51 protein-coding genes and 2 pseudogenes (1 of these 53 running past the window's edge) are annotated in these 57,216 nt (G+C 60.9%); 27 read left to right on the forward strand and 26 right to left on the reverse strand.

All coding sequences use genetic code 11. From position 1 onward, the window contains the following. Positions 1-591 precede the first annotated feature (591 nt). The 3 genes from BUS06_RS03255 to mnmC form a co-directional block, all read right to left on the reverse strand. On the reverse strand, positions 592-1,707 hold the full coding sequence (locus BUS06_RS03255; RefSeq protein WP_074262964.1) for a YbdK family carboxylate-amine ligase: 1,116 nt from the start codon (positions 1,705-1,707) through the stop codon (positions 592-594). 140 nt (positions 1,708-1,847) lie between these two features. Continuing rightward, a complete protein-coding gene (locus tag BUS06_RS03260) occupies positions 1,848-3,050 on the reverse strand; it encodes a cation:proton antiporter (protein WP_074262965.1) in 1,203 nt (400 codons plus the stop codon). An 866-nt stretch (positions 3,051-3,916) separates the two neighbouring features. Then, positions 3,917-5,884: a bifunctional tRNA (5-methylaminomethyl-2-thiouridine)(34)-methyltransferase MnmC2/FAD-dependent 5-carboxymethylaminomethyl-2-thiouridine(34) oxidoreductase MnmC1 gene (mnmC, locus tag BUS06_RS03265; protein ID WP_074262966.1), complete on the reverse strand. Its 1,968-nt coding sequence runs from the start codon at positions 5,882-5,884 to the stop codon at positions 3,917-3,919. 445 nt (positions 5,885-6,329) lie between these two features. On the opposite strand from mnmC, the gene BUS06_RS03270 reads away from it, so the two are divergent. Beyond that, positions 6,330-6,608: an HU family DNA-binding protein gene (locus BUS06_RS03270; protein ID WP_074262967.1), complete on the forward strand. Its 279-nt coding sequence runs from the start codon at positions 6,330-6,332 to the stop codon at positions 6,606-6,608. A gap of 65 nt (positions 6,609-6,673) precedes the next feature. Here the strand turns inward: BUS06_RS03270 and BUS06_RS03275 are convergent, their stop codons facing one another. Together BUS06_RS03275 and BUS06_RS03280 are read right to left on the reverse strand one after the other, a co-directional pair. Then, positions 6,674-7,969, reverse strand: a complete 1,296-nt coding sequence (locus BUS06_RS03275; RefSeq protein ID WP_074262968.1) for a GTP-binding protein — start codon at positions 7,967-7,969, stop codon at positions 6,674-6,676. A gap of 130 nt (positions 7,970-8,099) precedes the next feature. Then, positions 8,100-8,546: a lytic transglycosylase domain-containing protein gene (locus BUS06_RS03280; protein ID WP_074262969.1), complete on the reverse strand. Its 447-nt coding sequence runs from the start codon at positions 8,544-8,546 to the stop codon at positions 8,100-8,102. Between the two features lie 519 nt (positions 8,547-9,065). Between BUS06_RS03280 and gspD the strand changes: the two genes are divergently transcribed. The 3 genes from gspD to gspF are packed head-to-tail and all read left to right on the forward strand — an operon-like array spanning position 9,066 to position 14,225. Then, positions 9,066-11,453, forward strand: a complete 2,388-nt coding sequence (gene gspD, locus BUS06_RS03285; RefSeq protein ID WP_074262970.1) for a type II secretion system secretin GspD — start codon at positions 9,066-9,068, stop codon at positions 11,451-11,453. Next, positions 11,450-13,003: a type II secretion system ATPase GspE gene (gspE, locus tag BUS06_RS03290; RefSeq protein WP_074262971.1), complete on the forward strand. Its 1,554-nt coding sequence runs from the start codon at positions 11,450-11,452 to the stop codon at positions 13,001-13,003. The genes gspD and gspE overlap by 4 nt, the downstream gene beginning before the upstream one ends. Before the next feature lie 4 nt (positions 13,004-13,007). Beyond that, complete coding sequence (gspF, locus tag BUS06_RS03295; RefSeq protein ID WP_074262972.1) at positions 13,008-14,225, forward strand: type II secretion system inner membrane protein GspF; 1,218 nt, start codon at positions 13,008-13,010, stop codon at positions 14,223-14,225. A gap of 68 nt (positions 14,226-14,293) precedes the next feature. On the opposite strand, the gene BUS06_RS03300 is transcribed toward gspF, so the two are convergent. Next, a complete protein-coding gene (locus BUS06_RS03300) occupies positions 14,294-14,716 on the reverse strand; it encodes a type II secretion system protein N (RefSeq protein WP_254368734.1) in 423 nt (140 codons plus the stop codon). Between the two features lie 208 nt (positions 14,717-14,924). Here BUS06_RS03300 and gspG point away from each other — a divergent pair, with 208 nt between their 5' ends. From gspG to BUS06_RS03340, 8 genes are all read left to right on the forward strand, one after another. Then, positions 14,925-15,389, forward strand: a complete 465-nt coding sequence (gene gspG, locus BUS06_RS03305) for a type II secretion system major pseudopilin GspG (protein WP_074262973.1) — start codon at positions 14,925-14,927, stop codon at positions 15,387-15,389. Between the two features lie 43 nt (positions 15,390-15,432). Further along, positions 15,433-16,008 (forward strand): GspH/FimT family pseudopilin, encoded by a 576-nt coding sequence (locus BUS06_RS03310; protein ID WP_074265889.1) that lies wholly within the window; start codon positions 15,433-15,435, stop codon positions 16,006-16,008. Positions 16,009-16,021: 13 nt separating this feature from the next. Further along, the gene (gspI, locus tag BUS06_RS03315) at positions 16,022-16,429 is read left to right on the forward strand and encodes a type II secretion system minor pseudopilin GspI (RefSeq protein WP_074265888.1); all 408 of its coding nucleotides are present in this window, start codon (positions 16,022-16,024) and stop codon (positions 16,427-16,429) included. Then, positions 16,407-17,084: a PulJ/GspJ family protein gene (locus tag BUS06_RS03320; protein ID WP_074262974.1), complete on the forward strand. Its 678-nt coding sequence runs from the start codon at positions 16,407-16,409 to the stop codon at positions 17,082-17,084. Before gspI ends, BUS06_RS03320 begins: the two co-directional genes overlap by 23 nt. A 547-nt stretch (positions 17,085-17,631) precedes the next feature. Further along, positions 17,632-18,849 (forward strand): type II secretion system minor pseudopilin GspK, encoded by a 1,218-nt coding sequence (gene gspK, locus BUS06_RS03325; protein WP_254368736.1) that lies wholly within the window; start codon positions 17,632-17,634, stop codon positions 18,847-18,849. Positions 18,850-18,877: 28 nt separating this feature from the next. After that, positions 18,878-20,281: a type II secretion system protein GspL gene (gene gspL, locus BUS06_RS03330; protein WP_074262975.1), complete on the forward strand. Its 1,404-nt coding sequence runs from the start codon at positions 18,878-18,880 to the stop codon at positions 20,279-20,281. Continuing rightward, a complete protein-coding gene (gspM, locus tag BUS06_RS03335; protein WP_074262976.1) occupies positions 20,278-20,781 on the forward strand; it encodes a type II secretion system protein GspM in 504 nt (167 codons plus the stop codon). Before gspL ends, gspM begins: the two co-directional genes overlap by 4 nt. Positions 20,782-20,803: 22 nt before the next feature. Beyond that, positions 20,804-21,583: a type II secretion system protein N gene (locus tag BUS06_RS03340; protein ID WP_074262977.1), complete on the forward strand. Its 780-nt coding sequence runs from the start codon at positions 20,804-20,806 to the stop codon at positions 21,581-21,583. A 133-nt stretch (positions 21,584-21,716) separates the two neighbouring features. Here BUS06_RS03340 and BUS06_RS03345 read toward each other — a convergent pair whose 3' ends face one another. Continuing rightward, positions 21,717-23,252 carry an efflux transporter outer membrane subunit gene (locus BUS06_RS03345; RefSeq protein ID WP_074262978.1) on the reverse strand — a complete coding sequence of 512 codons (1,536 nt, stop codon included), beginning with the start codon at positions 23,250-23,252 and terminating at the stop codon, positions 21,717-21,719. 208 nt (positions 23,253-23,460) lie between these two features. Beyond that, positions 23,461-23,718, reverse strand: coding sequence for a hypothetical protein (locus BUS06_RS03350; RefSeq protein ID WP_074262979.1), 258 nt, complete (start codon positions 23,716-23,718; stop codon positions 23,461-23,463). A 258-nt stretch (positions 23,719-23,976) separates the two neighbouring features. Between BUS06_RS03350 and BUS06_RS03355 the strand changes: the two genes are divergently transcribed. Both BUS06_RS03355 and BUS06_RS03360 read left to right on the forward strand, forming a co-directional pair. Then, the gene (locus BUS06_RS03355) at positions 23,977-24,498 is read left to right on the forward strand and encodes a MarR family winged helix-turn-helix transcriptional regulator (RefSeq protein ID WP_074262980.1); all 522 of its coding nucleotides are present in this window, start codon (positions 23,977-23,979) and stop codon (positions 24,496-24,498) included. A gap of 214 nt (positions 24,499-24,712) precedes the next feature. Then, complete coding sequence (locus tag BUS06_RS03360; protein WP_074262981.1) at positions 24,713-26,275, forward strand: DHA2 family efflux MFS transporter permease subunit; 1,563 nt, start codon at positions 24,713-24,715, stop codon at positions 26,273-26,275. 34 nt (positions 26,276-26,309) lie between these two features. Here the strand turns inward: BUS06_RS03360 and BUS06_RS03365 are convergent, their stop codons facing one another. The 4 genes from BUS06_RS03365 to ada all read right to left on the reverse strand — a co-directional run bounded on the left by BUS06_RS03365 (position 26,310) and on the right by ada (position 30,952). Then, positions 26,310-26,807, reverse strand: coding sequence for a hypothetical protein (locus BUS06_RS03365; protein ID WP_074265891.1), 498 nt, complete (start codon positions 26,805-26,807; stop codon positions 26,310-26,312). Positions 26,808-26,956: 149 nt separating this feature from the next. Next, the gene (gene gshA, locus BUS06_RS03370; protein WP_074265892.1) at positions 26,957-28,573 is read right to left on the reverse strand and encodes a glutamate--cysteine ligase; all 1,617 of its coding nucleotides are present in this window, start codon (positions 28,571-28,573) and stop codon (positions 26,957-26,959) included. Between the two features lie 250 nt (positions 28,574-28,823). After that, on the reverse strand, positions 28,824-29,741 hold the full coding sequence (locus BUS06_RS03375; RefSeq protein WP_074262982.1) for a DNA-3-methyladenine glycosylase family protein: 918 nt from the start codon (positions 29,739-29,741) through the stop codon (positions 28,824-28,826). Then, complete coding sequence (ada, locus tag BUS06_RS03380) at positions 29,738-30,952, reverse strand: bifunctional DNA-binding transcriptional regulator/O6-methylguanine-DNA methyltransferase Ada (protein WP_074262983.1); 1,215 nt, start codon at positions 30,950-30,952, stop codon at positions 29,738-29,740. Before ada ends, BUS06_RS03375 begins: the two co-directional genes overlap by 4 nt. Before the next feature lie 396 nt (positions 30,953-31,348). On the opposite strand from ada, the gene BUS06_RS03385 reads away from it, so the two are divergent. Beyond that, entirely contained in the window at positions 31,349-31,762 is a 414-nt protein-coding gene (locus BUS06_RS03385) for a VOC family protein (protein ID WP_074262984.1), read from the forward strand. 29 nt (positions 31,763-31,791) lie between these two features. On the opposite strand, the gene BUS06_RS03390 is transcribed toward BUS06_RS03385, so the two are convergent. The 3 genes from BUS06_RS03390 to sap1 form a co-directional block, all read right to left on the reverse strand. Beyond that, entirely contained in the window at positions 31,792-32,346 is a 555-nt protein-coding gene (locus BUS06_RS03390; protein ID WP_074262985.1) for a YaeQ family protein, read from the reverse strand. A 239-nt stretch (positions 32,347-32,585) separates the two neighbouring features. Continuing rightward, a complete protein-coding gene (locus BUS06_RS03395) occupies positions 32,586-33,563 on the reverse strand; it encodes a LysR family transcriptional regulator (RefSeq protein WP_074262986.1) in 978 nt (325 codons plus the stop codon). A 339-nt stretch (positions 33,564-33,902) separates the two neighbouring features. Continuing rightward, complete coding sequence (gene sap1 / locus BUS06_RS03400) at positions 33,903-34,244, reverse strand: surface attachment protein Sap1 (RefSeq protein WP_074262987.1); 342 nt, start codon at positions 34,242-34,244, stop codon at positions 33,903-33,905. Positions 34,245-34,745: 501 nt separating this feature from the next. On the opposite strand from sap1, the gene BUS06_RS03405 reads away from it, so the two are divergent. After that, the gene (locus BUS06_RS03405; protein ID WP_074262988.1) at positions 34,746-35,390 is read left to right on the forward strand and encodes a LysE family translocator; all 645 of its coding nucleotides are present in this window, start codon (positions 34,746-34,748) and stop codon (positions 35,388-35,390) included. 115 nt (positions 35,391-35,505) lie between these two features. Here the strand turns inward: BUS06_RS03405 and speG are convergent, their stop codons facing one another. Then, positions 35,506-36,048, reverse strand: a complete 543-nt coding sequence (gene speG / locus BUS06_RS03410; RefSeq protein ID WP_074262989.1) for a spermidine N1-acetyltransferase — start codon at positions 36,046-36,048, stop codon at positions 35,506-35,508. Positions 36,049-36,365: 317 nt separating this feature from the next. On the opposite strand from speG, the gene BUS06_RS37730 reads away from it, so the two are divergent. Next, positions 36,366-36,530 (forward strand): hypothetical protein, encoded by a 165-nt coding sequence (locus BUS06_RS37730; RefSeq protein WP_167379356.1) that lies wholly within the window; start codon positions 36,366-36,368, stop codon positions 36,528-36,530. A 118-nt stretch (positions 36,531-36,648) separates the two neighbouring features. Here BUS06_RS37730 and BUS06_RS03415 read toward each other — a convergent pair whose 3' ends face one another. Continuing rightward, positions 36,649-37,080, reverse strand: a complete 432-nt coding sequence (locus BUS06_RS03415; protein WP_074262990.1) for an HIT family protein — start codon at positions 37,078-37,080, stop codon at positions 36,649-36,651. 200 nt (positions 37,081-37,280) lie between these two features. On the opposite strand from BUS06_RS03415, the gene BUS06_RS03420 reads away from it, so the two are divergent. After that, positions 37,281-37,481 carry a hypothetical protein gene (locus BUS06_RS03420; protein ID WP_074262991.1) on the forward strand — a complete coding sequence of 67 codons (201 nt, stop codon included), beginning with the start codon at positions 37,281-37,283 and terminating at the stop codon, positions 37,479-37,481. A gap of 66 nt (positions 37,482-37,547) precedes the next feature. On the opposite strand, the gene BUS06_RS37735 is transcribed toward BUS06_RS03420, so the two are convergent. Further along, positions 37,548-37,715 (reverse strand): hypothetical protein, encoded by a 168-nt coding sequence (locus tag BUS06_RS37735; RefSeq protein ID WP_167379364.1) that lies wholly within the window; start codon positions 37,713-37,715, stop codon positions 37,548-37,550. Positions 37,716-37,932: 217 nt separating this feature from the next. On the opposite strand from BUS06_RS37735, the gene BUS06_RS37740 reads away from it, so the two are divergent. Further along, a complete protein-coding gene (locus BUS06_RS37740) occupies positions 37,933-38,091 on the forward strand; it encodes a hypothetical protein (RefSeq protein ID WP_167379365.1) in 159 nt (52 codons plus the stop codon). Positions 38,092-38,130: 39 nt separating this feature from the next. On the opposite strand, the gene BUS06_RS38520 is transcribed toward BUS06_RS37740, so the two are convergent. The 3 genes from BUS06_RS38520 to mnmE form a co-directional block, all read right to left on the reverse strand. Further along, positions 38,131-38,256: a hypothetical protein gene (locus BUS06_RS38520; RefSeq protein WP_302050848.1), complete on the reverse strand. Its 126-nt coding sequence runs from the start codon at positions 38,254-38,256 to the stop codon at positions 38,131-38,133. Positions 38,257-38,819: 563 nt separating this feature from the next. Beyond that, complete coding sequence (locus tag BUS06_RS03425) at positions 38,820-40,049, reverse strand: tyrosine-type recombinase/integrase (protein ID WP_074262992.1); 1,230 nt, start codon at positions 40,047-40,049, stop codon at positions 38,820-38,822. 168 nt (positions 40,050-40,217) lie between these two features. Continuing rightward, on the reverse strand, positions 40,218-41,618 hold the full coding sequence (gene mnmE, locus BUS06_RS03430; protein ID WP_074262993.1) for a tRNA uridine-5-carboxymethylaminomethyl(34) synthesis GTPase MnmE: 1,401 nt from the start codon (positions 41,616-41,618) through the stop codon (positions 40,218-40,220). A gap of 371 nt (positions 41,619-41,989) precedes the next feature. Between mnmE and BUS06_RS03435 the strand changes: the two genes are divergently transcribed. After that, complete coding sequence (locus BUS06_RS03435; protein WP_074262994.1) at positions 41,990-42,397, forward strand: transcriptional regulator; 408 nt, start codon at positions 41,990-41,992, stop codon at positions 42,395-42,397. A gap of 130 nt (positions 42,398-42,527) precedes the next feature. Here BUS06_RS03435 and yidC read toward each other — a convergent pair whose 3' ends face one another. From yidC to rpmH, 4 genes are all read right to left on the reverse strand, one after another. Then, positions 42,528-44,183: a membrane protein insertase YidC gene (gene yidC, locus BUS06_RS03440; protein WP_074262995.1), complete on the reverse strand. Its 1,656-nt coding sequence runs from the start codon at positions 44,181-44,183 to the stop codon at positions 42,528-42,530. Positions 44,184-44,213: 30 nt separating this feature from the next. After that, positions 44,214-44,444 carry a membrane protein insertion efficiency factor YidD gene (gene yidD / locus BUS06_RS03445; RefSeq protein WP_074262996.1) on the reverse strand — a complete coding sequence of 77 codons (231 nt, stop codon included), beginning with the start codon at positions 44,442-44,444 and terminating at the stop codon, positions 44,214-44,216. Between the two features lie 121 nt (positions 44,445-44,565). After that, positions 44,566-45,063, reverse strand: a complete 498-nt coding sequence (rnpA, locus tag BUS06_RS03450) for a ribonuclease P protein component (RefSeq protein WP_074262997.1) — start codon at positions 45,061-45,063, stop codon at positions 44,566-44,568. A 14-nt stretch (positions 45,064-45,077) separates the two neighbouring features. Then, the gene (gene rpmH / locus BUS06_RS03455) at positions 45,078-45,212 is read right to left on the reverse strand and encodes a 50S ribosomal protein L34 (protein WP_004198824.1); all 135 of its coding nucleotides are present in this window, start codon (positions 45,210-45,212) and stop codon (positions 45,078-45,080) included. 382 nt (positions 45,213-45,594) lie between these two features. On the opposite strand from rpmH, the gene dnaA reads away from it, so the two are divergent. The 5 genes and pseudogenes from dnaA to BUS06_RS03480 all read left to right on the forward strand — a co-directional run bounded on the left by dnaA (position 45,595) and on the right by BUS06_RS03480 (position 54,100). After that, on the forward strand, positions 45,595-47,175 hold the full coding sequence (dnaA, locus tag BUS06_RS03460) for a chromosomal replication initiator protein DnaA (protein WP_217272795.1): 1,581 nt from the start codon (positions 45,595-45,597) through the stop codon (positions 47,173-47,175). A gap of 305 nt (positions 47,176-47,480) precedes the next feature. Then, positions 47,481-48,584 carry a DNA polymerase III subunit beta gene (gene dnaN / locus BUS06_RS03465; RefSeq protein ID WP_074262999.1) on the forward strand — a complete coding sequence of 368 codons (1,104 nt, stop codon included), beginning with the start codon at positions 47,481-47,483 and terminating at the stop codon, positions 48,582-48,584. A gap of 114 nt (positions 48,585-48,698) precedes the next feature. Continuing rightward, positions 48,699-51,170, forward strand: coding sequence for a DNA topoisomerase (ATP-hydrolyzing) subunit B (gene gyrB, locus BUS06_RS03470; protein WP_074263000.1), 2,472 nt, complete (start codon positions 48,699-48,701; stop codon positions 51,168-51,170). A gap of 83 nt (positions 51,171-51,253) precedes the next feature. Then, positions 51,254-52,759 (forward strand): annotated as a pseudogene (gene tnpC, locus BUS06_RS03475) (IS66 family transposase). A 432-nt stretch (positions 52,760-53,191) separates the two neighbouring features. Then, positions 53,192-54,100 (forward strand): restriction endonuclease, encoded by a 909-nt coding sequence (locus BUS06_RS03480; protein ID WP_074263001.1) that lies wholly within the window; start codon positions 53,192-53,194, stop codon positions 54,098-54,100. Positions 54,101-54,168: 68 nt separating this feature from the next. Here BUS06_RS03480 and BUS06_RS38645 read toward each other — a convergent pair whose 3' ends face one another. Next, positions 54,169-54,468 (reverse strand): SymE family type I addiction module toxin, encoded by a 300-nt coding sequence (locus BUS06_RS38645; RefSeq protein ID WP_074263002.1) that lies wholly within the window; start codon positions 54,466-54,468, stop codon positions 54,169-54,171. 363 nt (positions 54,469-54,831) lie between these two features. Here BUS06_RS38645 and BUS06_RS03490 point away from each other — a divergent pair. Together BUS06_RS03490 and BUS06_RS03495 are read left to right on the forward strand one after the other, a co-directional pair. Beyond that, positions 54,832-55,922, forward strand: a pseudogene (locus tag BUS06_RS03490) (Fic family protein). 242 nt (positions 55,923-56,164) lie between these two features. Continuing rightward, positions 56,165-57,216, forward strand: the 5' portion of a protein-coding gene (locus BUS06_RS03495; protein ID WP_083611338.1) for a type VI secretion system Vgr family protein. 1,483 nt of this gene lie beyond the right edge of the window; only the first 1,052 of its 2,535 coding nucleotides appear in the window; the start codon lies at positions 56,165-56,167; its stop codon lies beyond the right edge, outside the window.

Below are 57,216 nucleotides of genomic sequence, written 5' to 3' on the forward strand. Positions count from 1 at the left end.
CTGTTTAGCTGGCCGTCGGGTGCCAAACACGCCGGCAGCCTGTGTGGGGGCAGCCTCGCCCGAACCACGGACGGACTGAATCAACTATCTCGAAAATGTACCGCTTCGTACGCCATTGCTGGCAAACGCTACAACACTTTTTTGCTATCTCCAACACAGTCGCCTCCCTGAAACCGGTCTGCGACTCCACCATGCCGAAGCAGCGAAAACGACATTCTATGCGAGAGCGGCCAATCGTACAGCTAAGTTATTCACGCTCACCTGTGGATAACCACCGAAAAAGGCCCGGGACTGCCTGTGCACCGATTCTTGACAAGCCTTTCGTCCCCTCTGCGCCCGCAAAGTTATCCGGACTTTCCACCCTGGATCCTCGTCCGAACCGCGCAGTTATCATTAACGCATGACTTTGACTTTTCAGGGAATTATTCAGTTGTCCACAGGCCGGTGTCATGCTTGTTAACTACTACTACGTATGTATACGTAAACTTTGGAAATCTCTAAGGAACACTTACTGGAATCAGGACGACGAAAAAAATTCGCAAAAAATTCTCCGTCTGCAGATTCCAGCCGGGCATCGCCGACCTTATTCGCTTACGCGCGCCACTGCAAACATTGTTGCCGAACCGCCTCATGCAACGATTTTTCATGTTCGAAGACCGTGCGTAACCAGGTTGCATCGTTGACCTGACCACGCGCGATCGAAGCGACTTCGGCCAGCGCTTTCCCCGAGCCGAGCGCCTCGGCATGCGGCGCGATCCGATCCAGTGTCTCGAGAATGTCTTCTGAAATCGTTTTACGCTCGCCGGTCTGCGGATCGATACAGGTTCCCTCCAGTCCAAAGCGGCACGCTTCGAAACGATTAAATGTGTAGACAAGGTAATCGTCTTCCTTCGGCGTCAGCGGTTTATCGAGCAGCAGATGACGCGCAAGGGTCTGGATGTAGCAGGCAATCGCCGCGGCCCGGTCGACCGACAGCGGCGTATCCATCACCCGCACCTCGATCGTGCCGAAGCCCGGCTTCGGACGAATGTCCCAGTAAAAATCCTTCATGCTGTTTACGACACCCGTGTGAACCATCTTCGAAAAGTACTCTTCGAAGCTGTCCCACGTCAGCATGAACGGCGCGCGGCCTGACAGCGGAAAGGCAAAAACCGAATTCAGACGCGCCGAATGAAAGCCGGTATCGACGCCTTGCACGAACGGCGACGATGCCGAAAGCGCGATGAAGTGTGGAATAAAACGCGACATCGAGTGTAGGAGAAACAGCGCGCTGTCCGAATTCGGACAACCGATATGCACGTGCTGGCCGAACACGGTGAACTGCTTGGCGAGGTAGCCATACAACTCGGAAAGGTACTGAAAGCGAGGCGTGTCGACGATCTGCCTGTCGCTCCATTGCTGGAAAGCGTGGGTGCCCCCGCCGCACAAGCCAACGTTCAGATGATCGGCGGCGCTGACCAGCGTGTCGCGGATCGTGCGCAGATCGGTCAACGCCTGCTCATGCGACGTGCAGATGCCGGTCGAGAGTTCGATCATGCTTTCGGTGATCTCCGGCGTGATGTTGCCGGGGATTTTTTCATCCTTGATGAGCCGCAACAGATCGGAAGCAGCTTTGGTCAGATCATAGTCATGAGTATTGACGATCTGCATCTCGAGTTCGATACCGAAGGTGAACGGTTGCGAATCGACGAAGCGTTCGAGTGACATGGCGTCCCCTGATTCAAGTCCGCGGGACAGACTAAACCTGCCCCGCCGTTTCAATGTTCAATGTCGCATATGCATGCAGAAATGCGGCGCACAGCATTGCGGCGCGCAGCTTGCGCGCAACACGGCAGCGGGCGAGCCGCTCATTCCCGCCGTTCGCCCACTAGCGCAAGTGAGCGATACACGAGCCACGGTCCCACAATCTGTAGTACAACGATCGAACACATCATGATCGCGCGCAAGGCGGGATCCAGATTTGGATAGAGGCTGTAGGTATCGTCAACCAGCAGATAGGCGAGCGCGGACATCGGCGAAAGCGAAAGTCCAAGCGCAACACCCTGCTTCCAGTTCAATCCGCTCGGTTTCGCGAAGGCGAGCACGCCAACCAGTTTGCCAACAAGGCGCGCAAGGATCAGTCCAAGTGCCGCGAGTCCGCCAATGCCGATGTCTTTCCATTCGAACGACGTCAACGTCAGCACGAAAAGAATCACGGTCAGCAACCAGCCCGCAGTGCCGAAATGCTGCGGCCAAAGCTGCGGCCGCGCTTCCATGTTCTTCACGATGATGCCGGCGGCGAGCAGACTGAGAATGGTCGAAAGCTTGAACAGATGTGCGATCGCAATGGCCAGCAGCACAAGTCCGAACAATGCGACGAAAGAATGCTCGTCCTGCATGTTCATACGGCGATAGAAAAAGATGCAGGTGCGTGCGAGCGCAAACGCGAGAACCAGTGAGCCGATCAACAGGTAAAGCGGTTGCAGGATCGTGGCGAATGCGTTGCCGTAGGTTTCCTGATGCAACCATCCTGACACAAGTTTTTCGATCACAACCGCGTACATGCTGTTGAGCGCTGTCAAAGTCAACAAACGCTGCGTGACCTGCCCTTCTGCACGCAACTCTGTTTTCAGCTGGATCACCATGGCTGGCGAAGTGGCCATCGCGATCGCCGCGAGCACCAGGGCAACGATTAGCTGGACATGAAGAAACAGCAGCACTGGCAACACCAGCACGAACGTCAGTGTCGATTCCGCGATGCTCGAGAGAATCAACCAGGGGTTCCGCCGGATCCAGCGCAAGTCGAGCCGGCTGCCGAGTTCGAACAGCAAAAGGCCGAGCGCGACATCGAGTAAGGGTCGGGCAGCTTTCGCCGAAACGGTATCGATCACACCGAAGCCTGCGGCACCTGCCACCAGACCAATAACGGCGTAACCGGAAATGCGTGGCAAGCGCCACGCGCGATAGCAGAGTTCGCCGCACAAACCAGCGGCGAGCAATGCGAGCCCTGCCCAGAAAATGGCATCAGGTGAGAGCGGCCAGCCGGGGAAGAATGAAAACGCCGACTTCATCTTGGTGGGTTCTCCTTTGTCGATCCGAGTAAGCGCTTTAGCGCTTACTCGAGTCCCATGCAGTTTTATCGCGGTCGACTGGGGCTGGCGCTTTAGCGCCTACTCCAATCCCATGCAACAGAGTTGCTGTGAGCAACGGCAGGCGACACGAACCGGCGGAACACCGGTGACCCCATCAACACACAATGCCTTCATCGCTGCGTGTGTTTTGTGCCGACCAGCGTTGCGAAATACAACGATTGGATGAAGAGCGCCGTCGATCTGAATCAGAGTCCGATGGACCGGCACCGTTCCATTGGTGCGTCTGCCGTTTGACGGAGGGCAGGACGCGGAAAGAACGGCGATTGTGCCATAGCTTTTCGGGGTCTACGGAAACCACTCGAATTGCGGCCTGAAGCGGTAAAAATGAGCGTATTTCGCAGCAGAACAAGAAAAAGCGACCGGTTTGGATTCTGCTCTGACGCACAGATGTCTGTCACTTCACCAATCTGCGACGTCGGTGTTTTCTTTTTTGCCGAGCCGCAAAAGTCCCTGCGATCCAGGTTTTTGCATTCTCGATAAGCGCCGTCTCACCGCGGTCTTTCTGTTTATTGGTTTACTCGTATGTATACGTAGTAGCAGTTAACAAGTCCGGTCCATTTCTGTGGATAAGTCATGTTTACCGAGCCGAATCAGCGCGTTGTCGAACGCACAACCCGCTGCACAGGATGTGCGGTTGAGGCCAGGAGCCGGGGGTAACTTTTTGCGTTTCTGGTGCGCGACGAAGTTACCCCGTTTACGTCCACACGCCGTCCACATCACTTGCGCCTGCATTCCGACAGGTTATCCACAGTCTTACGTGGATAACTTTTCGCCTGGCTGGCTGCCTACCGGGCTGTTCCCTGACGCAATGCACGTAGTAGAAAACGTGCGGGGTCGAGATCTTCGGCAAGATCGCGCTCGATCGGCCAGGGTTCGCCTTCGATCTGCGAGGCGATCAGCTCGGCGCCGAGGCCGGCCCAGACGAGGCCGCGGGAGCCATAGGCGAACGCACCGTATAAACCGTCCGCGCGCGGCAGATCGAGTGGCCACGCGCCGCGCAGACGCTCCCGGTCCTGGATGGCGGTGGCTTCGTCGGCGAGCGCGCCGATCATCGGCAGGCGGTCGCTCGTTACACAGCGAAATGCGACGCGCCCGGCTAGTGACGGAACATGCTGCTGGTCAAACGCAGTAGCGAAGCTGGGCAACATCTGTGCGAGACGTTGCAGATTTTCGATGTGTCCTGCAGCCTGCATGGAGCGCTCGGGATCGTCGATATCGTAGGTTGCGCCTGTCAGCGTGACGCCATCGGGCAACGGCACGGCGTAGCCTTCGCCGATCACGGGCAGCGCGGGCGACGGCACGCTGCCGGCGGGCAGCAAGGTCAATTGACCGCGCACGCTTTGGGTTGGCGAGTATCGCAAGCCGGCGACGCGCGCGGCGTCATGTGCGTTTGCAAAGATCACGACCGGTGCGCGCGCAAGCGTGTGTCCATTCGCGTCGAGCACGCTCCATTGATTGCCCGAACGTTCGACATGCGCGGCTTCAACGCCAAAACGGCGCTCGAGTCGTTGACCCGCCGCTGCGCATTGAGCCGCGCAAAGGGTGACGGGATCGATCCACCCTCCATGTGGAAACAGCCATCCGCCGTGTGCAACCGGAAGCTTCGCAATCCTCTCTGCCTGCACACGTTCGAGCGGTGTCACGTAGTCAGATGGATAACCGAACGCCGCCAGTGACGCCGCCATCATGCTGGCTTCTTCGTCGGTCGCGGCGAGTTGCAGCAGGCCTTCCGCGCCGCGTACCGGGCGATGTCCCGCGTGCGCCAGCATTGCCCAGCGTTGCAGTGCATATAGAAAGCCGGCGCGTGTGATGCGCGAGGCGACGCTGTCATCACGCGAGAGCATGGGATGAAATACGCCAGCGGGATTGCCCGAAGCATCGCGAGCCAACGCATCGTGCCGTTCGAGCGAGGTCACCTGCCAGCCTCGTGCGGTGAGCCGCTCGATCAATGCGCAGCCTGCTAGCCCTGCCCCGATCACGACCGCATGCCGGTCGTCCACGGCGAGCGGCGCGGGCGGTTCGTGCCGCCGCACTCTCCAGCGTGGCGCAAAACGGCCCACCAGCATGGCGCGTTTCCAGCCGAAGCCCTCGACCTTGCGATACTCGAAGCCAGTCTGGGTGAGTGCGCGTTTCACGTCGCCCGAACTCGTGTAGGTCGAAAACGTAGCATCTTCGCCAGCGAGACGCGCGAGCGATTTGAAGATCGCCGGTGTCCACAATTCGGGATTTTTCGCCGGCGCAAAACCATCCAGATAGAACGCGTCGGCGCGCAGCCAGAGCGTCGGCAGAGTGTCGACGGCGTCGCCGAATACCAGTGTCAGCGAGACGCGCCCTCCTTCGAATTCAAGCCGGTGGGTGCCTGGAACCAGCATCGGCCATGCGTCGGCGAGGCTTTGTCCGAGGCCCGTAATCGATGCGTCCGCAACTGTCGCGGCATACGCGCGCAACAGATCAGCCTGTGAAAAAGGGTGTTTTTCCGTCGAAACGAAATGAAGCCGCTCGCACCTTGCGGGGTCGGCGCGCCACGCGGCCCAGGTCGTCAGGAAGTTGATGCCCATCCCGAAGCCCGTCTCGAGCACCGAGAAAACGCGTCGGCGCTGCCATCGTTCCGGCAGGCCGTTGCCTTGCAGGAAAACGTATTGCGCCTGGGCAAGACTGCCCACAGCGCTGTGATAGATGTCGTCGTGGCGAGGCGAAAACGGCGTGCCGTTGTCGCGAAACGCCAGCGTGGCAGGGATCAGCGGATCGGTCATGCAGTGTGAAAAACCTACGGACGAGCAGGTCAAGCGTTGCCGGACGAGGCGCGCCGGCCGTCGCGCAGCAAGTCGCTAAAAGTCAGAAGCAAGCCAGCAGCGGCTCAAAACACGGCTGGAACGTTGGCAAAAACCAACGCCAGCCTCATGTAAAGCCCTGGTTAGGCGGCCGTTTCGATTCCAGGAATAGCAAAAATGGTAATTTCACGGCTGGATGGGGCCAACCAGCCTGTATTTCTTCGAAACCCTTGTCCAGATTGGGTTTGCGCTGCGCTATCATAGCAAGCGCCGCGAAGGGAAGCGGCAGCACGGTCGTCATTGCGCAAGCAGCCCGTCGCGTTGTCCGGGTAGCTGCACAGCCGTAGCTGCTCGACGGCGCGGCCCGCGCACGTATAATCGGCGCGTTCGCGCTGTTCGTGTCAACCTAAACCAGAAAGGAACCTTAATGAACAAACAGGAACTGATCGACGCCGTCGCAGGTCAGACGGGCGCCAGCAAGGCTCAAACCGGCGAAACGCTGGACACGTTGCTCGAAGTGATCAAGAAGGCTGTGTCGAAGGGTGATGCGGTCCAGTTGATCGGTTTTGGTAGCTTCGGTTCGGGCAAGCGCGCAGCACGTACGGGACGTAACCCGAAGACCGGCGAGACCATCAAGATCCCGGCTGCCAAGACCGTCAAGTTCACGGCTGGCAAGGCGTTCAAGGACGCAGTCAACAAGCGCTAAGCACAGCAGTGCTCCGTTGTTGAAACCCGCCTCGGGCGGGTTTTTTTCGTCTGAACGGCGCACGCTCAGTGATGGTGATGGACGATTTCACCATCGCCGTGGTCGTGATCATGATCGTGATCTTCTTCGGCATCGAAATCCCAAGCCGGGAATGGATCGGCAAATTGCAGCCATCCTTGCGGACCTAACGCGTATTCGTCGTCGGTGAGCAGGCACGCATCGAACTTTGCGCTCCACACGGCCGGGTCGATACCAACGCCGATCATCACCAGTTCCTGACGCCGGTCGCCGACGCTGAAGTCGTTCGCGTCGCCATGCCAGTCGGCGGCGATTTCCGCAGCGAGTTCGTCGTCGCCGTCGGGCCATTCGCTGCGATCCTGCGCGGCCCACCACATTCCCGCTGGGCCGTGGCGGCATGCGCCGCCCGCTTGTGAAAGCGAGCCGGCAATGTCGTTACGCGTGGCGAGCCAGAAGAAACCCTTGCTGCGTAGCACGCCTTTCCATTCTTCATGCAGCAGTGCCCACAGACGCTCGGGATGAAACGGCCGGCGCGCGCGATAAACGAAATTGCCGATGCCGAATTCGTCGGCTTCGCCGCTGTGATCGTGCCCGTGCTCGTGATCATGCTCCAGCGACGCGAGCCAGCCGGGCGCGCTCGACGCCGCATCGAAATCGAAGCGCTTCGTGTCCAGCACTTCTTCGAGCGGCACCACGCCAAAGCGGCTCACCACCTGCACGGCGCGCGGATTGATGCGAGCGAGAATCCGCTGCAGGCGCGTCAGATCGTCCGCACTGACGAGATCGACCTTGTTCACCACCAGTACGTCGCAGAACTCGATCTGTTCGATCAGCAATTCCACCAGCGTGCGGTCGTCTTCTTCGCTCGCTGCAATGCCGCGTTCGGCGAGCGCGTCGGCCGAACCGTAATCGCGCAGGAAGTTGAAGGCGTCGACGACCGTCACCATCGTGTCCAGGCACGCGACATCGGAGAGCGACTTGCCGTCATCGTCGACGAAGGTGAAGGTTTCGGCGATTGGCATCGGCTCGGCGATGCCGGTCGATTCGATCAGGATCGCGTCGAAACGCTGCTCGCCGGCAAGACGCCGGATCTCGACCAGCAGGTCGTCGCGTAGCGTGCAGCAGATGCAACCGTTGCTCATCTCGACAAGCTGTTCTTCGAGGTGCGAGAGCGCGGCGGCGTCGCGCACGAGCGTCGCGTCGATGTTGACGGCGGCCAGATCGTTGACGATCACGGCCACGCGCAGACCGGCGCGGTTGGCAAGAATATGGTTCAGGAGCGTGGTCTTGCCGGCGCCCAGAAAACCGGAGAGCACGGTGACGGGCAGAGTCGGCTGGTTCATCGCAGTACGGAAACGGAGAGGTAAGGAGGCGTGCCGGGCACTCAAGCGCAGTCGCAGGGCCGATGGCAGCACGAAGCCGCATTGTGCATCAAACCCGCGCCGTTCGCGCAAACTCCGGCCAAGCCACCCCTTAGTGCGACGCCGCGATCAGGTTCCACTTACGCAGGATACCGACAATCTGCTGCGCATACTGGTCGCGCAGCGACGGCGTTTCCGAATGGTAGGCGCCCACCGCTTGCCAGGTGTTGCCGTACTTGTTCATCTGCTGGCGCAGATGCCAGGCGGCAATATAGACGTTCTTGCACGGCTCCATCAGCGTGTTGCTGGAGATGCCATACAGGGCCAGCGTGGGGAGATGAACGGAGTTGATCTGCATCAGGCCGTAGTCGGTCGAGCCGTTGGCGTTCTTATGCAGCGCGTCGGGCCGGTTGTGCGACTCCTGCCAGGCAATTGCCCGCAAGATCAGCGGATTGACCTTCTGATAACGGGCAGCCTCATCGAAACAGTCGGCGTGCGCCTGCCCCGCTGCGAACAGCGTGCCGAGTACCGTAGCGACAGTCAGAAGGGTCCGTTTCATCGGTCAAGATGACTAAGCAATTCACATAGGTAAGATGCGGTAAGGCATTTTGCTCGCGCCTAGCATGCACCTGTGCATGCCCGCAAACCCGCCAACACCGAGCCTGTGGCGGACATCGGGGAAAACCCGCGTAGCCAAACCTGCGTCCGGCAGGATGATCGGCTCGTATGATACCGGCAGGCAGTCGAGCGTCAAGTCGGCTAAGGGATATAAGCGCGCTAAAAACGAACCTCGCAGACGGGTCGGGCAAATCCTCACCAAAGCTTTCAAAATTTTTACGTTGTGCGAGCTTGTTTAGAGTAATCACACCGGAGCCGTTGTTTTGTGACAAATCCGACATGAAAAACTGTTACTGTTCGTTTTTTCCGGACATAGGTTGGAAGGCAGTCGGGGTTGTCAGCGCCCGCGGGGGCGGTGACAAGCCGTGGGGACCGCTGGTACGCACCTATGTTTGCTGCGCATGACAGCGGGTCGCTTCGGCGGTCGGCATCGACATCAAACTCCATGAGAAGAAATCGTATGGCATTGCGTCGCGTCGCAACGGCGCTGCTGGTGGCTGGCCTGATCGGTGCGCAGACCGCACACGCCCAGGTGACACTCAACTTCGTCAACGCCGACATCGATCAGGTGGCCAGGGCGATTGGCGCTGCAACCGGGAAGACGATCATCGTCGACCCACGCGTCAAGGGTCAGTTAAACCTCGTCTCCGAAAATCCGGTGCCCGAGGACCAGGCGCTCAAGACCCTGCAGTCTGCTTTACGGATGCAAGGCTTCGCGCTGGTAGAGGATCATGGCGTGCTGAAGGTCGTGCCCGAAGCCGATGCCAAGCTGCAGGGCGTACCGACTTACGTCGGCAATACTCCGGTGGCGCGCGGCGATCAGGTGATCACGCAGGTGTTCCAGCTCAGGAACGAATCGGCCAATAACGTGCTGCCGGTGCTGCGTCCGCTGATCTCGCCGAACAATACGGTGGCGGCCTATCCGTCCAACAACACGATTGTCGTGACGGACTACGCCGACAACGTGCGCCGGATTGCCCAGATCATCGCCGGCATCGACACGGCTGCGGGCACGCAGGTTTCGGTGGTGCCGTTGAGAAACGCCAACGCGCTCGACATCGCACCGCAACTGACGAAGATGCTCGATCCGGGTGCGATCGGTGCGACCGATGCGACGCTGAAGGTATCGGTTACCGCCGACGCACGCACCAACTCGCTGCTGATCCGAGCATCGAACGGCGCGCGCCTTGCGGCCGCGAAGGAGCTGGCGAAGCAGCTCGATGCGCCGAGCGCCGTGCCCGGCAACATGCATGTCGTGCCACTGCGCAACGCAGATGCGGCGACGCTCGCGAAGACCTTGCGCGGCATGCTGGGTAAAGGCGGCGACAGCGGCTCATCGAGCGGATCGAACAATGCGAATTCGTTCAACGCGAGCGGCAGTTCAGGCAGTTCGTATGGCAGCAGTTCGACGGGCACCTCGGGCACCCCACCGCTGCCGTCGGGCGGACTCGGAGGCGGCTCGAGCTCGTCGCCGCTCGGCGGAGGCGCCAGCTCGGGCGCAGCCGGCGCTTCTGGCGATACGATCGGCACCGACAAGGACAAGAGCAGTGACGACAACCAGCCTGGCGGCATGATCCAGGCGGACGCGGCAACCAACTCGCTGATCATCACGGCGCCCGAAGCGGTCTATCGTAACCTGCGCTCGGTGATCGACCAGCTGGATGCACGGCGCGCCCAGGTCTATATCGAGGCGCTGATCGTCGAGCTGAACTCCAACACGAATGCCAATCTCGGCATTCAGTGGCAAGTCGCGAACAACTCGGTGCTAGCCGGCACCAACCTGGCAACCGGCACCGGCAATAGCATTATCAATCTGACGGCGGCTGCGGCGACGGGCGGCCTGGCCGCCGGCGGTCTCGCCAGTGCGCTTACGACCAGCAACCTCCAGCAAGGTCTCAATGTTGGTTGGGTGCACAACATTTTCGGTGTGCAGGGACTCGGTGCGTTGTTGCAGGCCCTGTCGCAGACCGCCGACGCGAACGTGCTGTCGACGCCTAACCTGATCACGCTCGACAACGAGGAAGCCAAGATCGTCGTCGGTACGAACGTGCCGATTCAGACGGGTTCGTATTCGAACCTGACGAGCGGCACCTCGAGCGCAGCGTTCAATACTTATGACCGCGTCGACGTGGGTCTGACGCTGCACGTCAAGCCGCAGATCACCGACGGCGGGATTCTCAAGCTGCAGCTCTACACGGAAGATTCGGCGATCGTCACCGGCACGACTAACGCGACGACCAACCCGGCGGGCCCGGAGTTCACCAAGCGTTCGATCCAGTCGACGGTGCTCGCCGATAACGGCGAGATCATCGTGCTGGGCGGCCTGATGCAGGACAACTACCAGGTCAGCAACAGCAAGGTGCCGCTGCTGGGCGACATTCCGTGGATCGGCCAACTGTTTCGCTCGGAATCGAAGAGTCGCAACAAGACTAACCTGATGGTGTTCCTGCGTCCCGTGATCATCACCGATCACGCTACCGCGCAGGCCGTGACAGAGAACCGCTACGACTACATCCAGGGCGTGCAGGGTGCGTACAAGTCGGATAACAACCTGATCAAGGACAAGGACGATCCGGTGGTTCCGCCGATGCCGATCGGCCCGGCCGAGGGCGGTGCGCCCGCGATGAACCTGTTCAATCTTGACGAGATGCGCCGTCAGCAGATGGCGCCGCCGGCTCCCGCTTCCCGGGCGCCGGTGTCGAATGGCGGTGCCGTTCCGAACGGTGGCGCCGTTCAGAGTGGCGGTGCCGTCCAGAATGGCGGTGCGGTGCCGAATGGTGCTGCAGTCCAGACTAATCCTGTACCGACCAACTCGCCTGTGACCACGGCGCCGGGAGCGCAGCCGTGAGTACGCCGTCCACACCGTCGTCAGGTTCTGCGTCTTCGGCAGCGACCCGGGCCGGTGCCGCGACGACGCCCGAATTGGCGGTGGAGCCTGCCGAGCGCGGCGCGTCATCGGCAGTCGCCGCACGGCTCGTGCCCTATGGCTTCGCGCGCAGTGGCCAGATTCTGGTTGCGCATCAGCACGCCGACAGCCTCGAAGTCTGGATCAGCGACCGCACGAGCGATGCTGCGCTCGCCGAAGTTGGGCGCAATTTCGGCGCTCTCACGGTAGTGCGCCTGCCCGCTGACGAACTCGCTCAGGCAATCAACCAGGCTTATGCGCGTCACGATGGCAGCGCGGCGCAAGTCGTGGGCGAAGTGGAAGGCGAAGTCGATCTGTCGCGTCTGATGCAGGAGATCCCGGAGGTCGAGGATCTGCTGGAGTCGGAAGACGACGCGCCGATCATCCGCATGATCAACGCCCTCCTCACCCAGGCGGCGCGCGAACAGGCTTCGGATATTCACATCGAGCCGTTCGAGAATGCCTCGGTGGTGCGCTTTCGCGTCGACGGTACGCTGCGCGACGTCGTGCGGCCGAAGAAGGCGTTGCACGGCGCGTTGATCTCGCGGATCAAGATCATGGCGCAGCTCGATATCGCTGAAAAGCGCTTGCCGCAGGATGGCCGGATCACGCTGCGCGTGGGTGGCCGCCCGGTCGATGTGCGGGTTTCGACGTTGCCGACCGGGCACGGCGAGCGCGCGGTGTTGCGTCTGCTCGAGAAAGACGCGTCGCGTCTGAATCTGGAAGCGCTCGGCATGGGCGCGGACACGTTGGTCAAGTTCGACAAGCTGATCGGCCGCCCGCACGGCATCGTGCTGGTGACCGGGCCGACCGGCTCAGGCAAGACAACGACGCTCTACGCGTCGATGTCGCGGCTTGAGACGGCGACGACCAACATCATGACGGTCGAAGATCCGATTGAATATGACCTGTCGGGCATCGGCCAGACTCAGGTCAACGAGCGGATCGGTATGACTTTCGCGCGGGCGCTGCGCTCGATACTGCGGCAGGATCCGGACATCATCATGATTGGTGAAATCCGCGATCTCGAGACCGCGCAGATTGCTGTGCAGGCTTCCCTCACCGGTCACCTGGTGCTGGCGACGCTGCACACCAACGACGCGGCCTCCGCCGTAACGCGTTTGACCGACATGGGTGTCGAGCCTTACCTGCTGGCTTCGTCGCTGCTCGGCGTGCTGGCGCAACGTCTGGTGCGCAGGCTCTGTCCGGTGTGCCGCGAAGAGCGCCCCGACGCGGACGGGCGCATGCAGTGGCATCCCGTGGGTTGCGAGAAGTGCGGCCACTCCGGTTACGCAGGGCGGCGCGGCGTGTACGAGTTGCTGCTGATCGACGACACGATCCGCACGCTGGTCCACCGTAACGCGGCCGATTCGGAGATCCTCGCGGCGGGTCGTGCCCAGGGCATGCGGACGCTGCGCGAGGACGCCGACCGCTGGCTCGCTTCCGGCCTGACCTCGCTCGAAGAAGTGATCCGCGTGACGGGCGGAGCATAACCCCATGCCGGCATTTCGTTTCGAAGCGATCGATGCGACGGGCAAGGCGCAGAAAGGCGTACTCGACGCGGATAGCGCGCGCGGCGCCCGCACGCATCTGCGCGGCCAGGGGCTTACGCCGCTGATCGTCGAGCCAGCCTCGACCCGCACGCGCGGCGAGCGCAATCAGCGGCTCTCGTTGGGGCGCCGTCTGTCGCAACGCGAGCAGGCCATTCTCACGCGTCAGCTGGCCAGCCTGCTGATCGCCGGCTTGCCGCTCGACGAAGCGCTCGGTGTGCTGACCGAACAGTCGGAGCGCGACTACATCCGCGAGCTGATGGCGTCGATTCGCGCGGAAGTGCTTGGCGGCCATTCGCTCGCCAATGCGCTGCACCAGCATCCGAAAGATTTTCCCGAGATCTACCGTGCACTCGTGGCCGCCGGTGAACATACCGGCAAGCTGGGCCTCGTGCTGTCGCGTCTTGCCGACTATATCGAGCAACGCAACGCGCTCAAGCAGAAGATCGTGCTGGCCTTCACGTATCCGACCATCGTCACGATCATTGCTTTCGGCATCGTCACGTTCCTGTTGAGCTATGTCGTGCCGCAGGTCGTCAACGTGTTTGCGAGCACCAAGCAGCAGTTGCCGGTGCTGACCATCATGATGATGGCGCTCTCCGGCTTCGTGCGGAAATGGTGGTGGGCGGTGCTGATCGCGGTCGTGCTGGTGGCGTATATCGTGCGGTCGATTCTGGCGCAGCCCGGCCCGCGTCTCGCCTTCGACCGCTGGCTGCTGACCGCCCCGCTGCTCGGCAAGCTGGTACGCGGCTACAACACCGTGCGCTTTGCCAGCACGCTCGGCATTCTGACCGCAGCGGGCGTGCCGATCCTGCGCGCTCTGCAGGCGGCAAGCGAAACGCTCAGCAACCGCGCCATGCGCGACAACATCGATGACGCCATTGTGCGCGTGCGTGAAGGGACTTCGCTGTCGCGTGCACTGGGTAATACGAAGACGTTTCCGCCGGTGCTGGTGCACCTGATCCGTTCAGGCGAAGCGACTGGCGACGTGACGACGATGCTCGATCGCGCGGCCGAAGGCGAATCCAACGAACTCGAGCGGCGCACGATGTTCCTGACGAGCCTGCTCGAGCCGTTGCTGATTCTCGCGATGGGGGGCGTGGTGCTGGTGATCGTGCTGGCGGTGATGCTGCCGATCATCGAGTTGAACAACCTGGTGCAATGAAGCCTTCAGGCGCGCGGCCACGATGGACGCGCGCTCGATGCTTGCGAAGTGGCTGGCGGCGGGTTTGCCTAGCGCACGTAGATGGTGGGGCCGGCGGGATTGGCAGGCAGGAACACTTCGGAGCGCACACCGTTGCGGTCGATGATGATCGAACGGGGGCGCACTTCGTAGAGCTTGGCGCCTTGCATGATGGCGCTGCCGAGCGAGACGGCCCGCGGCGGTTCGCCACCCGCGCTGAGGATGGCGGCGCCGCCTTCCTGAAGCGAGAGGATTCCGAACAGGCGCACGTCCTGGTTGGCGCTGCGCTGCAGCTGGCCACCGAACAGCGTGGCCGCCTGGTCGACCGAGACCGGCGGGTTCACGGCGGCAGCGGGCAACGGGCCGCCTCGCAGCGCGGTGAGCGTGACGACCCAGTAAGTGAGCGTCGCGCAGAACACGGCGAACAGTGCGAGCGACAGAAGGCGAATTTGGATGGCGTTCATGCGCATCATTGTACGGACTATTGTGAAATTTGCGTTGGGGGAAAGTGCCCCTGCCTGGAGGGGGAACGAGAAACCTGGGACGGCCCGGCGTTTTCTCGCAACCCTTCAACTGCATGACATTAAAATGACAGAACGGGAGTGTTAAATCAGCACGCTGATCCTGGCTGGCGCGACACTCGCCCGACACGAAAATCTTCCTGAAAAGAGGTAGCAAGCTATGCAAATGTGGACCACTCGCCGCACTGAAATCGCGGGTCTGCGCAACCGTCGTCAGCGTGGTTTCACGCTGATCGAAATCATGGTGGTGATCGCGATTCTCGGCATCCTGGCCGCGCTGATCGTCCCGAAGATCATGAGCCGGCCAGATGAAGCGCGGCGCGTCGCTGCGAAGCAGGACATCGGCACGATCATGCAGGCGTTGAAGCTGTACCGTCTCGACAATGGCCGCTACCCGACTCAGGACCAGGGGCTGCGTGCATTGATTGAAAAGCCCTCGACCGATCCGGTCCCGAACAACTGGAAGGACGGTGGTTACCTCGAGCGTCTGCCGAACGATCCGTGGGGCAATGGGTATCAGTATCTGAATCCGGGCGTGCACGGTGAAATCGACGTGTTCAGTTACGGCGCCGACGGCAAACCGGGTGGCGAAGGGAACGACGCCGACATAGGCTCGTGGGAATGACCGGTTGAGTTTATTGCGCGCACTCTCGCTTATCGCCGGCACCATGTCTCTGTCCGCTTGCAAGTCTCGTGTTGCCCCGGCGCATCGGGCGAAGGTGCCGTACGCGGCGTCGCGCGACGCCTGGCAGCAAAGCGTCGCGGCCACGCCGGACGGACGTCGGCGTGCGAGCCGGCAGATTGGCTTTACGTTGCTGGAGATGCTGGTGGTGCTGGTGATTGCCGGGCTGCTGGTGTCGCTGGCGTCGCTCGCGGTGACGCGCAATCCACGCACGGATCTGAATGAAGAAGCGCAACGCCTGGCGTTGCTGTTTGAATCGGCCGGCGACGAAGCGCAGGTGCGGGCCCGGCCGATTGCGTGGCAGCCGTTCGATGGCGGCTTTCGCTTCGATATACACACCGACGACGGCTGGCGTCCTTTGCGTGACGATCTGCTGGGTGTGCGTCGCTGGGAAGGCGGCGTGACGAGCGTGTCGATCGACTATCCGGGTTCGGACGTGCATCCGTCGCGGCTGGTGTTCGGCACGGAGAGTATCGACGCGCCGGTGCAGATCACGCTGTTTTCCGCTGTCGGTCAGGCGCGGATCGTGGGAACGGGCAATGGCCGCTATGAGGTGCGTTGAGATGAGCGGCCGGATGAGGGATGTCGGGCGTGCCCCGATGCATCGGAAGTCACAGGGCGGCTTTACGATGATTGAAGTGCTGGTGGCGCTGGCGATTATCGCGGTGGCTCTCGCTGCCTCGATGCGTGCGGTGGGCAATCTGGCGAACAGCGAGGTGGAGCTGCATCAGCGTCTGCTGGCCGGTTGGAGTGCGGACAACATGCTGGCGCAGTTAAAGCTTGCACATAGCTGGCCGGATGTGGGATCGACCAGTTACGACTGTTCGCAGGGCAATTTGCAGCTGCTTTGTACGGAACGCGTGACGGCGACGCCGAATCCGGTGTTTCGCCGGGTGGAGGTGGCGGTGACGACACCGGGCCGCGCCGGCAATCTTGCCCAGATGGTGACGGTGGTGGCGAATGAAACGAACCGTTCGCTCTGAGCGCCGCGGTCGCCGGACGGCGCGTGGTTTTACGCTGATCGAGCTGCTGGTCGCGATTGCGATTCTGGCGGTGATTGCGGTGTTGTCGTGGCGCGGACTGGATCAGATCATCCGCGGACGGCAGACGATCACGAGCGCGATGGAAGACGAACGCGTGTTTGCACAGTTGTTCGACCAGATGCGAATTGATGTGCGGCATGCCGCGACGGATGACGAGTCGGGGGCCGCCGCGGTGTCGGTGAGCGGGAACGTGTTGCAGATCGTGCGCGAATTCGACATGCCGGATACGGCGCCGCGCTTGCAGGTGGTGCGATACCGGGTGACGGAGGGCCGGGTGACGCGATATGCATCGCCGCCGCTGGGCACGATGGGGGAGTTGCGAGGGGCTTTGCGGAGTGGCGAAGGCGACGGATGGAGTGCGGTGCCATTGATGGGGGGAGTTGGCTCGATCGGTGCGCGGCTGTTTGTGCCAAAGGTTGGCTGGACTACGCAGATGAGCGATGTGCAGGCGGCGATTGCCGAGAACGATAACAATCTCAAGGTTCCCCAGTTGGGGAGTGCGCCGCTGCCGCGGTCGGTGACGGGGCTTGAGGTTGTGATTGGGGCGACTTCGCTGGCGCGGCCGGTTACGCGGGTTTTTCTCGTCGGAGAGTGATTAAGTGGGTTTGGGTTTGCTACCGTCGGGGTTCGTGCTTTCTTTTTCTGCTGCGCAGGCTGGGGGGGTGTTTGCTCTCTGTTCTGGTTTTGTTTGTTTTGGCCTTTCCTTGATTTGCTTTTGGTCTATTAGCGTCGCCCCTGTGCGGGGCAGCACCTACTTTTCTTTGCAGCGGCAAAGAAAAGTAGGCAAAAGAAAGCCGCTCACCCCGCCAGCTTATAAGTGTCCCCCTCTGTCCATAACCCGGAGTGGCGCGCGCACGCAATCATCCCTCGCACCCTCCTCGTTAGTGACAAGGCAGTCATCCGTTCCAGCGTCGCGCTTCGCGCCCCGCCGTCGGGCACAACCCTCCGCTCAAGCCGCAGTGGCACTTGCTTCCGCGCCGCGCGCCCAGCAACCCACCAATGGTTGTGCCCAACCGTCACGCACAAAGTGCGTGGGCGGGATGAATGAGTCCTTTGTCACGGAGGGTGAGAGTGCGGGGGCTCATTTCGTGCGCGGACCACTCCGGGTTATGGACAGAGGGGGACACCTACAAGCTGGCGGTGTGAGCCCGCTTTCTTTGCTTACTTTCTTTGCGGCGGCAAAGAAAGTAAGTGCTGCCCCGCACAGGGGCGACGCTAATAGACCGAGAGCAAAGCAAGGAAAGGCCAACACCGCAATAACACGGACAAGCGCCGCGCAGGCAACCGGGGCAACCAGAAAAACCCAAACCGGCGTAGCCATAATCACAGCATTACTAGTAGTAGCCCTATCAGCAATCCTTGTCTCAGGCATTCTCTGGCGCCAGCAAGTACAAATCCGCAGGATAGAAAACCAGCGCCTGCTATCCCAGGCCCAATGGATATCAAGAGGCGCCCTCGACTGGACCCGCCTGATCCTGAGATCAGAAGGCGACACCTCCGCAGGAATAACCTACCTGGGCGGGGTCTGGAGCGTCCCCATAGCTAAAACACGTCTCTCTGACTTCCTCGGCCAAATAGGCGAAGTCCGCGCCGCCGAAGGCGCCGACACGTACTTATCAGGCTCGATAGAAGACGCCCAATCCCGCTTCAATCTGCGAAACCTGGTCTCAAGCCCAGCGCCCGGCATGCTGCAATTGAACGTGTCGCAAATCCAGGCCTTCCAGCGTTTGCTCAGCCTGCTCGGCCTCAATGGCTCGGTCGCACAAAATGCCGCGGTGCAGGTTCGCAACAGCCTCGCCCATTCCGCGACGCGCTTCCAGACGACCGCCCTGACCAGCGGCTACACAGCGCCGGCCGTCGTAGGCGGCGCCGTCGGCGGCAATAACTTCACCGATAAACCCGGTATCAGCGACGACGAAGACAATCCCTCTGTCGTGCCCCTGCAGATGACGGGCGTCGATTCGCTGCTTGATGTGCCTGGCTTCTCTCCAGACATGGTCGCGCGGCTGCGCCCTTTCGTGACGTATTTGCCCACCACTACTGCGGTCAATATGAATACCGCGCCGGCCGAAGTCGTCGCCGCCGTCATCGAGGGTATGAGCCTGTCCAATGCGCAGGCGTTCGTTGCGCGCCGCCAAACCGTGTTCTTTCATAACGTCGGCGATGTACAGTTGGCCTTGCAGGGGGCGGGTGTCCCGCAACTGTCGATCGACCCCAGTCTCTACGACGTCAATACCAGTTACTTTTTTATCCACGGCCGAGTCGATCATGAACGCGCGGAAGTGGATCGTACGACCCTCGTCTATCGCGATGCGCTCACGCACACCACCCGCATCGTGAGCGTGCAGGATCAACTATGAATAACGCTTTTCCCGGAGAGAGTGGCCTTTGAGCACACTGATCGTCCTTCTGCCGCCGCGTGACCCGGCGGTGCCATCGCAGGAATGGCAACTGCCGGAGCTGCCGTTCGTGTTGCTCGACAAGTCGGGCCGCACGCAGCGCGCCGGTCGGGCCTCGCTCGCGCTGCTGCCGCGTACCTCGTCGACGGTCCTGATGGTCGCGGCCCGCGACCTCCTGATGATGCCCGCTACCCTGCCTCCGCTGAAGGGGCCGCGTCTGCGTCAGGCATTGCCAAACATCGTCGAAGATCAACTGATCCAGGATCCGCAAACCTGTCATATCGCGCTCGATCCGCAACCGCTCGGCAAAGGCAGGCATCTGCTCGCCATCATCGATCGCGGCTGGTTCCGCTTCATCTGCGAAGCTTTCGCTGCAGCCGGTCATCGCAGCGTGCGTGCTGTGCCGGTCACGCGTTGTCTGCCGTCGGCTCCGGTCACCGTCGCTGCCACTGAAACCGCCGCCGCGCTCGCTGAAGCCGAGGCCGAAGCAGCCTCGGCGACGTTGAAACCCGGGGCAGCGGCCAAGCTCGCGGCTGGTCTGCCAATCGAGCCGCCCGCGCCAGTCGTCGCGGCCGTGCTCGGCGCCGTCGTCTCCACTGCGCCCGCCCTGCTGCTCGAGGCGGCGCCGGAGTCCAGCACCACTCGTGTGGAACTGGCGATTGCGCGCGGTCGCCAGGGCGAGGGGCTCGCGTTGCCGGCGACGGCTGTCAACAGTACTCTCGAGGCGCTCTCGGGCGCCGCGCCGGTCACGCTTTATCAGCTCACCGAGGTGCCGGGTAACGAGCCGGGCATGGGTTCGGGCGCGCAGGCGAAACTCGCCGGCCAGGTGCAGGGCGCACAACCGTTGCCGTTCGAGAAGCTCGCGCGCCGCGCACTCGAATGCCGTTTCGATCTGTGTCAGTTCGAGTTCGCTTCGCAGCCTTGGCGGCTCGATCGCGCCACGTTACGGCGTCTGCGTTTTCCGATCGTGCTGGCGGTTGCCGCGCTGGTGGTCGCGATCATCGGCGTCAACGTGCAGTGGATGGTGCTCGCGCATCAGCGCGATGCGATCAACGCGCAGATGACCGAGGTGCTGCTCAACACTTTCCCGAAGACTACCGTCGTGCTCGATGCGCCCGATCAGATGTCGCGCCAGATGCAGCAGTTGCGCGTGGCGGCGGGTGAGCTGTCGCCGGACGACTTCCTGTCGCTTGCCTCCGGATTCGCGCGCTCGCTCGGACCGTTGCCGGTCAACGGCATCGCGGCGCTCGACTATCACGACCGTCGGCTGGACGTGACCTTCAAACCGGAAGTCAAAGTGGATCCTGGCCTCGCGCAACGTCTGTCAATCAACGGGTTGTCCGGCGCGATCGATAGCAATACCGGCAAGTGGACCATCAGGAGCGGACAATGAAAGCGGAACTTGCTCAAACGTGGGCCGGATTCTGGGACGGACGCACCGAGCGCGAGAAAACGCTGCTGCTATGGGGTGGCGTGGCCCTCGGTGTGGTGATTGCGTGGTCGATCCTTTTGGCCCCTGCCCTCGACGGCCGCGCGCATTTACGCGAGAGCCTGCCGGCGATACAGCGTCAACTCGCGCAGATGACGGCGCAAGCCGATGAAGCGCGCAGCCTGTCGTCCGCTGCTCAGGGCGTGGCGCCCACTGGCGGCGCCCTCAAGGATGCGCTCACCGCTTCGCTTACCGAACACGGTCTCGTGCCGCTGCAAGTGCAGTTGATGGGCAACGCTGTGCAGGTCCAGTTGAAGAACGCGTCGTTTCCTGCGTGGACTGCCTGGGTCGACGATGTGCGCAAGCAGTTCAAGGTGCAGATTGCCGAAGCCCACATCACCGCGCTCAAGGATGATGGACAGGTCGACCTGACGGCGTCGCTGCAGCCATCGACCGCCAAATGACGGTGCAGCCACAGGATCTCGCATGAATTTCTGGATGCGGCGCCTGCGCGCTGCCCTGCCGTGGCTGCTGGTCGCGGTGTTGTCGAGCGGTACGGTTTTGCTGGTGCTGTTGCCTGCGGCATGGATCACGCCGCAGTTCACGAAGGCGAGCGGCGGTCACGTCAATCTGGTCGATCCCGCCGGCTCGCTCTGGAATGGTTCGGCCACGCTGATGCTGGCCGCTGGATCGGATACCAGCTCGGCGACGCTTCTTCCGGGCCGGATCGAATGGCACACCGCCTTCTGGCCGCTCTTCACCGGCCGTGTGCAGATGACGATGCTGCAAAGCGAAGCGATGCCCGTTCCTGTCACCGTCGACGCTACCCGTCGCGGCGCCGTGGTGTCGCAAGGTTCGATCGCCGTGCCGGCGACGTTGCTCAAGGGCCTCGGCGCACCGTTCAACACGCTCGATCTGCAAGGCGAAGTGCGGCTTGCGTGGAGCGACTGGCGCAGCTTCGGCCAGGAAGCGTTCGGACAACTGACGGTTACGCTGAACGATGCCAGTTCGCGGGTGTCGCTGGTCAAGCCGCTTGGTTCGTACCAGGTGGTGATTCAGGCGCAAGGCAACAGCTCGACCATCGATCTCTCGACGCTTAAGGGTCCATTGACGCTGAAGGGTCACGGCATGGTGGGGGGCGGTGTGTCATCGTTTAACGGCACGGCGAGCGCCGCTCCCGAAGCGCGCGACAACCTTGCGGGCCTGCTGAATCTGCTCGGGCGGCCGAGCGGTCCGGATACGGTAGCGTTGACCTTCGTGCACTGATCGCGGCACTACGCGCTACGTGCGGCACTGACGCTCGTGGTGGAGAAGTGCGAAAGGGGTATGGCCGCGTGACGGCCATACCCCTTCTGTGTAAATGCGGTTTGTCTGCTGCCAATCCGACGCGGTTGCGTTCCTAGTCGCTTCTGACAGCCGTCGAAGGCGTTGAGATTGCGGAAGCAGCATCCGGCGGCGCCACGGTGCCGGTTTCTCTCGCCATCTGCGATACATCCCAGCCGCCGCCAAGCGCCTTCACCAAACCCACCGACGACACCATCCGCTCTCCCGACAGCGTGGCCAGTTTCTGCTCAGCGGTGAAGGCGGTGGTCTGCGCGGTCAGCACGCTCAGGTATGCCACGGTGCCCGACTTGTACTGGTTCGTGACGATAGCCAGCGCTTGCTGGGCCGAAATGACGGCTTGCTGCTGCACGCCGATTTCCTGCTCCAGAATGCGCTGCGATGCGAGGTTGTCCTCGACGTCCTGAAACGCTGCCAGCACCGTTTGACGGTAGACCGCCACGTCCTCGTCGTAGGCGGCGCGGGCCGCTTCGGTCTGTGCCGAGCGCAAGCCACCATCGAAGATCGTGCCGGCAAGTTGCGGGCCGAGCGTCCAGAAGCGCGCTGGCGCGGTGAGCAATTGCGACAGCACGGAACTCTCGAAGCCGCCGCTCGCGGATAGCGTCAGCGACGGGAAGAACGCGGAGATCGCCACGCCGATCTGTTCGTTGGCGGCCTTGGCGGCGCGCTCGGCCGCCGCGATGTCGGGTCGGCGTTCGAGCAGCGCAGACGGCATCTGCGCGGGCACGGACGGCGGCGTTGCGGTGAGCGGCACAGGCGGAATCGAGAAAGTCGAGGCGGGCTGGCCGACCAGCACTGCAATCGCGTGTTCGTCCTCAGCGCGTGCGATGCCATTGTCGATCGCGGCGGCCTGCGCCGATTGCAGTTGCGCCTGTGCCTGAATCACGTCCGAGCGTGCGGCGACGCCCTGTGCGTACTGGTTCTGCGTGAGCTTGAGCGATTTCTCGTAAGCGACAACCGTGTCGTCGAGCAGCTTCTGCATTGCATCGAGCTCGCGCAGCGAGAAATAGGTCTGCGCCAATGTGCCCTGCGCGGACAGCCGCGCATTGGCGAGCGTGGCGGCGGCGCCCTGCTGGCCGGCTTCCTGCGCGCTGACGGTGCGGCTCACCTTGCCCCACAGGTCCGGCTCCCAGCTTGCGTCGAGTGACAGGTTATAGCTGTTGCTGACGCTCGAGCGCGTCCCCGAGGTCGAGCCCGCTGCCGAGCCATTGCCCGAGCGGGTCAGGCCAGCCGAGCCGCTGATCACCGGGAAATAAGCGGCGCGCGCTTCACCGACCAGCGCGCGGGCCTGCCGGTAAGCGGCGGCATATTGGGCGACGGTCTGGTTCGAGGTATTCAGCTTGTCTTCGAGGGCGTTCAGTTCCGCGTCGTCGTAGATGGCCCACCATTGACCGCGGTCGTGCTGATCGGAAGGTTGCGCAACCTTCCAGCCGGGCGCCGCTTCCTTATAGGATGCGGGCACGTCGGTGGTGGGCGTCTTATAGTCGGGGCCCACCGCGCAGCCTGTCACCAGCGCGGCGAGCGCAGCGGCAACTGCGAGAGTCAGGGCGCGCGGAGCAACGGCCCGCGCGTGCGAGCTTCGGTCAAACTGCATGCAATCAATTCCTGTCGATTCGGCCGAGGCGCGTTCCTGGGTGACAACGGGATCCCGGGAAGGTCGGCGGGCGGAACGCCCGGATGACAAAGCGAGACGGGGCATCGCGACGATCCGGAATGGTAGCGTACGCGATGCCGATGACGCAGAAAATTGAAAGAGTAATGCGCGACGCGCGGTGGGTGTGTAACCGGTCCTGCGGAGACGGTTACGTGCCGTTACGGCAGGGCTGTGCGCCCGTGAGGCCTGGCAGCGCCGGCGACTGTTTGGCCGGCTGGGCGGGGTGGCCGTTGCGGCGACGGTCGATCCACGCAAAGAACAACACCCCGAGCGATCCCCCCGGCAGCACGAACATCACCACGTAGAGCGCGAGTTTCCACCAGCGGTACGGGCCTTGAAAGCTCTGCACTGCGGAGTCGTGAAGCGAGCGGCTCAGGCTGCTCAGGGTGTTTTTCAGGTACAGCATGACGGGGATCCTCTGCGCACGGCCAAGGTAGGGTGCGCGGCAAAGCGGTCAGAACATGGTCTCGGGTGGCGCAAATCGCGCGTAACTCGTTGCCTGTGATAATATTGACTATGCAATTAAATTTCAAGATACTTTGCTACACGTCAGCATGCCGTGTTGTTTTTTCACCCGCATGATGAAGCGAATTTTCAGATTGACTTGTCTGCTTAGGCAGCTAAAATCCGGTCTGCTTCCTGATGTTTCCAAAGCGAGTTTTCGATGACCGACGGTCCCTATAACGCGGACGAGATTCACCTCGAATCGAGTCTTGGCTATTACCTGTCGAAAGCGCGCAATGTGCTGGTCGAACGGATGGATCGGGCGGTCAAACCGTTGGGCCTTACCGCACAGCAGATCGGTGTGATCCTGATGCTGTCGTGCGAGCGGGCCCATACGCCGTATGAGCTGTCGCGCGCCATGTCGTACGACAGCGGTTCGATGACGCGCATGCTTGATCGCCTTGAAAAGAAAGGCTTTATCGTCCGCACGCGCAGCGATGCCGACCGCCGCATGGTCAAGCTCGAACTGACGCCGCAAGGTCGGGAAGTCGCCCGGCAGTTGCCGCGTTTGGGTGCCGCGGTGCTGAACGAACAGTTGCAAGGTTTTACCGCTGAAGATATTGCGACGCTGACGACGTTGCTCGGCCGTCTGATCAAAAACGGCTCGGGGAGCGGGACCGATGACGGATTCATGGCCTGCCCTGGAGCAGGCAATTCACCGTCGCCGGAAGACAGCAAGTAGCCGGGCAAGAAGCCACGATGTAGCCACGAGACGCGTTTTTTCACGCGTCGATGTTCAAGCAGGTATCTGTCTGGGCAGAAAGTGACAAAACATCTATGGCACCGCGTATGGCGGTGAAATATGCATGCTGAGTCAAGCTTTTTGTCCCCGGCAGCTTTGCATGGGATCGGAGTAAGCGCAAAAGCGCCGCCTTCGATCGACAGGAGATTCGACCATGGCCGCTACGGCTCCCGCAGTTGCCGCACCCGCCGCTGAACCGGCGCCGCTAGCCGGCGGCACACTGGCATTGCTCACTCTTGGTCTCGCGCTCGGCACGTTCATGGAAGTGCTCGATACCTCGATCGCCAACGTCGCTGTTCCGACCATCTCCGGTAGTCTGGGCGTCGCCACCAGCCAGGGCACCTGGGTGATTTCATCGTATTCGGTCGCCTCGGCGATCGCGGTGCCGTTGACCGGTTGGCTCGCGCGTCGGGTGGGCGAGGTGCGCCTGTTCACGCTCTCGGTGCTGCTGTTCTCGATCGCTTCGGCCTTGTGCGGCTTTGCGCAGAACTTTGAATCGCTGATCGCCTTCCGGCTGCTTCAGGGACTGGTCTCCGGGCCGATGGTGCCGCTTTCGCAGACCATCCTGATGCGCTCGTATCCACCGGAGAAGCGCGGCCTCGCGCTCGGCCTGTGGGCGATGACCGTGATCGTCGCCCCGATCTTCGGGCCGGTGATGGGCGGCTGGATCACCGATAACTATACGTGGCCGTGGATCTTCTACATCAACGTGCCGATTGGCCTGTTTTCGGCGGCGTGCGCGTTCGTGCTGCTGCGCGGCCGTGAGACGAAAACGACGAAGCAGCGTATCGATGCAGTAGGCCTCGCTCTGCTGGTAACCGGTGTGTCGTGCTTACAGATGATGCTCGACCTCGGCAAGGACCGCGACTGGTTCAACTCCACCTTCATCGTGGCGCTGGCGATCATTGCGGTGATTTCGATTGCCTTCATGCTGGTCTGGGAGACGACCGAGAAGGAGCCGGTGATCGACCTGTCGCTCTTCAAGGACCGCAACTTCGCGCTCGGCGTGCTGATCATCTCGTTCGGTTTCATGGCGTTCTTCGGTTCGGTGGTGATCTTCCCGCTCTGGTTGCAGACGGTGATGGGCTACACAGCAGGCATCGCAGGTCTGGCCACCGCGCCGGTCGGCTTGCTGGCGCTCGTGCTATCGCCAATGATCGGCCGCAACATGCACCGTCTCAATCTGCGGATGGTAGCGAGCTTCGCGTTTGTCGTATTCGCGTTCGTCTCGTTCTGGAACTCGACCTTCACGCTCGACGTGCCGTTCAGTCACGTGATCTTGCCGCGGCTGGTGCAAGGTGTTGGTGTCGCCTGTTTCTTCGTGCCGATGACCACGATCACGCTATCGAGCGTGTCCGATGAGCGTCTGGCGAGCGCCTCGGGCCTGTCGAATTTCTTCCGTACCTTGTCGGGCGCAATCGGCACCGCGGTTAGCACAACGTACTGGGAAAACGACACGATCTACCATCACGCGATCCTGACGGAATCGGTAAGTACCTACGCTCCGAATACGACCACCTATAGCGATTCACTCACGAGCCTCGGCTTTGCCGGCCAAGGCTTATCTGCGCAATTGAATCAGATCGTGACACAGCAGGCGTACATGATGGCCACCAACGATTTCTTCCGCATCTCGTGCGCCGCCTTCATCGTGCTAGCCGGGCTGGTGTGGATTACGAAGCCGCGCAAGGGCGCGGGTCCTTCGCTGGGGCATTGAGCGCCATTGAACGGCTTTGAACGGCGCCGTTTGCCTACTGCGACACAGGCACGTCTCCCGGCGTGCTCACCGATTGCGCAGGCGCGGACTCCAGCGGCTGACTGGCCGGCGTGGCCACACCGGTGCCTTGCGGTGGCACGCTGACCGGCGCTCCACTTCTCACGAACTCCTTGAAATCGGCGCCCGCTTCCCACGGATTCGGCTTGCAGCCCAACGAGCTGTCGCAATGTGCCGCGAAGCCGATGGTGGCGGTGCCGTCGTTGTTCGACGTCCTCGTGATCTGATATGCGAGCGCGCGTTTGCCGCCATCGGGGCCGGCGGTCTGGATCAGCGAATCGGTGGCGGCTTCGATCTTGTAGGCGGAATGGCTGCTCACCCAGCTCTGGGCGCGTTGCCACCAGACGCTGCATTCGCTTGTATTCGAACAGGTGAGCGGCGTAGTGGCGATCTGCATGACGTCGGGATTCACCTGCCCGCGCGTCGTGCAGCCTGCGGCCAGAACACACAATGTTGCCAACAGAGCTTTCTTCATCGCGTTGCTTCCTCCCTGCGTGTAGACGACCGGATGCGCGTAGCGCGCGCCGATTGTCATTCAGTGTAAGGGTTGGACCCGTGCAATCGGGTGGCGTTTCATTCGTCCGTACGAGCGCGAATACGTTCGCGCGTGCGCGTGGCTCAAACTCAAACGCTAAAGCGATTCAACGTATACGCGCGATACGCCGCCACGAACGCGTCGAAAGATCCGACCTCTTCGCGCTCGAGTTTCGCCTGCTCTTCCAAAGACTTCACGGCCAACTCGCCGAACGCTTTTTCGACCTTCGCATCAAGCGGCCGCGAGCGGAAATACGCCGCGTGCGCTTCGCTTTGTTCAAGACCGAACTCGAGGAAGCTCTGTTTCCTGTCGCGCAGTGTTTGCAACACGCGCGCGGAAGGCGTTAGCGACGCATCAGCGAGCTTCGCGCGCTGCGCGGCGAGTGCACGTGCGTGCGCATCGCTTCCGTGTAGCGCGTCCAGCGCCTTCGCTGCGATCTCGATCTTCGCGAACAGTTCGTCGGCCCATGCGTGCATCGCGACCTGCTGACCGTCGCGCGTCAGTTCGAGGCCGGGCTTGCGCCCTTCCATCGTGACGCGTCCGAAGTTCTGATTGGCTTCGCAGTAAGCGTCTGCAGGCAGCGAAGGACTATCGTCGAGTGCGCAGACCAGCAGGTAGGCATCGAGAAAGCGCGCGGTTTCGAGCGCAATGCCAGTCGGTTCGAACGGATCGATATCCATGCAGCGCACTTCGACGTATTGCACGCCGCGCGCGGCAAGCGCGTGCAGCGGACGCTCGCCCGGATACGTGATGCGTTTGGGGCGGATCGTCGAGTAAAACTCGTTTTCGATCTGCAACACGTTGGTGTTGATCTGCACCCACTCGCCGTCGCGCTGCGTGCCGATTTTCTCGTACGGTGGATACGGTTGGCTGACCGCCTTTGCCAACGCGTCGAGGTAGCCTGGCAGCGTGTCGTAGTCGGCCCGCAGCGCCGCCTGGGCGGTGGTGTTCGAGTAGCCGAGATCGCTCATCCGCAAGCTGGTGGCATACGGGCGATACAGCGTGTCGGCGTCGAACGTCTCCAGCGTATGTTTGCGATCGCGCAAAAAGCGCCGGTCAAGCACGGGCGACGCGCCGAACAGATACATCAGCAGCCAGTTGGTGCGACGGAAATTGCGGATCATCGCGAGGTAACGGTCGGACTGGTAGTCCACCGCGCTCGCCGTGGATTGCTGTTCGGCGTGCAGCAGGCGCCACACTTCTTCGTTCAGCGAATAGTTGTAGTGGATTCCGGCAATGGTCTGCATCGTGCGGCCGTAGCGCAACGCAAGGCCCACCCGGTACACGTACTTCAGCTTGCCGATGTTCGACGCACCGTACTGTGCGATCGGGATGCCGTCGTCAGTGGCGGGCAACAGGCCCGGCATCGAGTTGTTCCACAGGATCTCGCCATCGAGCTTTGCGTAGACGAAACGGTGCAGCTCATCGAGCTTCTCGAGCGTGATCGCGGCGTCGTGCTCTGCCGGTGTAATCAGTTCGATCAGCGCTTCCGAGTAATCAGTGGTCAGAGACGGATGGGTGAGCGCCGAGCCGAGCGCGCGCGGATGCGGCGTCATGGCGAGCTGGCCGTCGTGCGTGACGCGCAAGGCTTCCCTTTCGATGCCACGCAGGCCGGTCGTCAGCGCGTCCCGCTGCGGGCCGGCAGCCAGCAAGGCCAGGCGGTGCGAAAGCAGGTCGGTCGGGCGAGAAGGTGTTGTCTTTGGCATTGATGCGAGTCGGACGTTGTCGGCCGCCATGCGCCGCTCACGTGAGGCTATGTGTGGTCGACAACGTCCGGCGGAATTTTCAGTAGCGGGCACTTTAACATCTCGTCACGAGGCCTGCTTGAGGCCCCTTCGAGCGCCTCCCGAGCGGCTTTTGCCGAGGTGCTGCGAGCTGCTGTCGTCCCGCCCACTGTACGCCGCGCAAAGCGCCCGCGCGATGCGCGCTTGCCCCACTCGCCTGCTTTGCGTGGCGCTAGCCGCCGCGCGCCGCGCCCGCGCGGTCCGCCACTTCATTCCACAGATGCATGGCTGCGTATGCGCGCCAGGGCCGCCATGCGTCGGTACGAAGCCGTTGCTGGGTGGGCCGTACCAGAGCCGGATCGCGTGCCGCGATGGATTGCATCAGCACCAGGTCCCAGGCGGGCCAGGCGTCGGCGTCGCGCCAGGCGCGCATCGCCACGTATTCGACGGTCCACGGCCCGATACCGGGTAAGGCCAGCAGCGCGGCGCGTAAGGTGGCGGTGTCGACAGCATGACTGTCGAGCGGCACCGCGCCGCTTGCTACCGCTGCGGCAAAGCCTTGCAGCGCCGCCACGCGCTTGCCCGGCATGCCGATCTGCGCCATGTCCGCGGCGGCGAGGGCCGCCGGCGTCGGAAAGCGCCACGCGGTGCGCTCGTGCGGATGGTCTTCGATACGAAGACCTGCGCGCTGCACCAGCCGGCCGATGATCGTCGTGGCCGCCTTCACACTCACCTGTTGCCCGACGATCGCGCGCACCACCAGTTCGAACGCCGACCATGCGCCAGGTACGCGCAAGCCGGGCGCGGCTTCAATCAGAGGCGAGAGCCACGGATCGGAGGCGAAATGCGCGGCGATCGCCTTTGGATCGGCGTGCAGGTCGAACATCCGGGCAATCGGTGCACCCAACGCCTCCGCGTGCTGGCCGGCAGGACCTTCGATGGTGGCGATCAGACATCGTTTGCGCGGGTGGGGACGGACGGTTAGCGTGCCGCTGTCGCCGGCCCAATCGATGGCGCGACGGTACGCGCCGTCCTCGACCGCTTCGACGCCGGGAGTAGCGCGTCCATTGAAGAATCGAAGGATGCGCGGCCAGTCGAAGGGTGCCTTGAAGGGCAGCTCGAGGATGACGAGGTCGGTGGCAGTGCTCACGCGGCGTGGTCCAGATTGGGGGTGACAGCGGTGTTGGGCTTGGCTTTGCGTTTGCCGGCGGCGGTGCTGGTTGCGCTTGTGTTTGCTGTCGGGGTCGCCTTCGCTTTCATGGCCGCCCCGACGCCTGTTTCGACACCTTCAACCACGCCCGCATGCAGAGCCTCGGCATCCAGCAGCGCAGCCTTGCGGGGCAGTCCCCAGCGATAACCAGCGAGCGCCCCGCCCTTTTGCACGACCCGATGGCAGGGAATCGCCAGCGCGATCGGGTTCGACGCGCAGGCGCTTGCCACGGCCCGCACCGCGCGCGGCGAACCGACGGCCTCGGCGATGTCCGAATAACTGCGCGTCTCGCCATAGGGAATGCGCCGCAGCGCGTCCCAGACGCGCTGGCGGAACGCGGTCGCGGCGATGTCGAGCGGCAGATCGAAGCGCTGACGCGTGCCATGCAGATAGGCGTCGACTTGCGCGATAAACGGCGCGAGCCGCTCCGCATCCTCGCTCAGTTCCGCGTTGGCGAACTCGCCGCGCAATTCGCTGGCAAGCGCGATGGGGTCGTCGCCGAAGCCGATCTTGCAGATACCTTTGGCAGTGGCGGCAACCAGCACGAATCCGAGCGAGGTTGGCGCGCTGGCGTAATGCACGGTCAAGCCCGCCCCTTTGCGGCGGTAAGCCGACGGCGCCATGCCCAGCTCTCCCGGCGCGCTTTCGTACATACGAGACGGCGACCCGAAACCGGCGTCGACGGTGGCGCGCGTGACGTCCGTGCCGCGCTGGAGCGCATCGCGTAGCGCGGCGCCGCGCTGGGCCGCCTGATACTGCCGCGGCGACACCCCTACCACGCGCTTGAAGAGCCGCTGCAAATGAAACGGGCTGACGTGCACGGCATCGCTTAACTGCGTGAGCGTGAGGCGCTGTTGCGGATCGGCGTCGAGCGCGGCGCACGCGCGGTTGACGATCTCAAGCTCGCGCGGCAGACGGCCTGGCTGACAGCGCTTGCAATCGCGATAGCCGGCGGCGCGTGCGGCGTCTGTCGTAAGGAAGAAATCGACGTTTTCACGACGCGGCTGGCGCGACGCGCACGATGGGCGGCAGAACACGCCGGTGGTTTTGACGCCGTAGAAGAAGGCGCCGTCGGCGTGCGGGTCGCGTTGGGTCACGGCGTCCCAGCGTTCAGCGGCGGTAGTCCAGGCAGATGTCACGGTGTGGTTCATGATGTCCTCGAAGAGACAGTTTCGATGGTCACCAATTTAGTTTGCATGGCGTCAGACTACGCTCCGGTTCTTGCTCTGTCATTGCGCGGGCCTTGTGGCGATGGGGTTTTGGGACCGGTTCCGCATCTGTTGCGACAAAACGCCACCCTATCGGGTTTTCCCTTAAAAAGTTATTGCGTCGCACCAACCCCGTGTGTATAGTAGGCCTTGTCTCCTCCATGTCTCCTCCTGATATGGATTCAGCCTGCTCCCTGAGAGCGGGCTTTTTTTTGCCTGTCATCAGCTGATTCGGCCCCGTATTTCGCCGCTCCTGCATTACAAGGGCATACGCCCAGCAGGCCGCCTTTCTCCTACACTCGAACTGATTGCTAGAGAACCGGCCAAGGGGCGTTTTTCATGAAGATTCACATTCGCGAGATCGACCACGTCGTCATTCGGGTCGCTGATCCCGAGACGGTCACCCGCTTCTACTGTGACGTGCTCGGTTGCAGCGTCGAAAAAGAACAGCGCGATATCGGGCTGATCCAGTTGCGGGCGGGACGTTCGCTGATCGATCTGCTGACGGTCGGCGCCACGATTGACCGGCCCGATAGCGGCACGCCGGGTGAAGGTCGAAATATGGATCACCTATGCCTGCGCGTGGAAAAGTTCGACGGCGAGGCGCTGAAGGCGTATCTGAGTGAGCGCGGCGTACGTATCGGCGAACTGGGCGTGCGATATGGCGCCGATGGTTTCGGGCCGTCGCTGTATCTGTTCGATCCGGAAGGCAATATGGTCGAACTGAAGGGGCCGCCTGAGGGTGCTGCCTGACCGGGCGCGCCTGATTGACCGCGCCCTTCTTAAGCGTTCGCCGGCGCTTTCAACACAGTCCATTCAATCGGCACCGGATCTGAATCCGCGCTGCCGAGCCAGGCCGCGCCGTCCTGCACCGTGCACTGCAGGCGCATGGTGCGTTCGGCCAGCTTGCCGAGCGCGGCGCCGACTTCCTCTCCGAGCGTCCAGACCGTGACATTGCGCAGCCGGTCCACCTTGTTGCGCACCCCCTGCCACCAGATCTCGGAAGTGCGGCCACCGTAGGCGATCACCACCACCTCGTTGGAGCGGCCGCTCGCCTTGGCGATGCGCCGCTCGTCTGGCTGGCCGACTTCGATCCAGGTCTCGATCGCGCCGGTCAGATCCTTTTGCCAGAGATCGGGCTCGTCGATGTCCGACAGGCCTTTGCAGAACTCAAGGCGTTCCTGTGCGAACAGCGCGAACGCCGCCACGCGCACCATCATGCGTTCGTCGGTTTCCGACGGATGGCGCGCAATAGTCAGCGCGTGATCGGCGTAGTAGTGCCGATCCATGTCGGCAATCTGCAGTTCCGCCTTGTAAATCGTCGATTTCAGAGCCATGCCACACCAGGAGCCCGCGCTTGCGGACCTCACAGAAAAGGAATCATCGGCGGCTCGCTGCCGCCTACCGTTTTGTTTGTACATCGCTCGCTCCTCCACAGGGCTGCGGGGCCGGCGCGTGGTGCCAGAAAAAGCTGGCAGCGAAACGTCGCCGGCTGGACTGCAGCCGTGGGGTGGCGAGGACGGATCATGCACGAGAACGCCTGCCCTGGCTGCTTTTTTCAGCCATAACAGAGCATTTAGCGTGCCACCGTGGGGTCGAAGGCCGCACCATAAACGTCGGCGGCCGCTGTGCGCAAGGCTTCCAGCACCACGGACGCCGCCGGCGACAGCAATTGCGACTGGCGCGTGATGATACCGAACGTATCCATTCTGCACGGTAAATCCACCGGCATCCGTTGCAACATGCCGTACTGTTGGTATTGACGCGCCACTTCGTCCGGCAGGACAGCCAGCATGTCGCCTTGCAATAGCAGGCTCGAAATGGCCAGGAAATTGTTCGTATTGACCACGTCTTGCGGCGGATTGAGTCCAATCTGCGAAAACATCAGGTCAAAACGGTGGCGCAGCACGCTACCAGGCGGATGCAGCACCCAACTCGCGTTCACGACATCGCGCAGCGTCAAACCTGTCTCATTTTCGAGAGGATGGCCGGTCCGCGCAACGACGCACAGCGGTTCGTCGGCAAGCGGCTCGTAGCGCACCTCGGTCTTCAGCGGATTCTGCCGTTCGAGCACCCGGCCAATCATGATGTCGAGCTCGCCCTCTGCAACCCGTTCGAGCATCACGTCGGACGTTTCGACCTGCAGCCAGATCTGCAGCTGCGGGTAAAGCTCTTTCACGCTTGCGATAGCGCGCGGCACCATCGTCGCTGCCGCCGCGGCGATCACGCCGATACGCACCTGGCCGGTCAATCCAGCACGCAAGGCCGATATTTCATCATGCGCGTGACTCAGGTTTGACAACACCATGCGCGCGTGCCGGATCATCACCTCCCCATACATCGTGGCGAGCATACCGTGTGGAGTGCGGTCGAACAGGCTGACACCCAGCATGTCCTCCAGCTCCTTGAGAAGGCGCGACGCGGCGGGCTGGGTGATGCCGAGCGAATCGGCGGCGCGCCGTACGTTGCCCTCCTCTTCCATCGCCGCCAGCAACATCAGCTGCCGGGTTTTGAGTCGCCCGCGCACAAACCAGTTCGAATGACTGCGTGTCATGTTTATCCCGATAGCGTGGCCGAAAGCCGTCTGCCTCATGCGGCGGCTTTGATCATGCCATACCGGAATTGATATTCGGAATGCTGGAAAGCGCTATGAAACGCTATGCTCACCGACGTGGGTGTTTTGCGGATGAGGCGAATCGATCACAATGCGGATCGACATCGGTCACTGCGAGCGGAGAAAAACAAAACGGCTAGGCGCGGTGCCTAGCCGTTTCCATTTACGTCGACGGACGACGTAATGTGTCTTTAATTCCGCGAACTCACCACACGGCCCCTTTTAAGGGCCGTGAATTGCAGCAGACTGCCCAGGCTTTATAACCTGGCGGTATAGTCTTTACTGCTTGATGAATCGATCGTTAGCCCAGAGGCCTTCCGTATCGCTATTGCCCGAATTGACGAATTCCACGTCGTGTCCGACGACGCGCACAACGCGGAAACTCGAATTCTCCGGTGTCGAGATGCACTGATAGCCAGAGAAGAATTCCTGCATTTGCTGCTGTTCGCCAGCCTGCGCGTGCTGATCGGCGGCGTCGAGTTTATCCTTCGACAGGCAGCCATAAGCATTCGCTTTGAACTGGATGGTTTGCTGCGGCTTGACCATCGCGTCCTGGGCCTGTACCGCTGATGCGGCCAGCAATCCCGTTACGGCGAAAAGAAGAGCGACTTTCGATTTCATATTTGCCTCCGTGCGGGTTATTACTCAGGTTAGCTATGTATTTAACTTCTAGGTCATACCCGCATCTTGCACTTTAGAAGAACCTGAGCCAGCAGCAAGCACATCTTGTGTGCGCCTGCAACAGTGGCGAATTGCCGCACCGGTTGTCGCAGGGTAATGCGACGTCCTAAATGATGAAAAAAGCAGGCTTCGCGATGGATTCCTTAATGTCGCCGAACGCGCCTGGCTTTAACTGGCAATGCTCCGCGGGGTATATACGAGTAAACCAGCATCGATAATTAAGCGTCTTAATACGAAAAATCCGGACACTTGATGCGGCGCACACAAAGTCATTCACCAGATAATTGAAAATGAGACAAGTATCGGTTTAATTGCAGGACAAAAAGAGTGCCAGGTCTGTCGTGGCGATGTCGGGTGTGATGAAGATTGTCTGGCGAAAAGTCGCTTGCACTCGCCGAAAGTTCATGGATAAATCAGCCGACAACTTTCGGAGATCCTCCTATGACGCTTGCCCACTGGCTGCCCTTTGCGATTGCTTCGGCAATCCTCGTCGCGATCCCAGGCCCGACGGTACTGCTCGTTGTTTCGTATGCGCTGGGACATGGCCGCCGTTTTGCGCTCGTGACAACCGCTGGCGTCGCGCTCGGCGACCTGACGTCGATGACCGCATCCATGCTGGGCCTCGGCGTGATTCTCGCTGCGTCCGCGGCCCTGTTTACGGCGCTGAAATGGGTTGGCGCGGCTTATCTGATCTACCTTGGCATCAAGTTGTGGCGCTCCCCGACGCGCGATATGGAGGCGTCTGATGTGACAGACGCCGCGAATATCGTCGAGACCCGCTCCAGCCGCATTTTCGCGCATGCCTTTGCGGTGACGGCGCTCAATCCCAAGAGCATCATTTTCTTTGTCGCATTCGTGCCGCAGTTCATCGATCCCCATGCGGCGGCGACCTCTCAGATCATCGCTTTTGAAGCGACGTTCGTGCTGCTCGGTACGTTCAACGCGCTTTGCTATGCAATGCTTGCCTCGGTCGCCCGACGGGCGATCCGCAGCACGCGCGTGCAGCGCGTCGTAAACCGCGTTGGGGGAAGCCTGTTGATCGGGGCGGGAATTTTCGCCGCCACATGGAAGAAAGCGAGCGCGTGATGGCTCGGTAACGATTTGGCGCGGCGGCGCGAGATCGCTGGACGCGGCAAGCGAACCGCGTTCAGTTGCATCACGTTAGCCACTTCGCTCAACCACGGGTGCGTGACCATCGCGGTCAGTCACGGCGCGGATTCGCAGCGAAGAACTCGTGCTGGAACATGCACATGCGCAACGCATTGTGGTATTTCCCGTTGCCGAAAAACTCCTCGATCAATTCGGCTTCGTGCCGGAAGCCGCATTTCTCGTACACGTGAATTGCGGCGGCGTTCGACTTGTCGACGATCAGATAGATCTTGCGCAGATTCAGCACTGAAAACGCGTAGTCAATGGCAAGCCGGGTCGCAACCGTTGCATGGCCACGGCCCTGTGCCTGCGGGGCAATGATGATCTGGAATTCGCCGCGCCGGTGGATGTAGTCGAGTTCGATCAATTCCGCGAGGCCGACCGTTTCACCGTCGTTATCGATGGCGACGAAACGCCGTTCGCGCTGATCGTGCACGTGCTGGTCATAGAGCTGCGAAAGCTCCGAGAACGTTTCATAGGGTTCTTCGAACCAGTAACGCATGATCTTGGCATTGTTGTTCACTTCATGGACGAAGCGCAGATCGTGACGCTCGAGCGGTCTTAACGTGAGCCTGGCATCGCGTTCGATTGTCATGAGATTCCCCCTTGAGAGTTATTGGTTTTAGATTGCGCCGGATTGACCGTGACGGGAAGAAAACAACTGCGATACCTGTACGGCCAGCGAATTCCAGCGAGCCAGGGTTAGTCCCGTGTGCGTCGTGGGAGTTCTTGAAGTGCCGTGTGAACAATTGCAGCCTGACGTTCGCGGGACAAGGCGTGGCGCGGGTTTTGCAGGAGCAGGGCGTCCGGTTGTCGCAACCGGCGGACAGGTGTCCGTGAGTGCGCCGGCGCACGCTGGGCACGAGAAGTGCGCCTACAATGCAACTACGGATGGGCGAAAGGAGAGCTGTGATGGAGCACCTGGTACTAGGCGCGTTTCTGATCGTGCCGCTGCTGATAGTCGCGTTCCTGTTCTCCGATGAACTGTGGCAGGAGCATCGCCAGCGCGCGCAGAGGGACCACCCGCGGCATATCGACTGGCACCATCCGTTGCGCAGTTTGTTGCATCGCAATTGATGCCGTTCTGAGTTCTTCGTGAACGTCGGCAGCGGTCCTCGCTAAGCGCTGCAGTCCGCGTAGGCCTCCTATGGCTCGCCGACGGCCGCAGCGCTTTCTATAGCCGCGCGTATGGGCCTCAGTTGCTCCTACTGACGAACTGGGCACGGATACGCTGCGCGAACCCCTCCAGCGTGGCTTGCGGCGCTACCTCACGAGCGTGCAGGCGTAATGGCACACCTTCCCAACGTGGGATGACGTGAAAATGCACATGCGCGACGGTCTGGCCGGCTGCCGCACCGTTGAATTGCCCGATAAACACGCCGTCTGGCTTGAGCGCCTTTCTAACCGCTATGGCGATCCGCCGCGTCATGCGTATGCATTCAACGGTCGCCGCATCGGAGAGCTCGAATATCTCGGACGCACCTTCTTTCGGCACCACCAGCACATGGCCATCTGCCTGCGGCATCAGGTCCATGAAGGCCAGCGTGGCGTCACTCTCGGCAACCTTGATGCACGGTAGCTCGCCGCGCAAAATCCTTGCGAAGGGGTTTGTCTCGTCGTACTTCATGGCGTTCCTCGAAGTGGCGTGCAGGGGTCTTTTTCACTGCCGCATCATGATTCGAGTCGTAGCCGGGCGCAAGCGTGAGCGTGCGTCAGGGGGAGCGCGGGCGAGGGCAACGCCGCATTAGTAGGACCAATCTACGGGGAATATCAGAAATTCGCGTCACGCGTACTAAAGTTTGCGCGGAACAGGCCGACATCCTGGCTATGAACGACGAACAATCCATCCCATTCGGGCCTGGGCATCCGCAGTATCTCGAGGCGCGGGCACTCGCGCTGAGCATCGCGGCAATTCGTAAGGCTCAGGGCAAAAGAAATCCGGTCGATTTTGTGGTTGGTTCTCCCGACTGGGAGCGGGCAGGCGAAGACTTCGCCCGCGACGTGTTGCGGGTACTCAGCCGCGAATAAGCCCGCTTGAGGCTCAACGCGTAGTTTCACGTAACGGGCCCGTTTGCTGCCAGATTACGCACGGCGTCAATGCCGATGACGCATCCAGTCCACGTGATGCGTGTCCAGCCAGCGTTGCCGGCGCTCTCCACGATCGCCGCCGTCGCGACGGTGATGCGAAGAAACCCACAATGCTATGCCCACCACTGCCATGACCAGTGGTCCGAGCAAATAAGCCATCACCGATTCAGTCATAGGACCCTCCGTCGAGGTCGTGACCGCAACTACAGAGAATGGCTGTATTTTAGGCGATTCGCGAGCGAAAGCGTTGCTTTAAACGCCTGGATTCAACGGTGCCGATTGGCGCGGTCAGTGGGTCCGGATCAATGTCCTGGTAATTGGACGCTCGCCTGTTAAAAGCGTCAGCCGCGACCTAAGATAAGTATCGGGGGCATACCGATACGAGGTGGCCATGGACGAGACCATGATGGGCGTCGCGCTGGGTTTCTCGGTGCTGTTGATCGCATCGTTATTCGTCGTCGCGCACTACCGGCGTGAACACCTTCGACAGCGTCTGATCCGCAGCATGCACGGGCATCGTCTGCACGACTTCACGCGCTCGCGGCACTGATGCGCGATGGGGAGCGATGACCGTGAGCGTCATCACGCATCAGCGGATATTGTGCTTCTCAAACCACCTGATGAGCCGATCCCGGTTGATGTGAGTCGCGCGTATCGCGGTGCCGAACACGATGAGAATGGTCGCCATCGAAATGGCCAGCATTGACTCGGTCATGGATGCCTCCCTCAAGCACGTAACCTTGCTTGCAGTTTAGGCGTTCCTGGGGCACCAACAAAAAGGCCGCCAAATCGGCGGCCAAAAAACGGTACTACATGCGCGGGGGATCACGCACGGTAGGGACTCTAAGCCATTGCAAAAGAGGATGTGGCCGAAGCGCCGCAGAGGTCTGAGATTTGTCGGATTCGGACTGCATCCGCGGTCGATCACTCGCACATGCCCGCCAGGATGGCGTCAGACGAATTGATCTGGACCGCTAACGTTTGCGCGAAGGTGTGCACTGCGAAATGTCCGATGAAAGCGGAGAGGTGTCATTCTGGCGTCATTGGGTTCGCGTGTTGCGGAGTTGAGGGGGGTCTTCCTTGCGGGAAGGGTTCGCTAACCGTCGGGCGTTGGTTGTCGGAGTATTTTTTTACCTAAAATATAACCTAGTGAATTCGACAAAAATGCTTATCTGAATTGAGTTTGACGGATATATGGCATGTACTGTGTACCAACCTGGGCCGCAGCGTAGCCCGAGTGAACCGCTCACTCCTGGCGCAGCGTAAGGTGGCCAATGCCTAAGAGGCGGCCCGGGATCGATTGCTCTCACTCTGTGGCTCGTCTGCGATCTGCGCTTCTACGAAATCCGCCCATCGTTGCAATACGTTGCGCTGGTTGGCCGCGTCGTCCGCGCGCGTCGGCTCGTTCGCAGCCTCTTTTGAAGCGCGTGCGAGCGCTCTCGCGATGACATCTGCGGGTTGATCCATCGCGAGCAAATGGGCTTCCGCGGTACGCCGGAAATCGTGCAAAACGAAATGCTCAACATCGAGTCCGAGCGCTTTCACCGCCTGATTGAGGGTACTTTTTGCGATGGGGCGATCGTCACCTCTGACGGTGGGGAACACGAAGGTTCGGCTGCTTTTCGTTTCGCGTAGTTCGCGCAGCATCGCCACCGCCTGGCGCGGCAAATACACTTCATGTGCGCGGGCATTTTTCATTCGGGCGGCGGGAATTTTCCACAGGGACGCTTTCAGATCGAACTCGGCCCAGGTCGCTTCAATCAGTTCGGACTTGCGGACCATCGTCAGTACGAGAAGGTGCAAAGCGAGCTTCAGTGGCCGACGGACGCGCGAAGCATCGATCGCGCGCAATGTCGTGCCGAGTTCCTCGGCGGTGAGCACGCGCGTTCGGCTGTCCGGTGTGGCGATGAAGCGCGCGGGAACAGTTGTCGCAGGATTGTGGGTGGCGAGTTGCCGGGCAATCAGGAATTCGTAGAGCCGCCTGATCACGTTGCGCGTATGCAGGGCCATTTTGGGCGACCCGCGCAACTTGATCCGTTCGCAAATCGCGAGGACGTCCTCAGAGGTCACTGCGCCGATCGGCTTGCTGCCGATTGCCCGCAGCACGTCTTTATCGAGCGCGCGTCGTGTGGTGCGCTGATATTCGTCGGACTTGCTCGCCATGGCCGCCGACATATACAGCTCGGCCGCGTCGCGTAGAAGGTCGACGCGTTTCTCGGCGCCGCGGTCGCGGCGGGCGGTTGCCGCCGGCGATACGCCGGCCGCGACCATCTCGGCGTATTTGCGCGCCCGTTCGCGCGCGACTCGAAGCGAAATTCGCCGATAGTCGCCAATGGTGGTCAGCGGCTGCCGTTTGCCGTCGAGCGTATAGCGAAAGCGCCAGACCTTGTTGCCGGTCGGCATGACCTCGAGCACGAGGCCATTGCCGTCAGCGACGGAGTAGCGGGTTGCGCGGGGCTCCATCGCGCGGATCTGCGTTTCGCTGAGGGGAGGGACGATTTTGGGCATGCCTGGATCGTTTTCTTTGGTACACAGTGCATCGAGAAATGCGGAAAAGACACTCTGTGTACCAAAAAGCGCTGTTTGATCATGCCTCGGAGTATAGCGATTGCTTGCTATTTCAGGTCGAAGATACAGGCCTGAAATGAAAATATGTGGCTGACGCACGCCCGCCATCTATTTCCCAATACAAAACCGGCTAAAAATCACGCCCAAAAGGTCATCGGAGGTGAACTCACCGGTGATGGAATTCAGCTGTTCCTGAGCAAGCCGCAATTCCTCGGCGAACAGGTCGAGTGCCTGCGCGTTCTGGTCAGCATGCTGCGCAGCCGTTGCCAAGTGTTCCTGCGCTGCGCGCAGGGCGATCAGATGCCGCTCGCGTGCGAGGTATACGCTCTCCGCGCCGGCCTGCCAGCCGGCGATCCGCAGCAACTCGGCACGCAGTAACGCGATGCCGTCACCCTGTTTCGCGGACAGTCGCACCTCGCGCAGATCGACGCCTTCCGCCTCATCCAACGTACGCACAGCCGGAGCGATGTCCGTCAGATCGGTCTTGTTCATCACCCGCAGCACCGGCACACCCACCGGAAAACGGGCGGCAATCGTATTGTCCTCGGCGTTCATACCGGTGCGTGCATCGAGCAGATGCAGCACCACGTCCGCGCGCTCAATCTCGTTCCACGTGCGCTCGATGCCGATCTTCTCCACCTCATCCTCGGTTTCGCGCAATCCGGCGGTGTCGATCACATGTAGCGGGATCCCTTCAATCTGGATGGTTTGCGCGACCTTGTCGCGAGTCGTGCCGGCGATTGGCGTGACGATGGCCAGTTCGGCGCCGGCAAGCGCATTGAGTAGCGACGACTTGCCGACGTTTGGCTGACCCGCCAGCACCACCGAGAGCCCCTCACGCAGTAGTGCACCCTGACGCGCTTCATTCAGCACGTGGGCGAGTTGCTCGCGGATCCGCGCGAGCTTGCCGCGTGCATCCGCGGCCTCCAGAAAGTCAATTTCCTCTTCCGGAAAATCGAGCGTCGCCTCGACCAGCATCCGCAGCGTGATGACGTCTTCGACCATAGCGTGGATGTCACGCGAAAACGCGCCTTCCAGCGAGCGGCCCGCCGAGCGCGCGGCCGCCTCGGTGCTTGCCTCGATCAGATCGGCGACAGCCTCGGCCTGGGCCAGATCCAGCTTGTCGTTGAGGAAGGCGCGGCGGGTGAATTCGCCCGGTTCCGCTAGCCGCAGCCTGACCGCGCGGCCGGCGTCGATGCATCGTTGCAGTACCAGTTGCAGCACGATCGGCCCGCCGTGGCCCTGCAGCTCGAGTACGTGCTCGCCGGTGTACGAATTCGGCGCCGGAAAGTAGAGCGCGATGCCGCGGTCAAGCGCGTCGCCGTGAGCGTCGAGGAAGGGCACATAGCTCGCGTGACGCGGCGCGAGGATTTGTCCTGTGAGCGCTTGCATGAGCGGCTCGGCCGCAGCCGCGCCGGCACGCCCGAACGAAATCCGGACCACGCCGATTCCGCCACGACCGGGCGCAGTAGCAATGGCAACAATGGGATCGGAATCGGTGGCGAGCATGGGATTGGGCGCGGCAGCAGAGGAAACTGGAAGAACGAACGGCCCTACGAAGGGCGCGAGGCATTGTAACGCGAGCGGTTCGCGGGGCTTCCGCCGAGGGCGACAACGAGGTATTCCGGTGTATTAGGCGCCTTTTATTAGACAAATACGGATTTATCTCATTTACGATAAGATCAGTCTTCGGATAAATAAGACTATCTGCGTGGATTGGATTCGCCAAACGGCCACGGCAGAAGGAAAAAAGCGCAAACTGAGTAAATTGCGCAAGGCGTTATCTGGCGCTTATCTTGAGCTAAAAATAGCGTAAATGCGCTAAATTGTAGCCTAAATGGTTGTCCACTGTTGGCGCGCCGGATTGCACAATTTGGCTCATGCCGACCTCCAAAGAAAAATCAGCGTTCGCCAAAAGACTGCAAGATCAGATTGCCCGGAAGAACATCAAGGGTGGGACTCAACTCGCCAGGCAATTCAATCTGCTGCATCGCGGCGAGGCGCCTGTGTCGCCGCAGACCGCGCATAAGTGGCTGACGGGCCGAACCATTCCTACGCCGGACAAGCTGCAGACCTTAGCCGATTGGCTAGGCGTTGGTGAGCATTGGCTGCACTATGGGCCTCCACCGCCGGTGGGCGCGAAGTCGAAGCCACTGGCGCCCGGGGAGAAATATCCCCTTACTCCGGAGGCGATCGAGCTCGCCTCGAAGATCGAAGCGCTGGATCCGAAAGACCGCCATTTCCTCGAGGAGTTTGTCGAGCGGCTTTACGACACCGGCAAAGAGTGACTCCGACGCGCCGGCCGTGTGCGAATCCAATGAAAAAAGCCGCCCGGCGCAAACCGGGCGGCTTTTTCTCAACTGACTTGAGCAGAAAAGCGAACCCGCTCTGGGTTCGCTCCGGCAATTCAGACGGCGCTTACGCCGCCTTGGCCTTCGGCTTGCCCATCATCCGCGTGATGTAGTACTGCTGGGCGATCGACAGCACGTTGTTGACCACGTAGTACAGCACCAGACCAGCCGGGAAGAAGAAGAACATGACCGAGAACGCGATCGGCATGAACATCATCATCTTGGCTTGAACCGGATCCGGCGGCGTCGGGTTCAGACGCGTCTGCAGGAACATCGAGACGGCCATCAGCACCGGCAGGATGAAGAACGGGTCTTGCTGCGACAGATCGTGAATCCACAGAATCCACGGCGCGCCGCGCATTTCCACCGACGACAGCAGCACCCAGTACAGCGAGATGAACACCGGGATCTGGATCACGACCGGCAGACAGCCGCCGAACGGATTGACCTTCTCGGTCTTGTACAGCTCCATCAGCGCCGAGTTCATCTTTTGCGGATCGCCCTTGAAGCGTTCACGCAGGGCCTGCATACGCGGCGTGATCGCCTTCATGCGCGCCATCGACTTGTAGCTGGCGGCCGACAGCGGGAAGAACACGGCCTTGATCAGCAGCGTCAGCAGCACGATCGACCAGCCCCAGTTGCCGACGTAGCTGTGGATCTTTTCCAGCAGCCAGAACAGCGGCTTGGCGATGATCGTCACCCAGCCATAGTCCTTCACGAGCTCCAGACCCGGGGCGATGCCTTCTAGCATGCGCTCTTCTTCCGGACCGGCGAACAGCCTGGCGGAGACGTCAGCTGACTGGCCCGGCGCGATGGTCGGCACCGCTTCCTTGATGCCCACCCGGTACAGCGACGGATCGATCTTGTTGACGTAGATGTCGCGCTTGACGCCTTGCTGCGGAATCCATGCCGTCGCGAAGTAATGCTGCACCATGGCGATCCAGCCGTTATCGGCCTGGTTCGCATAGTCTTCCTTGTTCTTGTCGATGTCGCTGAACGTCATCTTCTGGAAGTGGTGCTGATCCGTGTACACAGCCGGCCCAATAAACGTGTGCGAGAAGCGCGGCGTTTCCACCGGCTGACTATCGCGCACCAGTTCCATATAGACGGTCGGCGTCACCGGCGTCGTGCCTACGTTGACGATCTTCGTATCGACGCCGATCACGTAGCTGCCGCGCGTGAACGTGTACGTCTTCACGACCTTCACGCCGCCCTTGACCGGCGATTCGAAGCTAAGCGAGAACGACTTGGCGTCGCCCGTCAGATCGTGCGGCTGGTTGGGCGCCGGCGTATAGATGTCCGTGTGGTTCGGGAAATCGCCGCCCAGCAGACCCGTGCGCGCCAGATACGTGTGATCTGCGGTGTGGTCGAACAGGGTGATGACGAGGTCCGGCTGGTTGCCACTGCCCTTGTTGATCAGCGACAGCTTCGACAGCGTACCGCCGCGCGTGTCGATCTCGCCGCTATAGACGTCAGTCGTGAACGGGATCAGTTGGGCCTGGGCAGCGGGCGCGGCGCCCGGAGCGGAGGTGTCGGTCTGCGGCAAATCGGCAGGCTGGGTTCCCGGCGTCGTTGTGCCCGGTGCTGCGCTGGCCGCGGTTTGCGTCGGCGTGGCGTTCGGGAAGAACATCGACGGGCGTCCGTGGTCGCGCTGCCAGTTGTCGAACAGCATGACCGCTGACATGAAAAATATGACCCATAGGACGGTGCGTTTGATATCCATGCGTTGTCTCAGTGTCGATGGAACGGCGCGTCAGCGCTTTTCAGAAGTGGGAGGCGGGACAAGATCGATGCCGCCCGCCGAAAACGGGTGACAGCGGCAAATGCGCCTGGCGGCGAGATAAGTCCCGCGCGCGGCGCCATGATACTGGATTGCTTCGCGCGCGTAATCAGAGCAGGAAGGGTAAAAGCGGCACCGGTTGCCGAGCAGGGGGCTCACGGCAACCTTGTAGAAACGCAATAAAGCGAAAAGTACCGTTTGCATGACTAGTGCGGCCGAGCGGCGCCGCCCAAGAAGGAATACCGGGTGATGCCCAGGCGACCGGGCCGATGGACTGGCCCCATGAGCGACCAGTCCATCGGCCGCACGAGCATCTCCATAAGCGTCATTGCGTGGCGGGCGCATCCGCGGGCGGCGCCTCACGACGGGCAATTTCGCGTGCTGCCTTGTCGAGCAGCACCTCTATTTCGTTACGGCACAGCGTCTTCAACGGCAGCGACGAAGCGGCAGGCATTGCCTTCTTGTCGAAACGCGTATGCAAACGCAGCAGCACATCCCAACCGCCAAAGTCTGCGCGACGCAACCGGAAGGCTTCACGCGCGAGGCGTCGCACCAGATTCCGTGTGACCGCGCGCGGAGCATACTTCTTGCCGATGACGAGACCAAGGCGCGCGTCATTGCCTGTGGGCCGGGCGTACACGACGAAGTGTTCGGTGCGGCGCCACGGGCGCAAACGAAAAACGGATGAGAATTCATCCGTTTTTAGCAGCCTTGCGGCTTTGGGGAAGGCGGCTTGCGCTCGCAACGGAACCGAATCCTGCTGCGGCGCTCCTGCCGTTCCCGCGCTACCGCGGGCATCGCGTTGCACAGACGGAGCGCGCAATCCGCTCGCCAGCCTTAGATGGCGAGGCGCTTGCGGCCCTTTGCGCGGCGTGCGTTGATGACCTTGCGGCCACCAGCGGTCTTCATGCGAACGCGGAAGCCGTGGGTACGCTTGCGACGGGTAACGGAAGGTTGGTAAGTACGTTTCATGTTGCTCTCACTTGGCAGAGAAATAACCGCGCGAGCATCGCGGAAAGTGCAATGGCCGGTGGTTCAAAAATTGGTTTTCGCGGAACCCGCTATTTAAACCGGTTTTCTTTTGGTCGTCAATAGTTTAGCGTCGTATTCCACAGGCTGGGCCGACGGCAAACGTTTGATCCGTCCCTGTGGATAACTCCCTTTCCTGGATGTTTTGGCGGTAGAATCTCGTCCTACTTCCCAAAAATCCTGCACGCCGCTCCGGCTCGCTTGCCCCGCAAACCCTTGTGGCACAAGCGCCTGGAGCCGTTCCGCCTGGCCGCTCAGGGCCTTGTTGTGTATCTGCAACAAGGGGGCGGGCGGGGCGCCGTGTAAACATAACGACAGCAACTCGATGAACGAATTCTGGCAACACTGTTCCGCACTGCTAGAGCGTGAGTTAACGCCCCAGCAGTACGTGACGTGGATCAAACCGTTGGCCCCGGTTGCCTTCGATGCGGCAGCCAACACGCTGAGCATCGCAGCCCCCAACCGCTTCAAGCTTGACTGGGTCAAGAGCCAGTTTTCCGGCCGCATTTCCGATATGGCGCGTGACTTTTGGCACGCGCCGGTCGACGTTCAATTCGTCCTCGATCCCAAAGCAGGCATGCGCAGCACGGCTGGCGCGCCGGCCCAGTCGCGGCCGTCGCAGTTTGCCGGGAACGCCGGCACGGCTGCCGTGGATGCAGCCGTCGGCGCGGTTCAGGCCGCGCATGGCGCACGTGCTAATGGCGCCAATGGTGGCGGGCAGGGTGCAAACGCCGGCAACGGCGCGCATCAGAACAATAGTGACGACGGCGGCGATCTCGATCTACCCAGCCTCGACGCGAACGAAGCTGCCGCGGCGCGCCGCACATGGCGGCCGGGTCAGAGCGCCGCGCAGCAAGGCAGCGCGGAGAGCGACTCCATGTACGAGCGTTCGAAGCTCAACCCCGTGCTGACCTTCGACAATTTCGTGACCGGTAAGGCCAACCAGCTGGCGCGTGCCGCCGCGATCCAGGTGGCGGACAACCCCGGCATCTCGTACAACCCCCTGTTTCTATATGGCGGCGTGGGCCTCGGCAAGACTCACCTGATCCATGCAATCGGCAACCAGTTGCTGATGGACAAGGCCGGCGCGCGGATCCGCTATATCCACGCGGAACAATATGTGTCTGACGTGGTGAAGGCTTACCAGCGCAAGGCGTTCGACGATTTCAAGCGCTACTACCACTCGCTCGACTTGCTGCTGATCGACGACATTCAGTTCTTCTCCGGCAAGTCACGCACCCAGGAAGAGTTCTTCTACGCATTCGAAGCGCTGGTGGCGAACAAGGCGCAGGTAATCATCACGAGCGATACGTATCCGAAGGAAATTTCGGGCATCGACGACCGCTTGATCTCGCGGTTCGATTCCGGCCTGACGGTGGCGATCGAGCCACCCGAGCTGGAAATGCGCGTAGCGATCCTGATGCGCAAAGCGCAGTCCGAAGGCGTGAGCCTCAATGAGGACGTGGCGTTCTTCGTCGCCAAGCACCTGCGCTCGAACGTGCGCGAACTGGAAGGCGCGCTGCGCAAGATCCTCGCGTACTCGAAGTTCCACGGGCGTGAAATCTCGATTGAACTGACGAAAGAAGCGCTGAAAGATCTGCTGACGGTGCAGAACCGGCAGATTTCGGTGGAAAACATCCAGAAGACGGTGGCGGACTTTTACAGCATCAAGGTCGCCGACATGTATTCGAAGAAGCGGCCGGCGAACATTGCGCGGCCGCGCCAGATTGCGATGTATCTGGCGAAGGAACTGACGCAGAAGAGCTTGCCGGAAATCGGCGAACTGTTTGGCGGGCGCGACCACACGACGGTTTTGCACGCGGTGCGCAAGATTGCCGCCGAGCGTGGCACGGATGCGCAGTTGAACCACGAACTGCACGTGCTCGAGCAGACGTTGAAGGGGTGAGAGAAGGGTAGTTCTTGCGCGTCGCGGAGGCCCGATTTCGGGCTAATGATTCGTGCGAAATCCGGGTCGCGAAAGCGCTGCCTAAAATTTGAGCAAAAAGCAGGAAAAATCGACCTGTTTATTTCGGAACTCGCCCCCATTTTAGGGGAGCGGTTCTGTTTTCAGGCACAATACAGGTTTAACCGCCCGGCGGCTTGGGGCGGATGTACGCCGTGACTGGCGCAGCGTAGCGCCGGCGGGGGCCGGGGCCGCGTGCAGGATTGCCGAGCGAGGCGCGCAGGCCGTCACATCAACGAAGGAAACCTATGCAACTGGTCAAGACCGAACGCGATAACCTCCTTAGGCCGCTGCAAACCGTGAGCGGCATCGTCGAACGCCGCCATACGTTGCCGATCCTCGCCAATTTGCTGATTACCAAGAACGGCCCCGACGTGTCGTTCCTGTCCACCGACCTCGAGCTTCAGATCACCACGCACGGCGACTTCGGCGTGGGCGGCGATTCGGTTGCGACAACGGTAGCGGCGCGTAAGCTGCTCGACATCCTGCGTGCCATGCCCGACGGCCAGGTCACGCTGACGCTGAACGACAAGCGCCTCACCGTGCAATCCGGCAAGAGCCGCTTTGCGTTGCAGACGCTGGCCGCGGACGAATTCCCGACCGTCGCTCAGGCTAAAGACTTCGGTGCGAACCTGGTGGTTCCGCAGAAGACGTTCCGCCAACTGCTCGGCATGGTCCATTTCTCGATGGCCCAACAGGACATTCGCTACTACCTGAACGGCATGCTGCTGGTGGTGGACGGCGACCAGTTGATGGCAGTGGCAACGGACGGACACCGCTTGGCGTTCTCGTCCATGAAGATCGAAGGCTCGTTTGCGCGCCAGGAAGTGATCATCCCGCGCAAGACGATTCTTGAATTGCAGCGCTTGCTGGAAGACATCGACGACACGCTGAAGATCGACATTGCAGCGAGCCAGGTGAAGTTCACCTTCGGTCAGGTCGAACTGGTGTCGAAGCTGGTGGAAGGGAAATTTCCGGACTTCCAGCGCGTGATTCCGAAGTCGCACAAGAACCAGTTCCTGATTGGCCGCGAAGAACTGCAGCGTTCGCTGCAACGTGCGGCGATTCTGACCTCGGACAAATTCAAGGGCGTGCGCTGCATCATCGAGCCGGGCCAGTTGAAGATCATGTCCACCAACGCGGACCAGGAAGAAGCGCAAGAAGAACTGGAAATTGCGTACACCGGCGACAGCGTCGATATCGGGTTTAACGTCACGTATCTGCTCGACGTGCTGGCAAACCTGAAGGTCGACTTGTTGCAAGTGAGCCTGGGTGATGCCAGCTCCAGCGCATTGATCACGATTCCCGAGAACGACGAATTCAAGTACGTCGTGATGCCGATGCGCATCTAACGCGTCCAACATCGAGAAGAACACCAAGGGGCGCAGTGCCCCTTTGGCGTTTTTATGGTGTTTTGAAAAGTCCCGAGCAGCAACCAGGCAGTAACGCAGAACCGGAAAAAATCCATGACTGACACGAACAATTCGCAACCCGATAACAGCTACGGCGCCTCTTCGATTCAGATCCTCGAGGGTCTGGAGGCGGTCCGCAAGCGACCGGGTATGTACATCGGGGATACTTCAGATGGCACCGGTTTGCACCACCTCGTCTTCGAAGTGCTGGACAACGCCATCGACGAAGCGTTGGCCGGGCACTGCAACGATATTCAGGTGATCATCCACGCGGACAACTCGATCTCCGTCACCGACAACGGCCGTGGCGTGCCCACCGGTCTGAAGATGGACGACAAGCACGATCCGAAGCGCAGCGCCGCTGAAATCGTGATGACCGAGCTGCACGCCGGCGGCAAGTTCGACCAGAACAGCTATAAGGTGTCCGGTGGCCTGCACGGCGTGGGCGTGTCGTGCGTGAACGCGTTGTCGGCGTGGCTGCGTCTCACCATTCGCCGCGACGGCAAGAAGCACTTCATGGAGTTCCACCGTGGCGTGCCGCAGAACCGCATCATTGAAGAGATCAATGGCGTGGCCGTCTCGCCGATTCTGGTCACCGGCGACACCGAAAACCGCGGCACCGAAGTGCACTTTCTCGCCGACGAGACGATCTTCGGCAGCATCGAATATCACTACGACATTCTGGCCAAACGGATTCGCGAACTGTCGTTCCTGAATAACGGTGTGCGGATTCGCCTGACGGATCAGCGTACCGGCAAGGAAGAAGATTTCGCGTTCGTGGGCGGCGTGAAGGGTTTTGTTGAGTACATCAACAAGAACAAGGCGGTGCTGCATCCGAATATTTTCCACATCAGCGGCGAGAAGGATGGCGTGGGCGTGGAAGTGGCTATGCAGTGGAACGATAGCTATAACGAGAACGTGCTGTGCTTCACGAACAACATTCCGCAGCGCGATGGCGGGACGCACTTGACCGGCTTGCGCGCGGCGATGACGCGCGTGTTGAACAAGTACATCAACGATCACGAAGTCGCGAAGAAGGCGAAGGTTGAGACTTCGGGCGATGACATGCGCGAAGGGTTGTCGTGCGTGTTGTCCGTGAAGGTGCCGGAGCCGAAGTTCTCCGCGCAGACCAAGGACAAGCTGGTTTCTTCTGAAGTGCGGGCGCCGGTGGAGGATGTGGTCGCCAAGGCGCTGGAAGATTTTCTGCAGGAGACGCCGAACGACGCGAAGATCATCTGCAGCAAGATTGTGGATGCGGCGCGCGCGCGGGATGCTGCACGCAAGGCGCGGGAGATGACACGGCGCAAGGGCGTGCTGGATGGCGTTGGTCTGCCCGGGAAGTTGGCGGATTGCCAGGAGAAGGATCCGGCGAAGTCTGAGATTTATATCGTCGAGGGCGACTCGGCAGGTGGATCGGCCAAGCAGGGCCGGGATCGGAAATTTCAGGCGATCTTGCCGCTGCGTGGGAAGGTGCTGAACGTTGAGAAAGCCCGCTATGACAAGCTGCTTTCGTCGGAGCAGATTGTTACTTTGATTACTGCTCTCGGCTGTGGGATCGGCAAGGAAGACTACAACCTTGAGAAGCTGCGTTATCACCGGATCATCATCATGACCGATGCTGACGTGGACGGTGCGCACATTCGGACGCTCTTGCTGACGTTCTTCTATCGGCAGATGCCGGACATGATCGAGCGTGGGTTTATTTATATCGCGCAGCCGCCGCTTTATAAGATCAAGGCGGGGAAGGATGAGCGGTATCTGAAGGATGCGGCTGAGCTGAATGCTCATATGCTGAAGCTCGCGCTCAATGGGTCGGAGCTTGTGACGGCTGAGGGTGCTACGCCGATCGCTGGGGATGCTTTGGGTGAGCTCGCTCGTTCGTATCTGCTCGCGCAGGGTGTTGTCGATCGGTTGAGCCGGTTGTATGACGCTGGGGCGCTTGAGGCTGTGATGGATGGCGTTGTGCTCGATCTTTCTTCGGAAGAGGCCGCGGAGGCTTCGGCTAAGGCGTTCGAGGCCAAGCTCAGGGATGATGCGCTGAAGCCTGAAGTTCGGGTTACGACTATGTATGACCAGGTGCGGGAGCTCCGGTCATTGAAGGTGTCGCGGACGCATCACGGGAATCAGAAGATTTCCGTTCTGGATGAAGAGTTTCAGTTGACCGCGGACTATCAGCAGCTTGTGACTACGGCGCTGACGTTTAAGGGGTTGATTGGCCCGGGCGCTGTGATCAAGCGTGGTGAGCGGAGTATGGCCGTTAATGACTTCAAGAGTGCTATGAAGTGGTTGATTGCTGATGCTGAGCGGAATGTTTCCAAGCAACGCTATAAGGGTCTCGGTGAGATGAATCCTGGGCAGCTTTGGGAGACTACGATGGATCCGGCTGTTCGACGGCTCCTCCGAGTGCAGATTGAGGATGCTATTGCGGCTGATGGGATTTTTACTACGCTCATGGGGGATGATGTGGAGCCGCGTAGGGCTTTCATTGAGTCTAACGCGTTGAGGGCGGGGAATATTGATGTTTGAGGGTAGTTGTAGGCGTATGAGGCCAACAGGGACGTTAACTGTTGCGCTTCCATGGTGCCAGGGGTTCTGGCAGACTGGTTTGCATGAACCTGCCCGCCAACCTCAACGCCCTCAGCCCGGAACAGTTGCGCACGCTCGCCCGCGCAGCCGATTGCCCAGGTGCAGGAGAGAGACCGGGAGATTGAGGAGAAGACGCGGGAGGTCGAGGAGAACGAACGCGAGTTGCATTACCGGCAGACCCGTATCGAGCAGCTAAGCCACGAGGTCGCCATCCTCAGGCGCCGGCAGTTTGGCCGGCGCAGCGAACAGCTCAGCAGCGAGCAGATAAACCTGCTGGACGAAGCCGTCGACGCCATCTGGCCGCCATCGAACTGGAGCTCGAGCAGCTTCAGCCGGAGACCCCCGCCGCCCCGTCACGCCAGCAGCCGAAGCGCGCATCGCTGCCGGCACAGCTGCCGCGCACAGAGATCCACCACGAGCAGGACAGCACCGTGTGCCAGTGTGGCTGCGAGCGAGTGCGCATGGGTGTGCAAGAACTGCGAAACGCTGATTCAGGCGCCGGTGCCCGCGCACGTTATCGACAAGGGTATCCCGACCGCAGGACTGCTGGCCTCGGTGCTGGTCGCCAAATATGCGGACCACCTTCCCCTGTATCGCCAGGAGAAGATCTTTGCGCGGGCGGGTCTGGCAATACCGTGATCGACATTGGGTGCCTGGGTCGGCACGTGCGGCGCACAGTTGCAGCCACTGATCGATGCCCTGCATCAGGAACTCTTGCAGCAGGGTGTGCTGCACGCGGATGAGACACCGGTGCAGATGCTTAGTCCAGGTAAAGGGAAGACACACCGGGCGTACCTGTGGGCGTATACGCCCACGCACTTCAGTGATCTGCGCGCTGTGGTCTACGACTTCGCAGACAGCCGCGCAGGCGAGCATGCTCGCACGTTCCTCACCAACTGGCAGGGCAAGCTGGTGTGCGACGACTATGGCGGATACAAGGCCGGATTCCAGCAGGGCATCACTGAAATCGGATGTGCTGCGCACGCACGGCGCAAGTTCTTCGACCTGCATGCCAATCACAGCAGCCACGTCGCTGGACAGGCATGCCGTTCTTCGCTGCGCTTTACGATATCGAGCGCGTCGCTGCAGTGCTGGATACCGAAGAGCGGCGCAAACTCCGGCAGAGCCGGGCCAAACCGCTGTGTGACGCACTTTATGAATGGATGGTGGCGCAGCGTAAGCTGGTTTCGGACGGTTCAGCGATTGCGAAAGCGCTGGACTACAGTCTCAAACGCTGAGAGGCGCTGACGCGCTGTCTCGACGACGGGCACGTGCCCATAGACAACAATTGGGTCGAAAACCAGATCCGCCCATGGGCTATCGGAAGGGCCAACTGGTTGTTCGCCGGCTCTCTACGAGCAGGCCAACGTTCCGCCGCCATCATGAGCCTGATACGCTCGGCCCAACTCAACGGCCACGACCCGCACGCCTATATGAAGGACATCCTCGCGCGGCTGCCGACCCACAAGGCCAGCGACATCTCGGCATTGCTGCCGCATCGCTGGCGTCCGCCTGTGACAGCCAGCTAGCGCAATCCGTCAAGGCGGGTTTGCTGCGCGCTTACCGACGGCACGCGGTCACGCTAGGTCAAGCGACAGGTGTTTATGCACCGTTACGTGGATCGCAGGGGCTGGCAGTGTTCTATGGTCCGCGTCTGCTGGCCCGCCATGATGTCCGCGGGGGTGCGGGTTGATGAGGGGCGGCCGGGCAGTTGCGCGGGCGACAAACCGACTTCGGGCCACGCACTGCGCGACTTTACCGCCCGCGCGATCAAGCGGACAGATCTATTTACTCCGGACAGCCTTGGCCTGAACGGAAGACACAACGCGGCAATTTACAGACATCGGCTTGATCTACCACGGACGAGCGTGCGAGAAACATTTCGACGACAGAACCGCATTTGCGTCAAATATTCGCTAATATTCTCCGCTTCATGTCACGCACACGTTGCGCCATAACAAATGACCGTGCCAACTTTCCAACAGTTGATGTTGCCCCTGTTGACATTCTTGAACGATGAATGTGAGCATGGCTATGCGGAAGCTGCCGGGGCACTAAAAGTAGCGCTTGCCGTTTCCGACGCGGACTTGGCAGAACTGCTTCCGAGCGGCAAGCAAACGAAGTTTATGAACCGCTTGTACTGGGCAAAGGTGCATCTCTCAAAGGCTCTCCTGGTTGAGACCACGACGCCTAAAGCGTTTCGGCTGACGAAGCGCGGCATCTCGCTATTGAACGAGAAGCCAGAGACCGTAGGGATGCAACTGCTGTTGAAATTTCCGGAATACAGGGCCTTTCGAAACGGAAAACAAAGTGCTTCGGCGGCTTTGGTTCCCAGCGAGGAAGTCGTAGAAGAGACACCCGAAGAACAGCTTGAGGCAGCCTATCGGACGATCCGGCAAAACCTCGAACAAGCTCTCTTGACTCACGTATTGAAGGCACCACCAGCGTTCTTCGAGCAACTGGTCATCGACCTACTAATTGCAATGGGTTACGGCGGGTCTCGCCGCGACGCAGGACGAGCCGTCGGTAAGAACTCAGACGGGGGGATCGACGGGATTATCAGTGAAGATCGACTGGGCCTCGATATCATCTACTTGCAGGCAAAGCGATGGCACAGCAATGTGGGTAGCCCGGAAGTTCGCGATTTCGTTGGTAGTTTGGTCGGGCACAGCGCGTCGAAAGGGGTCTTTCTCACCACGTCGTCGTTTAGCAAAGACGCGAGGGACTATGTCCGTAAAGTTCCACAGAAAGTGATTTTGATTGACGGCTCGAGATTGGCCGAACTATTGGTTGACTACGGAATTGGGGTTTCCGACGTCATCGCGTACCACGTAAAAAAGGTAGATACGGATTACTTTGGGACTGAATAAAAACGAGGTTGTGAGCAATCCAAAGTTAGCAAGCCCGGTGCGCACCGGGCTTGTTCTAACGCGCCGTGTCAGGCAGGAGTTATGACAAGCTTACGTCGCTGTACTTCCACCTGAATTCTTGTGCTGATCTCGAATCCGGCCGCCTGCAACCACCGCCCCGAAAGTCGAATCCAGGGCGCCTGCGGCAAGTCTTCATAAAACTCGATATGGGCCGGCGCGAATATTTTCATCGGCCGCGGGCGTCTTTGTGACGAAATGGTCAAGACGCGTTGGGTAACGGGCGCAACTGCTTTATGATTTGCATCAGCCGTGATCAACTCCCAGTATGAGTTGGTTGTGATCAGCGGGTCGTGTGGGTGGCAGCCCATACGTCCCGCGCTTCATCTCCTTCCTCGTTCTCCTTGATGCTTGGCTCGGCGCGTCCAACGGGCCAATCACTCAGTTATGCTCTATAAGAGTAACTCGCTGTGATCGCCGATTATCTTGTTAGGCATCCGATGTATTTTCTCGTATTGTCATGGATTGTGCAACAGCGTCCAACGTTCGATGAAAAAAAAGAGTGCACAGATTTCGTTCCTAGATATAGACGGACGCGCCATGACAGACGTCGCATGAGAACGAGCCGCGTGCGGCAAATAGCCAGCTTATTAACCGCATTTTCTGCGGTTAATAAGCTACCCTCGCGACGACTGCTCCTGACAATCACGGTATGAAGCGAGGATGGAACCTATATCTGGCAGGCCTCTGACGGACTCACTTGGCGCTACGACTTGTCGCGCCTAGCCGCGGCGCTGGCCAACGCTTCCCGCGCCCGATGCCTACTCTCCGGCCGCCTAGCCGACTTAAGCCCGGCCCTGCGTGACCAGACCACTCTCGCAGCACTCACAGAGGACGTCTTCAAAACCAGCGAGATCGAAGGCGAACGCCTCAACGCCGCATCACTGCGATCCTCCATCGCCCGTAGACTCGGCGCGTGGACATTGGCGCACTGGCGCCGGTCGACCGGCATGTCGAGGGCGTGGTCGAGATGTTGCTCGACGCCACCACGCGCCGTGATGCCACGGTGACAAGCGATCGCCTGTTCGCTTGGCAAGCAGTCCTGTTTCCCACCGGCTTCAGCGGCATGTCACGAGTTCGGGTTGGCACCTGGCGCGACGACGCAAACGGCCCCATGCAGGTCGTTTCCGGTCCTATCGGCCGCCAGCGTGTCCACTTCGAGGCGCCGCCCGCGGAACGACTCGACGCTGAGACAGTGCGGTTTCTAGACTGGGTCAATAGCGATTCCGGAGAACCTCCAGTCCTTAAGGCAGGGCTCGCCCATCTATGGTTTGTGACGTTGGATCCCTTTGACGACGGCAATGGCCGAATCGCACGGGCCTTAGTCGACTTGCTGCTCGAACACGCGGATGGAAGTCCCCACGCTTCTACAGCCTGTCGGCGCAGATTCAACGAGAGCGCAAGGACTACTACGACATCCTCGAAATGACGCAGAAATGTACGCGCGACGTGACGTCCTGGCTCGCATGGTTCCTCGACGCGCTCCACCGCGCAGTGGACAGCGCCCAACATACCCTCGGCGCCGTGCTCGCCAAAACGCGTTTCTGGCAGCGTTGGGCCACCATGCCGCTGGATGAGCCTCAGGCCAAACTGCTTAATCGTCTCCTTAATGGATTCGAAGGCAAACTGACCAGCAGCAAGTGGGCGTCGATTGCGAAGTGTTTGCCTGACACCGCGTTGCGAGATATCAGTGAACTGGTTGCGCTCGGGATATTGCAAGTCCGCTGCGGGTGGGCGGAGCACGTCGTATGAATTGGAGAACTGATTGGCGCTCCATTCAACGTGCGCTCGGCCAAACAGCGGGGCAAATATTTCCTGCCAATCCAAATCAATCAATAGAATAAGAAATATTTTCCGAAATGCTAGATGCATTAATTCAGTGCAAATTAAAATATGCATCAGATTTGACATTTTAAATCCGATATTAATTTGCTTCTCTCCCGAAATGTTTTGTAAAATCGCCCCGATAACGCGGGGGCGCGTATTGAATAAGAAAGGCGGGGCAGCATGGGGGCTCAGGACTTAATCAGCACAATCACGGGCGGTCTGTCGCAGAGTGACCGCCTGCTCAAACTCGACACCCCGTTGGGCTCGAACACGCTTGTTCCACAACGGGTAGTGGGACGCTCGCGTCTGGGCCGGCACTTCGAGTTCACCGTCGATGTGGTGTCTACCAGCGGCAGCATCGAGCTCAAGACGCTGATCGCCCAGCCCGTGACGCTATGGATCCAGCAGACGGACAAGTCCTGCCTGCCCCACAACGGTTACGTGCATACCGCCCGGCGCCTAGGCTCAAACAGCGGACTGACGAGCTACCAGCTCGGCTTCGCGTCCTGGATGCATTTCCTGAAGTTCCGCCGCGACCAGCGCATCTGGCAGGACGAGACCGCCGACGACATCATCACGGACGTCTTCAACACGCACCCCCAGGCTCAGGGGCTATTCCAGTTCGCACTCTCGAAACCGCTGCCCTCGCGCTCGTACTGCCGGCAGGACGAGGATGACTGGAATTTCGTGCACCGGCTGCTGGAGTCCGAAGGTCTGTATGGATTCTGGCAGCAGGCGCAGGACGGCAAATCGCACACGCTGGTGATCACCGACCGCCTTGCGACGCTCGATGCGCTGTCGCCGGAAACGGTGCCGTTCTACCGGGCGGGTACCGGCAGCGAGACCGATGCGCTCACACAGTGGTCGGGCACTCGCACACTGCAAAGCACGACGCTTACCACGCGCACGTTCGATTACAAGAATCCATCGACGCAGTTCAACCCCAAAGGCACGAGCTTGCCGACGATGCCCAATCAGGGCGCTTTGCCGGATCAGGCCGAGGTGTACGAGTACACCGGAGCGTACACGTATCCTAAACAGGACCGCGGCGACCAGCTCTCCGGGATCCGGATGGAGGAATGGGAGTCGCGGGCCAAACGGTTTGAGGGCGTGGGCGGCGTGAGGAGGATCGACGCGGGACGGCGCTTTATCCTGAGCGGCCATCCGGACCACGACCGGGATCAGGCGAGCCAGAAAGAGTTCGCGGTGATCGAGACGTCGTGGGTGATCGC

Source organism: Paraburkholderia phenazinium (genome assembly GCF_900141745.1).
Lineage (GTDB): Bacteria > Pseudomonadota > Gammaproteobacteria > Burkholderiales > Burkholderiaceae > Paraburkholderia > Paraburkholderia phenazinium_B.

Bases quoted from the DNA above. Each gene is read 5' to 3' on its own strand.
- BUS06_RS03275 (WP_074262968.1), bottom strand. From the start codon at position 7,969: ATGAACCAGCCGACTCTGCCCGTCACCGTGCTCTCCGGTTTTCTGGGC.
- BUS06_RS03280 (WP_074262969.1), bottom strand. From the start codon at position 8,546: ATGAAACGGACCCTTCTGACTGTCGCTACGGTACTCGGCACGCTGTTC.
- rpmH (WP_004198824.1), bottom strand. From the start codon at position 45,212: ATGAAACGTACTTACCAACCTTCCGTTACCCGTCGCAAGCGTACCCAC.
- mnmC (WP_074262966.1), bottom strand. From the start codon at position 5,884: ATGACCGATCCGCTGATCCCTGCCACGCTGGCGTTTCGCGACAACGGC.
- gshA (WP_074265892.1), bottom strand. From the start codon at position 28,573: ATGCCAAAGACAACACCTTCTCGCCCGACCGACCTGCTTTCGCACCGC.
- BUS06_RS03320 (WP_074262974.1), top strand. From the start codon at position 16,407: ATGAAACGAACCGTTCGCTCTGAGCGCCGCGGTCGCCGGACGGCGCGT.
- BUS06_RS37740 (WP_167379365.1), top strand. From the start codon at position 37,933: ATGGACGAGACCATGATGGGCGTCGCGCTGGGTTTCTCGGTGCTGTTG.
- BUS06_RS03435 (WP_074262994.1), top strand. From the start codon at position 41,990: ATGCCGACCTCCAAAGAAAAATCAGCGTTCGCCAAAAGACTGCAAGAT.
- gspI (WP_074265888.1), top strand. From the start codon at position 16,022: ATGAGGGATGTCGGGCGTGCCCCGATGCATCGGAAGTCACAGGGCGGC.
- BUS06_RS38520 (WP_302050848.1), bottom strand. From the start codon at position 38,256: ATGACCGAGTCAATGCTGGCCATTTCGATGGCGACCATTCTCATCGTG.
- BUS06_RS03390 (WP_074262985.1), bottom strand. From the start codon at position 32,346: ATGGCTCTGAAATCGACGATTTACAAGGCGGAACTGCAGATTGCCGAC.
- sap1 (WP_074262987.1), bottom strand. From the start codon at position 34,244: ATGAAATCGAAAGTCGCTCTTCTTTTCGCCGTAACGGGATTGCTGGCC.
- BUS06_RS37735 (WP_167379364.1), bottom strand. From the start codon at position 37,715: ATGACTGAATCGGTGATGGCTTATTTGCTCGGACCACTGGTCATGGCA.
- BUS06_RS03385 (WP_074262984.1), top strand. From the start codon at position 31,349: ATGAAGATTCACATTCGCGAGATCGACCACGTCGTCATTCGGGTCGCT.
- BUS06_RS03255 (WP_074262964.1), bottom strand. From the start codon at position 1,707: ATGTCACTCGAACGCTTCGTCGATTCGCAACCGTTCACCTTCGGTATC.
- BUS06_RS03415 (WP_074262990.1), bottom strand. From the start codon at position 37,080: ATGAAGTACGACGAGACAAACCCCTTCGCAAGGATTTTGCGCGGCGAG.
- BUS06_RS37730 (WP_167379356.1), top strand. From the start codon at position 36,366: ATGGAGCACCTGGTACTAGGCGCGTTTCTGATCGTGCCGCTGCTGATA.
- mnmE (WP_074262993.1), bottom strand. From the start codon at position 41,618: ATGCTCGCCACCGATTCCGATCCCATTGTTGCCATTGCTACTGCGCCC.
- BUS06_RS03340 (WP_074262977.1), top strand. From the start codon at position 20,804: ATGAATTTCTGGATGCGGCGCCTGCGCGCTGCCCTGCCGTGGCTGCTG.
- yidD (WP_074262996.1), bottom strand. From the start codon at position 44,444: ATGCAAACGGTACTTTTCGCTTTATTGCGTTTCTACAAGGTTGCCGTG.
- gspD (WP_074262970.1), top strand. From the start codon at position 9,066: ATGGCATTGCGTCGCGTCGCAACGGCGCTGCTGGTGGCTGGCCTGATC.
- BUS06_RS03360 (WP_074262981.1), top strand. From the start codon at position 24,713: ATGGCCGCTACGGCTCCCGCAGTTGCCGCACCCGCCGCTGAACCGGCG.
- BUS06_RS03355 (WP_074262980.1), top strand. From the start codon at position 23,977: ATGACCGACGGTCCCTATAACGCGGACGAGATTCACCTCGAATCGAGT.
- BUS06_RS03405 (WP_074262988.1), top strand. From the start codon at position 34,746: ATGACGCTTGCCCACTGGCTGCCCTTTGCGATTGCTTCGGCAATCCTC.
- BUS06_RS03270 (WP_074262967.1), top strand. From the start codon at position 6,330: ATGAACAAACAGGAACTGATCGACGCCGTCGCAGGTCAGACGGGCGCC.
- BUS06_RS03365 (WP_074265891.1), bottom strand. From the start codon at position 26,807: ATGAAGAAAGCTCTGTTGGCAACATTGTGTGTTCTGGCCGCAGGCTGC.
- ada (WP_074262983.1), bottom strand. From the start codon at position 30,952: ATGAACCACACCGTGACATCTGCCTGGACTACCGCCGCTGAACGCTGG.
- BUS06_RS03395 (WP_074262986.1), bottom strand. From the start codon at position 33,563: ATGACACGCAGTCATTCGAACTGGTTTGTGCGCGGGCGACTCAAAACC.
- BUS06_RS03345 (WP_074262978.1), bottom strand. From the start codon at position 23,252: ATGCAGTTTGACCGAAGCTCGCACGCGCGGGCCGTTGCTCCGCGCGCC.
- yidC (WP_074262995.1), bottom strand. From the start codon at position 44,183: ATGGATATCAAACGCACCGTCCTATGGGTCATATTTTTCATGTCAGCG.
- gspG (WP_074262973.1), top strand. From the start codon at position 14,925: ATGCAAATGTGGACCACTCGCCGCACTGAAATCGCGGGTCTGCGCAAC.
- BUS06_RS38645 (WP_074263002.1), bottom strand. From the start codon at position 54,468: ATGGGCTGCCACCCACACGACCCGCTGATCACAACCAACTCATACTGG.
- BUS06_RS03300 (WP_254368734.1), bottom strand. From the start codon at position 14,716: ATGATGCGCATGAACGCCATCCAAATTCGCCTTCTGTCGCTCGCACTG.
- gyrB (WP_074263000.1), top strand. From the start codon at position 48,699: ATGACTGACACGAACAATTCGCAACCCGATAACAGCTACGGCGCCTCT.
- gspF (WP_074262972.1), top strand. From the start codon at position 13,008: ATGCCGGCATTTCGTTTCGAAGCGATCGATGCGACGGGCAAGGCGCAG.
- BUS06_RS03480 (WP_074263001.1), top strand. From the start codon at position 53,192: ATGACCGTGCCAACTTTCCAACAGTTGATGTTGCCCCTGTTGACATTC.
- BUS06_RS03260 (WP_074262965.1), bottom strand. From the start codon at position 3,050: ATGAAGTCGGCGTTTTCATTCTTCCCCGGCTGGCCGCTCTCACCTGAT.
- BUS06_RS03420 (WP_074262991.1), top strand. From the start codon at position 37,281: ATGAACGACGAACAATCCATCCCATTCGGGCCTGGGCATCCGCAGTAT.
- speG (WP_074262989.1), bottom strand. From the start codon at position 36,048: ATGACAATCGAACGCGATGCCAGGCTCACGTTAAGACCGCTCGAGCGT.
- BUS06_RS03425 (WP_074262992.1), bottom strand. From the start codon at position 40,049: ATGCCCAAAATCGTCCCTCCCCTCAGCGAAACGCAGATCCGCGCGATG.
- BUS06_RS03310 (WP_074265889.1), top strand. From the start codon at position 15,433: ATGTCTCTGTCCGCTTGCAAGTCTCGTGTTGCCCCGGCGCATCGGGCG.
- dnaN (WP_074262999.1), top strand. From the start codon at position 47,481: ATGCAACTGGTCAAGACCGAACGCGATAACCTCCTTAGGCCGCTGCAA.
- gspM (WP_074262976.1), top strand. From the start codon at position 20,278: ATGAAAGCGGAACTTGCTCAAACGTGGGCCGGATTCTGGGACGGACGC.
- BUS06_RS03350 (WP_074262979.1), bottom strand. From the start codon at position 23,718: ATGCTGTACCTGAAAAACACCCTGAGCAGCCTGAGCCGCTCGCTTCAC.
- dnaA (WP_217272795.1), top strand. From the start codon at position 45,595: ATGAACGAATTCTGGCAACACTGTTCCGCACTGCTAGAGCGTGAGTTA.